Annotated in this window: 53 protein-coding genes and 2 pseudogenes (1 of these 55 only partly in view); 36 read left to right on the top strand and 19 right to left on the bottom strand. The window is 63.6% G+C overall.

The annotated features are described in order from the left end of the window. From A6V37_RS22295 to A6V37_RS22280, 4 genes are all read left to right on the top strand, one after another. A protein-coding gene (locus A6V37_RS22295; RefSeq protein WP_064267431.1) for an extracellular solute-binding protein crosses the window boundary here: on the top strand, positions 1 to 284 show its 3' portion. Its footprint begins 886 nt before the window's first position; 284 of the gene's 1170 nt are visible here — the last part of the coding sequence; its start codon lies off the left edge, out of view; the stop codon is at positions 282 to 284. A 104-nt stretch (positions 285 to 388) separates the two neighbouring features. Next, positions 389 to 1468, top strand: a complete 1080-nt coding sequence (locus A6V37_RS22290) for an ABC transporter ATP-binding protein (protein ID WP_064267430.1) — start codon at positions 389 to 391, stop codon at positions 1466 to 1468. Beyond that, complete coding sequence (locus tag A6V37_RS22285) at positions 1465 to 2343, top strand: ABC transporter permease (protein ID WP_064267429.1); 879 nt, start codon at positions 1465 to 1467, stop codon at positions 2341 to 2343. Before A6V37_RS22290 ends, A6V37_RS22285 begins: the two co-directional genes overlap by 4 nt. Continuing rightward, positions 2343 to 3281: an ABC transporter permease gene (locus tag A6V37_RS22280; RefSeq protein ID WP_064267428.1), complete on the top strand. Its 939-nt coding sequence runs from the start codon at positions 2343 to 2345 to the stop codon at positions 3279 to 3281. The genes A6V37_RS22285 and A6V37_RS22280 overlap by 1 nt, the downstream gene beginning before the upstream one ends. 164 nt (positions 3282 to 3445) lie before the next feature. Here A6V37_RS22280 and A6V37_RS22275 read toward each other — a convergent pair whose 3' ends face one another. Continuing rightward, a complete protein-coding gene (locus A6V37_RS22275) occupies positions 3446 to 3898 on the bottom strand; it encodes a DUF3005 domain-containing protein (protein WP_064267427.1) in 453 nt (150 codons plus the stop codon). A 312-nt stretch (positions 3899 to 4210) separates the two neighbouring features. On the opposite strand from A6V37_RS22275, the gene A6V37_RS22270 reads away from it, so the two are divergent. The 3 genes from A6V37_RS22270 to A6V37_RS22260 all read left to right on the top strand — a co-directional run bounded on the left by A6V37_RS22270 (position 4211) and on the right by A6V37_RS22260 (position 6482). Beyond that, complete coding sequence (locus A6V37_RS22270) at positions 4211 to 4444, top strand: hypothetical protein (RefSeq protein ID WP_013590843.1); 234 nt, start codon at positions 4211 to 4213, stop codon at positions 4442 to 4444. 166 nt (positions 4445 to 4610) lie between these two features. Next, entirely contained in the window at positions 4611 to 5537 is a 927-nt protein-coding gene (gene epsC, locus A6V37_RS22265; protein ID WP_064267426.1) for a serine O-acetyltransferase EpsC, read from the top strand. 123 nt (positions 5538 to 5660) lie between these two features. After that, positions 5661 to 6482 (top strand): AraC family transcriptional regulator, encoded by an 822-nt coding sequence (locus A6V37_RS22260; RefSeq protein ID WP_064267425.1) that lies wholly within the window; start codon positions 5661 to 5663, stop codon positions 6480 to 6482. 10 nt (positions 6483 to 6492) lie between these two features. On the opposite strand, the gene A6V37_RS22255 is transcribed toward A6V37_RS22260, so the two are convergent. The 3 genes from A6V37_RS22255 to A6V37_RS22245 form a co-directional block, all read right to left on the bottom strand. After that, positions 6493 to 7008, bottom strand: coding sequence for a metal-dependent hydrolase (locus tag A6V37_RS22255; RefSeq protein WP_064267424.1), 516 nt, complete (start codon positions 7006 to 7008; stop codon positions 6493 to 6495). Between the two features lie 139 nt (positions 7009 to 7147). Beyond that, positions 7148 to 7525 (bottom strand): sugar ABC transporter ATPase, encoded by a 378-nt coding sequence (locus tag A6V37_RS22250; protein WP_242665784.1) that lies wholly within the window; start codon positions 7523 to 7525, stop codon positions 7148 to 7150. Between the two features lie 317 nt (positions 7526 to 7842). Further along, entirely contained in the window at positions 7843 to 8994 is a 1152-nt protein-coding gene (locus tag A6V37_RS22245) for a porin (protein WP_064267423.1), read from the bottom strand. A gap of 624 nt (positions 8995 to 9618) precedes the next feature. Between A6V37_RS22245 and A6V37_RS22240 the strand changes: the two genes are divergently transcribed. The 3 genes from A6V37_RS22240 (at position 9619) to A6V37_RS22230 (ending at position 13036) form a co-directional block, all read left to right on the top strand. Beyond that, the gene (locus A6V37_RS22240; RefSeq protein WP_064267422.1) at positions 9619 to 10155 is read left to right on the top strand and encodes a hypothetical protein; all 537 of its coding nucleotides are present in this window, start codon (positions 9619 to 9621) and stop codon (positions 10153 to 10155) included. A 241-nt stretch (positions 10156 to 10396) separates the two neighbouring features. Further along, positions 10397 to 12349, top strand: a complete 1953-nt coding sequence (locus A6V37_RS22235) for a PhoX family protein (protein ID WP_064286353.1) — start codon at positions 10397 to 10399, stop codon at positions 12347 to 12349. Positions 12350 to 12445: 96 nt separating this feature from the next. Beyond that, positions 12446 to 13036, top strand: coding sequence for a hypothetical protein (locus A6V37_RS22230; protein WP_064267420.1), 591 nt, complete (start codon positions 12446 to 12448; stop codon positions 13034 to 13036). Between the two features lie 273 nt (positions 13037 to 13309). On the opposite strand, the gene A6V37_RS22225 is transcribed toward A6V37_RS22230, so the two are convergent. Beyond that, on the bottom strand, positions 13310 to 13741 hold the full coding sequence (locus A6V37_RS22225) for a hypothetical protein (protein ID WP_064267458.1): 432 nt from the start codon (positions 13739 to 13741) through the stop codon (positions 13310 to 13312). Positions 13742 to 14078: 337 nt separating this feature from the next. On the opposite strand from A6V37_RS22225, the pseudogene A6V37_RS22220 reads away from it, so the two are divergent. The 3 genes and pseudogenes from A6V37_RS22220 to ggt form a co-directional block, all read left to right on the top strand. Next, positions 14079 to 14336: pseudogene (locus A6V37_RS22220) on the top strand (phosphocholine cytidylyltransferase family protein); the annotation flags it as partial. Positions 14337 to 14397: 61 nt separating this feature from the next. Beyond that, positions 14398 to 15801: an MFS transporter gene (locus tag A6V37_RS22215; protein ID WP_064267419.1), complete on the top strand. Its 1404-nt coding sequence runs from the start codon at positions 14398 to 14400 to the stop codon at positions 15799 to 15801. Between the two features lie 222 nt (positions 15802 to 16023). Continuing rightward, positions 16024 to 17757 carry a gamma-glutamyltransferase gene (gene ggt, locus A6V37_RS22210; RefSeq protein ID WP_064286352.1) on the top strand — a complete coding sequence of 578 codons (1734 nt, stop codon included), beginning with the start codon at positions 16024 to 16026 and terminating at the stop codon, positions 17755 to 17757. Between the two features lie 114 nt (positions 17758 to 17871). On the opposite strand, the gene A6V37_RS22205 is transcribed toward ggt, so the two are convergent. Next, positions 17872 to 18915: a S1C family serine protease gene (locus A6V37_RS22205; RefSeq protein WP_064267417.1), complete on the bottom strand. Its 1044-nt coding sequence runs from the start codon at positions 18913 to 18915 to the stop codon at positions 17872 to 17874. 191 nt (positions 18916 to 19106) lie between these two features. Between A6V37_RS22205 and A6V37_RS22200 the strand changes: the two genes are divergently transcribed. Together A6V37_RS22200 and ppk2 are read left to right on the top strand one after the other, a co-directional pair. Continuing rightward, positions 19107 to 19508 (top strand): VOC family protein, encoded by a 402-nt coding sequence (locus A6V37_RS22200; protein ID WP_064267416.1) that lies wholly within the window; start codon positions 19107 to 19109, stop codon positions 19506 to 19508. A gap of 169 nt (positions 19509 to 19677) precedes the next feature. Further along, positions 19678 to 20604, top strand: a complete 927-nt coding sequence (ppk2, locus tag A6V37_RS22195; protein WP_064267415.1) for a polyphosphate kinase 2 — start codon at positions 19678 to 19680, stop codon at positions 20602 to 20604. Positions 20605 to 20709: 105 nt separating this feature from the next. On the opposite strand, the gene A6V37_RS22190 is transcribed toward ppk2, so the two are convergent. Then, positions 20710 to 22296, bottom strand: a complete 1587-nt coding sequence (locus A6V37_RS22190; RefSeq protein ID WP_064286351.1) for an inorganic phosphate transporter — start codon at positions 22294 to 22296, stop codon at positions 20710 to 20712. Between the two features lie 415 nt (positions 22297 to 22711). Here A6V37_RS22190 and A6V37_RS22185 point away from each other — a divergent pair, with 415 nt between their 5' ends. Further along, positions 22712 to 23593 carry a CHAD domain-containing protein gene (locus tag A6V37_RS22185; RefSeq protein ID WP_082902671.1) on the top strand — a complete coding sequence of 294 codons (882 nt, stop codon included), beginning with the start codon at positions 22712 to 22714 and terminating at the stop codon, positions 23591 to 23593. Between the two features lie 21 nt (positions 23594 to 23614). Here A6V37_RS22185 and A6V37_RS22180 read toward each other — a convergent pair whose 3' ends face one another. Further along, positions 23615 to 24661, bottom strand: a complete 1047-nt coding sequence (locus tag A6V37_RS22180; RefSeq protein WP_064286350.1) for a VTT domain-containing protein — start codon at positions 24659 to 24661, stop codon at positions 23615 to 23617. A gap of 233 nt (positions 24662 to 24894) precedes the next feature. On the opposite strand from A6V37_RS22180, the gene A6V37_RS22175 reads away from it, so the two are divergent. Continuing rightward, the gene (locus A6V37_RS22175; RefSeq protein WP_064267412.1) at positions 24895 to 25827 is read left to right on the top strand and encodes a DMT family transporter; all 933 of its coding nucleotides are present in this window, start codon (positions 24895 to 24897) and stop codon (positions 25825 to 25827) included. 35 nt (positions 25828 to 25862) lie between these two features. On the opposite strand, the gene folE is transcribed toward A6V37_RS22175, so the two are convergent. Both folE and A6V37_RS22165 read right to left on the bottom strand, forming a co-directional pair. Then, positions 25863 to 26501, bottom strand: a complete 639-nt coding sequence (gene folE / locus A6V37_RS22170; protein ID WP_064267411.1) for a GTP cyclohydrolase I FolE — start codon at positions 26499 to 26501, stop codon at positions 25863 to 25865. 148 nt (positions 26502 to 26649) lie between these two features. Next, positions 26650 to 27579 carry a LysR family transcriptional regulator gene (locus A6V37_RS22165; protein ID WP_064286349.1) on the bottom strand — a complete coding sequence of 310 codons (930 nt, stop codon included), beginning with the start codon at positions 27577 to 27579 and terminating at the stop codon, positions 26650 to 26652. Positions 27580 to 27965: 386 nt separating this feature from the next. Here A6V37_RS22165 and A6V37_RS22160 point away from each other — a divergent pair, with 386 nt between their 5' ends. The 5 genes from A6V37_RS22160 to pcaC all read left to right on the top strand — a co-directional run bounded on the left by A6V37_RS22160 (position 27966) and on the right by pcaC (position 32012). Then, complete coding sequence (locus A6V37_RS22160) at positions 27966 to 28670, top strand: 3-oxoacid CoA-transferase subunit A (protein ID WP_064267409.1); 705 nt, start codon at positions 27966 to 27968, stop codon at positions 28668 to 28670. A gap of 11 nt (positions 28671 to 28681) precedes the next feature. Next, the gene (locus A6V37_RS22155; RefSeq protein WP_064267408.1) at positions 28682 to 29341 is read left to right on the top strand and encodes a 3-oxoacid CoA-transferase subunit B; all 660 of its coding nucleotides are present in this window, start codon (positions 28682 to 28684) and stop codon (positions 29339 to 29341) included. Between the two features lie 105 nt (positions 29342 to 29446). Then, positions 29447 to 30814: a 3-carboxy-cis,cis-muconate cycloisomerase gene (locus A6V37_RS22150; protein ID WP_064286348.1), complete on the top strand. Its 1368-nt coding sequence runs from the start codon at positions 29447 to 29449 to the stop codon at positions 30812 to 30814. Positions 30815 to 30831: 17 nt separating this feature from the next. Then, positions 30832 to 31623 (top strand): 3-oxoadipate enol-lactonase, encoded by a 792-nt coding sequence (gene pcaD / locus A6V37_RS22145; RefSeq protein ID WP_064267406.1) that lies wholly within the window; start codon positions 30832 to 30834, stop codon positions 31621 to 31623. Then, a complete protein-coding gene (gene pcaC / locus A6V37_RS22140) occupies positions 31620 to 32012 on the top strand; it encodes a 4-carboxymuconolactone decarboxylase (RefSeq protein ID WP_064267405.1) in 393 nt (130 codons plus the stop codon). The genes pcaD and pcaC overlap by 4 nt, the downstream gene beginning before the upstream one ends. A 27-nt stretch (positions 32013 to 32039) precedes the next feature. On the opposite strand, the gene A6V37_RS22135 is transcribed toward pcaC, so the two are convergent. Next, entirely contained in the window at positions 32040 to 32702 is a 663-nt protein-coding gene (locus A6V37_RS22135; RefSeq protein ID WP_064267404.1) for a TetR family transcriptional regulator, read from the bottom strand. A gap of 322 nt (positions 32703 to 33024) precedes the next feature. On the opposite strand from A6V37_RS22135, the gene A6V37_RS22130 reads away from it, so the two are divergent. The 11 genes from A6V37_RS22130 to A6V37_RS22080 all read left to right on the top strand — a co-directional run bounded on the left by A6V37_RS22130 (position 33025) and on the right by A6V37_RS22080 (position 47006). Next, positions 33025 to 34635, top strand: coding sequence for a hypothetical protein (locus A6V37_RS22130; protein ID WP_064267403.1), 1611 nt, complete (start codon positions 33025 to 33027; stop codon positions 34633 to 34635). Positions 34636 to 34649: 14 nt separating this feature from the next. After that, on the top strand, positions 34650 to 35588 hold the full coding sequence (locus tag A6V37_RS22125; protein ID WP_064286347.1) for a UPF0280 family protein: 939 nt from the start codon (positions 34650 to 34652) through the stop codon (positions 35586 to 35588). After that, positions 35564 to 36154 carry an amino acid synthesis family protein gene (locus A6V37_RS22120; protein WP_064267401.1) on the top strand — a complete coding sequence of 197 codons (591 nt, stop codon included), beginning with the start codon at positions 35564 to 35566 and terminating at the stop codon, positions 36152 to 36154. Before A6V37_RS22125 ends, A6V37_RS22120 begins: the two co-directional genes overlap by 25 nt. A gap of 67 nt (positions 36155 to 36221) precedes the next feature. Next, entirely contained in the window at positions 36222 to 36806 is a 585-nt protein-coding gene (locus tag A6V37_RS22115) for an amino acid synthesis family protein (protein WP_064267400.1), read from the top strand. 42 nt (positions 36807 to 36848) lie between these two features. Next, positions 36849 to 38789: an ABC transporter permease gene (locus A6V37_RS22110; RefSeq protein ID WP_064286346.1), complete on the top strand. Its 1941-nt coding sequence runs from the start codon at positions 36849 to 36851 to the stop codon at positions 38787 to 38789. Beyond that, a complete protein-coding gene (locus A6V37_RS22105; protein ID WP_064267398.1) occupies positions 38786 to 39595 on the top strand; it encodes an ABC transporter ATP-binding protein in 810 nt (269 codons plus the stop codon). Before A6V37_RS22110 ends, A6V37_RS22105 begins: the two co-directional genes overlap by 4 nt. Further along, positions 39592 to 40305: an ABC transporter ATP-binding protein gene (locus A6V37_RS22100; RefSeq protein ID WP_064267397.1), complete on the top strand. Its 714-nt coding sequence runs from the start codon at positions 39592 to 39594 to the stop codon at positions 40303 to 40305. Before A6V37_RS22105 ends, A6V37_RS22100 begins: the two co-directional genes overlap by 4 nt. 71 nt (positions 40306 to 40376) lie before the next feature. Beyond that, complete coding sequence (locus tag A6V37_RS22095) at positions 40377 to 41576, top strand: amidohydrolase family protein (protein ID WP_064267456.1); 1200 nt, start codon at positions 40377 to 40379, stop codon at positions 41574 to 41576. Between the two features lie 31 nt (positions 41577 to 41607). Next, positions 41608 to 42114 (top strand): (2Fe-2S)-binding protein, encoded by a 507-nt coding sequence (locus A6V37_RS22090; RefSeq protein ID WP_064267396.1) that lies wholly within the window; start codon positions 41608 to 41610, stop codon positions 42112 to 42114. Beyond that, a complete protein-coding gene (locus A6V37_RS22085; RefSeq protein WP_064286345.1) occupies positions 42111 to 45716 on the top strand; it encodes a molybdopterin cofactor-binding domain-containing protein in 3606 nt (1201 codons plus the stop codon). The genes A6V37_RS22090 and A6V37_RS22085 overlap by 4 nt, the downstream gene beginning before the upstream one ends. 81 nt (positions 45717 to 45797) lie before the next feature. Beyond that, a complete protein-coding gene (locus A6V37_RS22080; RefSeq protein WP_064267394.1) occupies positions 45798 to 47006 on the top strand; it encodes an ABC transporter substrate-binding protein in 1209 nt (402 codons plus the stop codon). A 79-nt stretch (positions 47007 to 47085) separates the two neighbouring features. On the opposite strand, the gene A6V37_RS22075 is transcribed toward A6V37_RS22080, so the two are convergent. Both A6V37_RS22075 and aptA read right to left on the bottom strand, forming a co-directional pair. Continuing rightward, on the bottom strand, positions 47086 to 47337 hold the full coding sequence (locus A6V37_RS22075; protein WP_064267393.1) for a hypothetical protein: 252 nt from the start codon (positions 47335 to 47337) through the stop codon (positions 47086 to 47088). A 196-nt stretch (positions 47338 to 47533) separates the two neighbouring features. Next, positions 47534 to 48862, bottom strand: coding sequence for an omega-aminotransferase AptA (aptA, locus tag A6V37_RS22070; protein WP_064267392.1), 1329 nt, complete (start codon positions 48860 to 48862; stop codon positions 47534 to 47536). A 165-nt stretch (positions 48863 to 49027) separates the two neighbouring features. On the opposite strand from aptA, the gene A6V37_RS22065 reads away from it, so the two are divergent. After that, positions 49028 to 50443 carry an aminotransferase-like domain-containing protein gene (locus tag A6V37_RS22065; RefSeq protein ID WP_064286344.1) on the top strand — a complete coding sequence of 472 codons (1416 nt, stop codon included), beginning with the start codon at positions 49028 to 49030 and terminating at the stop codon, positions 50441 to 50443. Positions 50444 to 50459: 16 nt separating this feature from the next. Here A6V37_RS22065 and A6V37_RS22060 read toward each other — a convergent pair whose 3' ends face one another. Then, complete coding sequence (locus tag A6V37_RS22060) at positions 50460 to 51083, bottom strand: LysE family translocator (protein ID WP_064267390.1); 624 nt, start codon at positions 51081 to 51083, stop codon at positions 50460 to 50462. A gap of 246 nt (positions 51084 to 51329) precedes the next feature. Between A6V37_RS22060 and A6V37_RS22050 the strand changes: the two genes are divergently transcribed. Then, positions 51330 to 51794, top strand: coding sequence for a cupin domain-containing protein (locus A6V37_RS22050; RefSeq protein WP_064267388.1), 465 nt, complete (start codon positions 51330 to 51332; stop codon positions 51792 to 51794). Positions 51795 to 51914: 120 nt separating this feature from the next. Here the strand turns inward: A6V37_RS22050 and A6V37_RS22045 are convergent, their stop codons facing one another. From A6V37_RS22045 to A6V37_RS22035, 3 genes are all read right to left on the bottom strand, one after another. Continuing rightward, the gene (locus A6V37_RS22045; protein WP_064267387.1) at positions 51915 to 52112 is read right to left on the bottom strand and encodes a hypothetical protein; all 198 of its coding nucleotides are present in this window, start codon (positions 52110 to 52112) and stop codon (positions 51915 to 51917) included. Next, complete coding sequence (locus tag A6V37_RS22040) at positions 52109 to 52555, bottom strand: D-alanyl-D-alanine carboxypeptidase (RefSeq protein ID WP_131799852.1); 447 nt, start codon at positions 52553 to 52555, stop codon at positions 52109 to 52111. Before A6V37_RS22040 ends, A6V37_RS22045 begins: the two co-directional genes overlap by 4 nt. A gap of 188 nt (positions 52556 to 52743) precedes the next feature. Next, on the bottom strand, positions 52744 to 54369 hold the full coding sequence (locus tag A6V37_RS22035) for a D-alanyl-D-alanine carboxypeptidase/D-alanyl-D-alanine-endopeptidase (RefSeq protein ID WP_064267385.1): 1626 nt from the start codon (positions 54367 to 54369) through the stop codon (positions 52744 to 52746). Between the two features lie 353 nt (positions 54370 to 54722). Between A6V37_RS22035 and A6V37_RS22030 the strand changes: the two genes are divergently transcribed. Further along, positions 54723 to 55031, top strand: coding sequence for a DUF4148 domain-containing protein (locus A6V37_RS22030; RefSeq protein WP_064267384.1), 309 nt, complete (start codon positions 54723 to 54725; stop codon positions 55029 to 55031). Positions 55032 to 55153: 122 nt separating this feature from the next. Here the strand turns inward: A6V37_RS22030 and A6V37_RS22025 are convergent, their stop codons facing one another. Together A6V37_RS22025 and A6V37_RS22020 are read right to left on the bottom strand one after the other, a co-directional pair. Continuing rightward, positions 55154 to 56101 (bottom strand): electron transfer flavoprotein subunit alpha/FixB family protein, encoded by a 948-nt coding sequence (locus tag A6V37_RS22025; RefSeq protein WP_064267455.1) that lies wholly within the window; start codon positions 56099 to 56101, stop codon positions 55154 to 55156. A 31-nt stretch (positions 56102 to 56132) separates the two neighbouring features. Beyond that, positions 56133 to 56331, bottom strand: a pseudogene (locus tag A6V37_RS22020) (electron transfer flavoprotein subunit beta/FixA family protein); the annotation flags it as partial.

Raw genomic sequence — 56331 nt, 5'->3', positions numbered from 1 at the left:
AGGAAAAGCTGGACGTGCTCTACAAGCTGATGAACTTCATGCTCGATCCCGCGCAGCAGGCCATGACTTATGACGACGGCTATTTCTACCCCGGTCCGGCGATCAAGGGCGTGAGCGTCGAGCAGGCGCCCGCGCACAGCCAGGATGTGCTGAAGAAATACGGCCGGCCGGAGTACGCGAAGCTGCTGGCCGAGCGCCCGCATGTATTGCCGCTGAATGCGGCCGCAATGGTCGCGGCCTTCAAGAAGTGGGACACCGAGGTCGGCGCGCAGAAGACCAAGTAGGCGTCCGCCCGTCCGGGCACGCCGTCGCATTCGACGCGTAGTGCGTGACATCAACGCAGCGGCGCACGAACGCACGGCTGCGTCACGCGTATCAGGAAACCGCCATGAAGCCTCATTTCGAACAGTTGCGGCTCGATTCGGTGAGCCGTAGTTTCACGAATGCGGAAGGTCAGGCAATCGCGGCGCTGCAAGGACTCGATCTGACCATTCGACGCGGCGAGTTCATCGCATTGCTGGGGCCGTCGGGGTGCGGTAAATCGACAGCGCTCAATTGCATCGCCGGATTGCAGCCGCTCACGGGCGGCGGCATCTGGCTCGACGAGCGACGCATCGACGTGTTGCCGCCGGAAAAGCGCGGCTTCGGCATGGTGTTTCAGAACTACGCGCTGTTTCCGCACATGAGCGTGCTTGACAACGTTGGCTTCGGCCTGAAGATGCGCGGCGTCGACAGGAAGGAGGCGACGCGCCGGGTGCGCGAGGCGTTGCAGCTCGTGCAATTGGTCGGGCAGGAGCGCAAGCTGCCCGGACAACTCTCCGGCGGTCAGCAACAGCGCGTGGCGATTGCGCGGGCCATCGTGATCGAGCCGCCGCTGATCCTGATGGACGAGCCGTTGTCGAATCTCGACACGAAACTGCGTATTGAAATGCGCGCGGAGATTCGCCGCATCCACAGCCAGCTCGAACGCGCGACGCTGTACGTGACGCACGATCAGGACGAAGCGCTGTCGATGGCCGATCGCATTGTCGTGATGAAAGAGGGCGTGGTGCAGCAGATCGCCACGCCGAAAGAGGTCTATGCGCGGCCGCGCAACCTGCATGTCGCGCGCTTCATGGGTTATCGCAATGTGGCCGAGTTCACGCTCGAAGGCACGCAAGGCGATGGCGTGGCAGTCACGGCTAACGGCGTGCGCCTGATCGGCACACCGATGGCCGGCTTCGACAGCAAACGCGTGAGCGTCGCGCTGCGGCCGGAAGACATGGAGCGTGCGGCACCTGGCGCGGACAACGCGTTCGAGGCGCTCGTAACCGCCGTCGAATACGGCGGACGTGATTCGCTGCTGCGTGTGAAGACCGCGTTCGGCGAAGTGTGGGCACGCCTTGGCGGCGAGTTCGAAGAGGGCCAGCGAATCAGTCTGCGCGTGCCGCCGTCGCGCACGCTGGTTTATCAGAGCGAGGCAACATGAACACGCCCGCTTTGACGCCGCCGCGTGCGCCGCGTGACGCCAAAGCGTGGCTCGTCGCGCCGGCGCTGATTTTCATTGCCGCGCTGTTCATCTATCCGTTCGCGTATGGACTGGCGCTGTCGTTCCGTCCGATGAACGGTGGCGGTCCGTGGGCGAACTATCTGACGTTTTTCACCGATACGTCGATGTGGCCGACGATACTCGTCACGCTCAAGCTCGCGGTGCCCGCCACGCTCATCAACGTAGGCGTGTCGTTGCCGGTGGCATTCGCGCTGCGCCGCTATTCGCGCTATCAGAAGTTCGCCACGACCCTGCTGGTGATTCCGGTCACGCTTGGCACCGTGTTGATCGCTGACGGCATGCTCACGTACTTCGGTCCGAACGGCTGGTTCCCGCAAGCGTTGCACGGCCTGCATCTCTACACGCAGGAAGTGCGCCTGACGCATAACTTCTGGGGCGTGCTGATTTCGCTGATCGTGTCAGGTTTTCCGTTCGCATTTCTGTTGACGCTGTCGTACGTGACCGGCATCGATCCGACGCTCGCAAGCGCGGCGGCGACGCTCGGCGCGAGCCCCTGGCAGCAGTTTCGCCGCATCTATCTGCCGCTGCTGGCGCCGGGGTTGACGATGGCCGCGTGTCTGTCGTTCGTGCAGGCGTTTTCGGTGTTTCCCTCCGCGGTGCTGCTGGGAGCGCCAGCGGGTCCGACTCGCGTGATGTCGATCGCCGCGGCCGAAGCCGCTTTCGAAAGCTATGACTATTCGCTTGCATCCGCGATCGCCATGGTGATGGGCTTCGTGCAGCTGGTGCTCGTTGCCGCGATGCTCGGCGTGCGCCGCTTCTTCTATAGCGGCCCGGTCACGGGGGGCAAAGGCTGATGACGACCGATCATCGCCCGGCTCGGCCTTCATGGCAGGCGCAGGCGCCGCAGCAGCAAGGCGACGGCACGCGCGAACCCGACCGGCGCACCAGCCGCAGCCGGCCGCGCGTCAGCATGCCGGACCGCGTCTGGGGCGTGCTGGTGTGGGGCGCGATGGTGTTTTTCCTCATCAACGTGGTGTTGCTGATCGCGACCGTTGCGGTCAATTCGGTGGCGACGCGCTGGTTCGCCACCTGGTTGCCGCAAGGCTTCACGTTGCATTGGTATGCGCAGGCGTGGAGCGATTTCCAGTTGGCGAGCGTGCTGTGGGTGACTGTCGAAGTGGTCGGCGCGGTGGTGCTGCTGTCGATACTGCTTGGCGTGCCGGCGGCGTATGCGCTCGCGCGCGTGCAGTTTCGGGGCAAGCGTGTTGCCATGCTGATTTTCCTGTTGCCGCTGATGGTGCCCCCTGTCACCTACGGCATTCCCATGGCCACTGTCATGTACAAGGTCGGCCTCGCGGGCACGCTCGGCGGCGTGATTCTGGCAAACCTCGTGCCGGCACTGCCGTTCGTGATTCTGGTGATGACGCCCTTCATCGAACAGATCGATCCCAATCTCGAAGCGGCCGCGCGCATTTTCGGCGCCAACACGTTTCGCTACTTCCGCTACGTGCTGCTGCCGCTGCTCGTGCCCGGCATGCTGGCGGCCGGCCTGCTGGTGCTGGTGCGTACCATCGGCCTGTTCGAGCTGACGTTTTTTACCGCGGGCCCCGCGACGCAGACGCTGGTGGTGGCCTTGTACTACGCGGTATTTTCAACCGGCGTGCGCGCTCCGCAATCAATCGACGCCATGGCGATGATCTACATGGCGATCACGCTGATTTGGGTGCTGATTGCACTGCAATTCGTGAGCCCGACGCAGATCGTGTCGCGCGTCAAGGAACAGCGGCGCTAATGCGCGCGTCGGCGCGCGGGTCCCGCAACCCTGAGTTTCTACCCGCCGCAAAAGCAAAAGCGCGCACCGTGCGTTAAACGATGCGCGCTTCGGCATTCCCGAATTAATCGGGGTCTGCGCCGACATTCAAACGCAGATACAAACGCAGATGCAGAGTGAATCTTTTATTTCTCCCGATGTAATTCGATTATCCGCGTGGGCCGCAGGTGATTGACGGCGTAATGAATGCGGCCACGGTCATGGCGGTTGCCGAAGTAGCGCGGTTCGTCGAATTGACGATCTGCCGAAAGCTCCTCTATTGGCTCGACCATGCCTTTGTCAATCATCGTATATCCCGGCTCGAGCGCGAGCAGCAGATGATTGCCGCCGACCCGGCTGTCGAAGCCGGCCATGCCGTCGAGCGCCTCGGGCACGCTGTTCGTGAGGGTCGCGTTGCTGGTGGTGATTTCGTCCGGCGAGATCGGGCTGTGGCCCGCTATGCGCGCGGCTTCGAGATTCTTGCCGTCGGTATCGACCGTGCTGTCGTGCGTGCGGTCGTTGTGCATTTCCGTCGTGCGCGGGCCACGAGTGGCCGGTTGCCGGCCGGCGTCTGCCGGCTTGTTGATATCGCTGTTCATCGTGCATTCTCCTTGCAAGAGGACACGGTTTGACGTGCAGCAAAACCCGTTCCGCCTCGCATAACACCCTGATTCTCTTGCCTTGCACCGCGTTTTTTCCGCAGCGGTCTGGAAGGGTATTCCGCAGGCGATGGCGTTCGCGTTTCTTTTCGTTTTTTTTAATGGACGCGTATTTTCTACAGAGTATGATCTTACTCCGGCGAGCGAAACGCGGTTAAATTGACGGCATGCAGTCCGGCTATTTTTTCGGGGTCGGCAGCACCGGCCGCGCGCTACTCAAAACATTTACGGGGCCGTCAGGGCGGGTGACACATGCACTTTGATGCTGCATTCACACATCGCGGCTATCTATTGAATTGTGCGCCGGCGCGCGCGGGCGACGGCAGCTGGCAACCTTATGTGGTCATCTCGCGCTCGAGCGACGGCGAACTGGTCGCCAACCGCTTTTTCCCCACAGACTTGCGTTTTCCTGACGAAGCCACCGCCATCGCCCATGCGCGCGACTGGGCAGTGCGCTGGATCGACGCAAGCAGCGTGACCATCTGAGCGCCTGCGGCCGGTCGTGCCGCGTATGCAATGCCGCCGTACGCAGTGCCGCGTCTGCCGCGCCGCTCCTATGCCGACAGCCGGCGCTGCGCGAGCCTCGGTAAAAAGCGGTAATCTCTCGGCATAGCCACTTTGAACCGTGCGCACCGCGCGGCGCCGTCCTTTTATGCCTAACGTGCCTTCCCAGAACTGGGGCCTCGAACAGATCGTCGCGGAGTTGCGCGCCTCGCGTGAAGAATTGCATCGCACGCGGCATCCGCGCGGCATTCGCGAACTGCCCTCGCGCGAGGCGGTGACCAACATCGTCACCGGTCTGCGCGCGGCGCTGTTTCCCACACACTACGGCGCGCCCGATCTGACCGACGAAACTGTCGACTATTACGTCGGCCATACGCTCGAAAGCACGTTGCGACTGCTCGCGGAACAGATTCGCCGCGCCTTGCGATTTTTGCCCGAATTCGCCGACACGCCCGATGCCGATCTGAAGGAGCGCGCGTTCAACGTGGCACGCGAATTCGGCACGCAGTTGCCCGGCATTCGTGCGCTGCTGGTCAGCGACATTCAGGCAGCTTTTACCGGCGATCCGGCCGCGCAGCACATCACCGAAATTCTGCTCTGCTATCCGGGCGTGTGGGCGATGACGCACCACCGGCTCGCGCATGCCTTGCATCGGCTTGGCGTGCCCTTGCTGGCGCGCTTCATCAACGAGATCGCGCACTCGGCAACCGGCATCGACATTCACCCGGGCGCGACCATCGGCCCGAGCTTCTTCATCGACCACGGCACGGGTGTCGTGATCGGCGAAACGGCGATCATTGGCGAACGCGTGCGTCTGTATCAGGCCGTGACGCTCGGCGCGAAGAGCTTCGCCGCGGATCTCGACGGCACGCTGGTCAAGGGCAATGCGCGGCATCCGATCGTCGAGGATGACGTCGTGATCTACGCCGGCGCCACGATTCTCGGACGCGTGACGATCGGGCGCGGCTCGGTGATCGGCGGCAATGTGTGGCTGACGCATAGCGTGCCGCCCGGCAGCAGCGTGTCGCAAGGCAAGATCCGCGAAGGCGAGCGTACCGACGAGGGGCGTCAGTAATGCGTGGCCTCGCGCGTGCATCGTCTGGCGGACAGGTGCGCCGTTTTGTACGCGGTTTGCCGCGTGATGCCGCTTGCCGCGGAACGCCGCGCATGTCGCTTCTCGTTCGCTGAGAGACCCACCATGTCGCGCGGCCGCGTTCACATGCCTCGCTGCGCGATAGCCGGCGTCGAAGCGACGGTGGCCGACACGGCGCATTCGTTCCCGCGTCATTCGCACGATCGTTTCGGCGTTGGCGTGATCGTCAGCGGCGGGCACCGCTCGGCGAGCGGACGCGGTCTCGTCGAGGCGCGCGCCAACGACGCGATCATGGTCAATCCCGGCGAAGTCCACGACGGCAGTCCGCTCGACGAGCGCGGGCGCGCCTGGCGCATGTTGTATTTCGAACCGTCGATGCTGCTTGCCGCCACGAATGAGCTGGCGGGCGCCGCGTCGCGCGAAGTCGAACTCACACTGCCGGTCGCGCACGATCCGTTGCTGACGCGGCTGTTTGAGCGCCTGTTCGCGGTGTCCGTGCAGGCGCCTGGCGTGCCGGACGATCTGGTGCGCGAGGAAGCGTTGCTCGATCTGTTTGCGCATCTGGTCCGCACGCATGCCACGCTGCCGGCACGTTCATTGTCTTCGCCTGCATTGGGGCCGATCGCGCGCGCGAAAGCCCGCATCGACGACGACCCCGCGTCGCCGCTGACGCTCGCCGAACTCGCCGCCGATGCAGGCATGAGCCGTTTCCAGTTGCTGCGAGGTTTTGCACACGAGATGGGACTGCCGCCGCATGCGTACAGAATGCAGCGTCGCGTGGGACTCGCGAGGCAGTTGATCGCGCGAGGCGCGGCGCTGGCCGATGCGGCGGCCGCGGCGGGCTTCGCCGACCAGAGCCATATGACACGCGCGTTCGTGCGCCTGCTCGGGGTGACGCCCGCGAACTACGCGGCTGCGATGCGCTGACGTTTATCCCTTATCCGATCCGCAGATGCTGCAGCAGCGTCGCGCCATGCACGCCATGCAACCAGACGTGCTGCCCGACAAACCACGCCGCTGCCCACGACGCGGCCACCACGAGCAGATCGCAGTGCCCGCTGTTCCAGAGATTCAACGAATGCCGGCCCGCAATCCAGGGCACGCCTAGCGGATTCGGCCAATCGGCAAACAGATGCATCAGGCCGCCGCAGGCAAAGCCGAACGCCGGCGCGGCATAGACCGAATGCCCGAGCCAGTGATACGACAGGGCGAGCAACGCGAGCCATGCCACGCCCCAGTGGGTCAGCGTGCGATGCGTAATCCACAGGCGCCGCGCGCGCGACCACCACGCCACTTCGAGCCAATCGGGCGCTGTACTCCCGGCCACGCCGGCCATGAAACTCAGCAACACGCCGAGATGAAACGAACCGCCACCGCCGATGCGTGCGACGATCGCCGCCGCGATGACGCCGGCCGCAAAACCGGTAGCGTGGTGTGCTTTGCTGGATGCCATCGAACTCGCGGTGCAGTGCACCGAATGAAAGACAAAGGGCGGCTATGTTCGCAGATGAGCCGACAAAAAAATAGCCGACCGGCGACTTAAAAATCGCCAATCGGCGTGGCCGTCAAAACGCAAGCGTGTGTGCGAAATCTCAGGTCGCGCAGCGTGCGATATCGACGCGCATTTCCGATTCCGGTGGATCATCCGGTGCGTTCGCCGGATGCATCACCTTGATGACGGAGCCGCCATTCATCGGCGTCAGCGTCACGAAATACGAGTTGTTCGAATCCGAGCCGACTGCGAGCTCGGTCGCACCGCCGACGTTCGATGCGCGCACGCGCGACAAGCGACTCTCGATGCAATCGGCGACATAGGCCGGGGTGCGTTGCGACGAGAAGTACATCATCGGTTGGGACGCGTCGCGGGCGGGACCGGAAGAACCGCACGCGCCGAGCGCTGCAAGCGCGGCAACCGCGGGGGCAAGCAGGAGAAGTTGTTTCATGATCAGATCGTCGGCGTCCCCGGTCATACGCGGGAACTTGGGGCGCGGGCGAAGCGCAACGCGATGCTACGCGGCGTCATGCTTCGCGACCAGGCCGCCGTTCAGTTGCAACGGTATGGCGACATTGCGGAGAAGAAGGCAGCTATGTTCAGTATAGTCACCGCGTGCTCGCGTCGTCACTATCCGCGCACGTGGTTATTGTGTCGAAACGTAAAGCGCGGAGTTGGAGAAAAAACGGTCGCGAAAAAACGGTCATGAAAAAACCCGCGACGTGATCGTGTCACGCGCGGGTTTGGCAGCGAAGCGAATCGATAGATCCGCTCCGCACTGACTGCGTGGAAAACTTAGAAGCGGTGCCGCAAGCCAACCGCCGCCGCCACCTGATTGCCGGTCGACGACGGCGCGAGCGTGTTAATCGACGCGACGTTCGCGCCGAAGTTGCCAAGCTGGCCGGACGCGTGCTGGTACACACCTTCCACGTACACGTCCGTGCGCTTGCTCAGCGCGTAGTCGCTTTGCAGCGACACCGTATGCCACTTCGGATCGCCAGAACCGTTCGAGCCGGACATCTTGCCGTCGGTGAACGTGTACGACGCCGCGAGGCTCAGGGCCGGCGTCAATGCGTAGTGGCCGTTGATTTCGTAATTGTCCAGATGCAGGTTCGTGCCTGCGATGCCGGGCAGCGTCGCGCCGCCGACGTCGATGCCGGTGATGCCGTCCAGTTGCGTGTGGGTGTACACAAAACCGACCGTTGCCGGGCCGTACGTGTAGTTGATGCCGGCACCGTAGGTGCGTTGCAGATCGGCCGCGATCGCTGCGGTGCCGTCGCCTTGCGAGACGGCGCCGCCCAGATTGGAACTGCCTGACTTGTTCAGTTGCAGGTAAGCGGCGGCGACGCTCAGCGGACCGTTGTCGTACGAAGCACCTACGCTCCATGCGCGGTTGTTCGAGAACTGGCCGGCCGAGTTGCTGAAGCCGTACAGACCGCCGAACTTGAGACCCGCGTAGTTCGCGCTCGTGTACTTCACGGCGTTCTTGATCGAGAACGAGTTGTCCAGGTTGTCGTTGTCGAACGGGTGGGTCGCGAGGTTGTTGCCGTAGCCCGCGCCTGCTTCGGACAGCGGCGCGAGGTAATCGACCACCGAGTCGTATTGACGGCCTAGCGTCAGCGCACCGTACTGATCGCTCTTCAGACCCACGAAAGCCTGGCGATTGAACATCGTGTTGTTTTCGGTGAACTTCCCGTTGTTCAGGTTGAAGCCGTTTTCCAACGTGAAGATCGCGTGCAGGCCGCCACCGAGGTCTTCACTGCCGCGCAGACCGAAGTAGGTGTTCGATACCGAACCGCTGCCTTGTTGCCAGTTGCTGTGGCCGCCCTGGTTGTTCGAATAGACAAGGCCGGCGTCCAGCGTGCCGTACAACGTCACGCTGCTTTGTGCATGCGCGCTGATGGCCACCGCGCCGAGGAGGCCTGCTGCGATGAGGGTTTTTTTCATGGATGGATAACTCCGAAACAGTGCATGGGGAATCGCATTCCGGTGCTCGCCGGCGATTTCGCAAGCGGTCTGGCGATTCGCTGCGAAGTGTATTCGTCTAATTCGGATCTTTAATCGTGGATGGCGCAACAATAAATTCTCGAATTCGTAATAACGAATTGGAAATGGGTAAGTTCGGGTAAATAAAGAAAAAATCCGATCGGCTATGAATTCGCTGAGGTTGTGTCAATCGCGGGTGTGTTGCTCGATCGCGACGTTGGGCGCGGTGCCGTGCGCAGTAAGCACATGCGCATCCTGCGAGAGGCGTCGCGATTTATTCTGATTTCTGCAATGCACTCTTACCATTCATGTGACCCATTCCTATGAATTACGGTTCTACAATTCGTCTTGCCCCCTGACCAAGGGTGTCTTTTTCATCTTTTATACGCGGCCTTCGGGTCGCGTTTTTCTTGTTTATATAATCGGTTTATAAGTTCCGGCGAATGGCGAAATAGATTATTTCAACTGGCAATTTTTTCGCATCGGCTTGTCCGTTCGTCAGAGGGCAGCATTCGCCGCGCGCGGGGCGGGTAAAATGGTGCGCTTGAAATGTGTTTCCGCCCCGCCAAAGTGAGTGAGCCTGCAATGACCGAACCATCCCTTCCATCGTCCGATACCGCTGAAGACTTCACGACGGAAGGCTCGTCCGAACTGGGCGAAACTGTGCACGAAGACCGTCTGTGGCGTGACGACGGCTGGACTGCGCGCGTCATCAAGAATGAAGACGACGACGGCTGGGCCGTCGCAATGATCAAGGACGGCGAGGCGGAACCCGCGCTCGTCGGACCGTGGACAATGGGCCGCAACAAGAAAGATCCCAAGCCGCTCGACACCTCGGCGTTCAATACGCTCGTGAAGACCGCGTCTGAAGTGCTGCGCCGTCATGAGCAGCAACTGCGCGCGCAACTGCATAAGTCCGTGCGGGTGATGAGCGCGGACGGCAACGACGAGCTCGACATTACGCTCGACATCGTTCCCGATGAAGACGAGCCGTATGCGCTCCTGACCGCGCTCGACGCGTTCGGCGAACAGCTCGCGCAGGTGCAGGTGGCGCCTCACTTCAAGCTCAGCAAAGCGAGCGCCGCGGCATGGGTCGAAAACGAGTTTCGCCGGCCGGTCTGATCGCCGTGGTGCCGTGCGGCTTGTGACTTGTTGCGGGACCTCGCCAATCAGCGGCCAGCTAACCGGCGAAGTGGGGCAAGCGGCTCAAGCTAAATATTACTAAAGCCTGTCAATATACTTTCACATTTACTTCATAAAATCCTCGCGTCATAGCGGCGCGAGCGTGAACCATGTGGTTTTGGGGTAAGTGCGTGCCGGCTGTGCCCACTCCCACGCTACTCCCACACTGGATCACGACAACATGGCCGAGCCGTTCGACCCTTCCCGCCGCAAGGCCCTGAAACTACTCGCTGGCGCGCCGATGCTGCCGCTCGGCGGACTTGCCACCGCTTCGATGCTGACCGCCTGCGGCGGCAGCGACGATCTGGCGACGCCGGCCAAGCCGGTCGCCAACTTCGTCTCCGCGGCGTTCGCCGGCATGGCCGCGCCGACGCTGGCCGATCCCGCGGCCATGGCGAAAACCACCGTCGGATCGAGCTTGACGGTGCAACTGAGCGACGGCAGCAGCCGTGCGTTCAAGCTGGCGTATCAGCCTTTCTTCACGACCGGCGACAATGTGCCCAACATCAAAGGCGGGACGATCCTGGCGGGCGGCTATTTCGACATCAACAATCAGCCGATCGTCGACAAGTCGGTCGCGGGCAAGGAGCGCCAGTTCTACTCCGATTGCCCGGACGGCAGTTCGCTGATCCGTCTGGACAAGCCCACGGTGAAAGGTCTCAAGGGCAATGCGGTGTTCGCGGTCGTGCAGTTCGAATACACCACTCGCGATCAGAGCCTGAAGTCGATGTACGGCCAACTGCCGTCGCCGATCGCCGTGCTGACGCTCGATCAGGATCCGGCCACCGGCAAGCTCACACTGGTGGGTTATTCGAACGTCGATACGTCAAAGGCGCATGGTTTGTGGATTACTTGCGGCGCGAGCCTGTCGCCGTGGAATACGCACCTGTCGAGCGAAGAGTACGAACCGGACGCGACCACGATCGCCGCCAATAGCCAGTTCAAGGGCTTCAGCCGCAGCCTGTATGGCGACGAGACCACCGCGAATCCGTATCACTACGGTCATTTGCCGGAGGTCACCGTCAACCCGGACGGCACCGGCACGATTAGGAAACATTACTGCCTCGGCCGCATCTCGCACGAACTGATTCAGGTGATGCCGGACAAGCGCACCGTGCTGATGGGTGATGACGCAACCAATGGCGGTCTGTTCATGTTCATCGCGGATCGCGAAGCCGATCTGTCGGCGGGCACGCTATATGTCGCGAAGTGGACACAGGTGTCCTCGAGCGGCGCGGGCGCGGCAACGCTTTCGTGGATCAACCTGGGGCACGCGACCAGCGACGAAATCGAGGCGCTCGCCAACCGGCTGCACGCGAGCGACATTCTGGACGTCGCGACCAAAGACCCGGCCGACCCGACCTACACGAAGATCAATTTCAACGGCACCTTCAACTGGGTGCGCATCAAGCCCGGCATGACCCAGGCGGCGACGTTCCTCGAGACGCATCGCTATGCCGCGTTGGACGGCGGCAGCATGGGTTTCACGAAACTCGAAGGCACGACGGTCAATATCAAGGACAAGGTGCTGTATTCGGCCATGTCGCGGATCGAGAAGTCGATGGTACGTGGCAACGCCGCGTCGACCGACGTGGCTGTCGACAAGGCGATCAACGCCGGCGCCGTCTACGCGCTGAATATGCGAGGCGGCCAGCGCGACCGCAGCGGCGCAGCGATCGACAGTGAATGGGTGCCGGTGGACGTGGCCGCGCCCGCGGCGCTGGTGGGCGAGGATCTGCCGGCGGCGGACGCGCTCGGCAATACGGCGAATCCGGAGCGCATTGCCAATCCGGACAACCTCAAGTTCTCCGAGAAGCTGCGCACGCTCTTTATCGGCGAAGACAGCGGCATGCACGTCAACAATTTCCTGTGGGCGTACAACGTCGATACGAAGACGCTCGCGCGCGTGCTGTCATGCCCGGCGGGTGCCGAGTCGACGGGCCTTCATGCGGTCGATGAAATCAACGGCTGGACTTACGTGATGAGCAACTTCCAGCACGTCGGCGATTGGGAGAGTCCGTTGCACGACAAGGTCCAGGCGACGCTCGATCCGCTGGTGCGGGCCAACTACAAGGACCGGTTCGGGGCGACGGTAGGGTATCTGACGGCGGATCCGGCGGGGATCAAGCTGTAGAGGGGAGCGGCGCCGCCGACGTGTCTTAGATCGTCCGGCTGAGGAGGCAGCAAGAGGGATTCTCGCGATAATTTGCGGTTTCCCCTTGGCTGGCCTATGCAGTGGATTTCGATTTTGCGGCAAGGTTATATCGACGTGGCAAGCGTCCGATATGGCCGTTCGCATCTTGTTGCCAGCGCCTTTACGCTTGCGATTCCCGCTTCTGCGAAGTTTGCCTCCATAGCTGCGACCGTCCATGTCGAATACACGTCGCATTGCGTATCGGTCGGGCCAGGCGCCAACGGTCCACTGGATTTCGAGGCGCTTGGCGCTGATTGCCGGATTCTCGACCACCGGCAGGCCGCTCGCGCATTCTGCGCCGCGCGGCATCGTTGGTCTCTTCGACTGCCCACGATCGTTGCCCAGCTTGGTGAGCGGCGTTGCTATTTCACGGGTCAATCGAACTGGCTGGTGATCGAAGACATCACGGAGCGTGGCGACCCGGTCGAATATGAGGTGTTCTTTCGCCTGCGCCGCGCGGGGGCGAGTGCATTGCGGCTCGTGATCGAGAGCGCTTATGTGCGCGATCCGGGCAGAGGACGGGCGGGGATTCCGCGTAACCGGCGCAGCATTGTGCGATTTCGCGTCCTCGCGGCAAAGATATTGAGAGGCGAGTCGATTCGCGATCCGAATCTCAATCGCCATTAGCAGGGGCTCGCCGCCAAACCGCCGGTACGCCGCTGCATTGATTTCGATCCGCTCAAATAGGTGAGGCCCCACAAGGGGGCCTCATAACTTCGCGGGTGCGCTTGATCGGTATGAACCGATGTAACCAGCACGGCTGGACCCTGTCGATCAGGGGGCAGATAGACGCCCTTGCGGGCCCCGGAAAATCCATCTGCATCAATTATAACTCGCACCGCGAGATTTTCGTATCGCTCAATCGGTCATCTGCGCTTCGAGCGGCGCCGCCGCGCCGCCTCAGCTCCGCTTGCAGAAAATCGCGGTGATGAGCGGCGCCACGTGGTGCACGATCGCCGTGCTGCCCGATCCGGCAATCGCGTTCCGCACTTTGGCTTCGCTACCGAACACCACCACGCCGTAGGCCGAGTTGGCGACCGGTTCGCCATTCCCTACGCGGAACATCGGGTCGTCTTTTTCATAGCCCACTACCGCGAACACGCGAAAGCCGTAGGCGGTCAGATCGGCACCGGATACCGGCGAGAAAGCGTTGATCGAGTTGCTCTCCACGCGCGTGGGCTTCGGATCGATCATGTCTTGACGGACGAGATCGGCAATGAACTGATGGCCGCTTTCATTGCACGTGAGCGGTTCGTCGAGCGCGGCGGCGCGGCCGGCGAGCGGTAGCGCGGCAGTCAGAGCAAGGAGTGCAGACGAAATCAAGCGTTTCATAAGTATGAGCGGCGGCCCGGATTCGATATGTAGTGTCTTTGCGACGGGCGGCGGCGCGATGTCGGGACTCGGGAAGCGTTGCGCATCGATGAGATCCCACATGCCAGGCGCAACTGCACTGACACTTTATCGCGATTCAGCCAATCCTGCTTCGGGGCCGCCGGAACGTACGCGAAATGAGAACCAGGTGCTACGAATCTTGCAGACAGAAAGCAAGTTTTTGCGATCCCGTATATATTTCCGGGCTATGACATCGCAGCCCAAAACTCCAATAAATGCTCCGCCTCCCAGGACATGGGACGCCCGGCTTGCCCGCCGGCTCGTGGCCCCGTTCGTCACTGTCGGCTTGTTCCGCTTCCGCCAGCAAACCGCGCTGCACTTTACGCAGATCGTGGCCGGCTATGTGGAGAGCGGCCGGGCCAACATGCCGCACGAAGAAGCGGTGCGCGACCTGCTGCTCGAACGCAGCCAGGTGTTCGATACCGCCGACGTGACCGGCGCGCCCTGGATCGAAATCGACTTTCCGAACGACGTGGCGCGTGCCGGCACCGAGATCCTGCCGCAACTGCAACCGCTCGTTACGGCGTCGCGTTAAATCTGCACTGAGCGTCTTCGCTGACTTACACTAGGCGGCCTAGCAACCCGCCGCTATACCAATGCCTCTTGCCTTAGGCGCTTTCATTGTTCCGCTGATCGTCGCGTGTGCGATGTTCATGGAGAATGTGGACGGCACGGTCATCGTGACGTCGCTGCCGGTCCTGGCACGCGATCTCGGCCAGGACCCCATCACACTCAAGCTCGCCGTGACCGCGTATGTCATCGGCCTCGGCGTCTTCATTCCGATTTGCGGCTGGGTCGCCGATCGCTTCGGTTCACGCACGGTGTTTCGCACGGCCATCGGCATTTTCATGGCCGGTTCGCTGATGTGCGCGGCGTCCACTTCGCTCGGCACCTTCGTGGTTGCGCGCTTCGTGCAGGGCATTGGCGGTGCGATGATGGTGCCGGTCGGGCGCATCATCATCTTCCGCTCAGTGCCGAAGTCCGACTTCATTCGCGCGGTCAATTATCTGACGGTGCCGGCCCTGCTTGGACCGGTGATCGGACCGCCGCTCGGCGGCTTCATCACCACGTATCTGCATTGGCGCCTGATCTTCGTCGTCAACATTCCAATTGGCCTGCTCGGCATCTGGCTCACGAACAAGCACATTGCCAACGTGCGCGAGGCGCATCCCGGCAGGCTGGACTGGACCGGCTTCATATTGTCCGCGGGCGGGGCGTCGCTGTTTATGCTGGGGCTCTCGCTGGTGGGCGGCGAGCTGGTCTCGAACCCGGTGTCGATCGTCATGTGCGTGGCCGGCGTGGTGCTACTGGCGCTGTACGTGCTGTACGCGAGCCGGGTCGAATTGCCTGTGCTCGATCTGCGCCTGTTGCGCATTCCGAGTTTTCACGCGAGCGTGGTGGGCGGCTCGCTGTTTCGCATTGGTCTCGGGGCGGTGCCGTTTCTGCTGCCGCTGGCGTTGCAGGAAGGTCTCGGCATGACGGCGTTCAAGTCGGGGGCGATCACGTGTGCTTCGGCGTTTGGATCGATCTTCATGAAGGCGGCCGCGTCGCGCATCCTGGAGCGTTTCGGATTTCGCACCGTGCTGATGTTCAACGCGGGTTGCGCGGGCCTCGTCATTGCCACGTATGGGCTGTTCTTCCCAGGCACGCCGCATTGGCTGATCTGGTGTGTCGTGCTGTTTGGCGGCTTCTTCCCCTCGTTGCAGTTCACCTCGTTGAATACGCTGGCGTATGCCGATATTCCGAGCCACGACGTGGGCCGCGCGACGAGCGTCGCGAGTGTGATCCAGCAGATTTCGCTGGGCCTTGGCGTGACGATCGCGGGCATCGTGCTGCAAATTTCACATCACGTTCAGGGCCATTCGACCATCGTGTTCGCCGATTTCTGGCCGGCATTTCTGATAGTCGGTTTGTTCTCGTTCCTGTCGATTCCCATCACCGCGCGCCTGCCGCAAGGCGCGGGCGACGAAATTGCGCGTGGCCGGCGCGGCCGCGCGTAAGCCCGAGGCACGCCGCGGTTCGCGCCGCGGCATGCGCGTTGCTGACAACCCTTGTCTCGGGTTTTTCGCGTGCGGCTTTTGCGCCGCATCGAACGGGTGTTTTTGTGTGCCGCAACATGGACCCTACGATAACTAGCGGCTTCGCAAGCAAGTAGATCGCATGCTATAAACCCAAGGCAACTGCAATAGTCAGACGAATGAATCGTCTTGGGGGAATTCGCAATGAGGTTGTTCCGCAACGTCAAATCGTCCGCCAGCGGGTTTGCGCTGGTGGCGCTCGTGTCCGTATCAACCGGTTTCCTCGAAGCGACGCCGGCCTTCGCGAAGCCGCCCGCGAAAGTTCAACCGGCCGTACTGACCGCCTCCGCCATTGCGGTCGCGGACAAATTCAGCGCCGATGCCGCCGAGCAGATCTTCAAGGAAGGCGGCAATGCCGTCGATGCGGCGGTCGCGATCGCCTTTACGCTCGCCGTTACGTATCCGGAAGCGGGCAACATTGGCGGCGGCGGCTTCATGACGCTCTACGTCGACGGCAAGCCCTATTTCCTCGACTATCGCGAGCGCGCCCCACTTGCCGCGACCCGCAACATGTATCTGGACGACAAGGGCGAGGTCATCAAGAACATGAGCCTGTTCGGCTATCGCGCGGTGGGCGTGCCGGGCACCGTCGACGGCATGTGGCAGGCGCAGCGCCGCTTCGGCAAGCTCCAGTGGAAGCAGGTGCTCGCGCCGGCCATTCACTACGCGCGCGACGGCTTCGAGGTCAGCAAGCAGTTGCAGGACCGCCGCGACGACGCCGCGAAAGACTTCGCGGGCAAGACTAACTTCGACACCTACTTCGGCAATCTGAAAGAAGGCGTCAATTTCAAACAGCCTGATCTCGCTGCCGTGCTGCAGCGCATTTCGGATCAAGGCGCGAAAGATTTCTACTCGGGCAAGACGGCGGATCTGATCGCGGCGTCCATGCGTGGCCACGGTCTGATCACCAAGGCCGATCTCCAGCAGTACAAAGCGGTGTGGCGCGAGCCGATCCAGGCTGACTGGAATGGCTATCGCATTGTCACCGCGCCGCCCCCGAGCTCGGGTGGCATCGGTCTCGTGCAACTGCTGAAGATGAAGGCCGATATCGCGCCCGACTTCAAGGACGTCAAGCTCAATTCCGCGCAATACGTGCATCTGATCGCGGAAATCGAGAAGCGTGTCTTCGCCGACCGCGCGCAGTATCTCGGCGACCCGGACTTCTACAAGGTGCCGGTCGCGCAATTGACCGACGACGCGTACATCGCGAAGCGCGCCGGCGAAGTCAATCCGAACGCGCCTTCAGACACGCGCAGCGTTCAGGCCGGCCTTGGCACGTCGATGCCGGAGAAAGCGGAAACCACGCACTTCTCGGTGATCGACAAGTGGGGTAACGCCGTGTCGAACACCTACACCATCAACGGCTATTTCGGCTCGGGCGTGGTGGCGGACCGCACCGGCATAGTGCTGAACGACGAGATGGATGACTTCTCCGCGAAGCCGGGCGTCGCGAATGTGTTCGGCGTGGTGGGCAAAGACGCGAACGCAATCGAGGCGAAGAAGCGCCCGCTCTCCTCGATGACGCCGACCATCCTGACCAAGGACGGCAAGGTGTCGCTCGTGATCGGCACGCCGGGCGGCTCGCGCATCTTCACGTCGATCTTCCAGGTGATCAACAACGTCTACGACTACAACATGCCGCTGCAGGCAGCGGTCGCCGAGATGCGCTTCCATCACCAGCTGTTGCCGCCGAACACGATTTTCTGGGAGCCGTACATGCCGATCAAGGGCGAACTAGCCCAGCAGATCGAAGCCAAGGGCTACAAGCTGGAGGGGCAGGATTTCAGCGGCGACATCCAGGCGATCAAGATCAATGGCACGACGCCGGAAGCCGCCGCCGATCCGCGCGGCCGCGGCGTGACGAGGGTGATCCAGTAAGCGTCTTTGCATGAACCCGCGCGGTGCATCGTACGAGATGGGCCGTTGCCGAACAAAGCCTCGCGTTCTGTCCGAACGCGAGGCTTTTTCGTATTCCGGTGCGAGGCGTGCGAATCAGCCAGCCTGTTCGACCGGCGTCAGCGTCAGTTCCAGCCGCTGCGCGCCGCGCAGCACCGTCACGTTCACGGGCTTGTCGATTCGCGACGCGTCCAGCGTGCGTTGCAGGCTGTCCACGTCCTGCACGGCCAGCGCGTCGATCGCAATGATCGTATCGTCGGCGCGCAGGCCGCCGAGCGCGGCCGGACTCTCCTTGACGATCTCCATGACGTGCACGCCGCTTGCCGAACTCAAGCCGAAATAGCGCTGCACCCGGCGCGACAGCGGCCTCGTCGTGCCCGCCACGCCGATATAGGCTCGACGTACGCGGCCATACGTGAAAATCTGCATGATGACCCACTTCGCGGTGTCGATCGCGGTGGCAAAGCAGATCGCCTGCGCGCCGGGAATGATCGCGGTATTCACGCCGATCACCTGGCCGGCCGAATTGATCAGCGGGCCGCCCGAATTACCGGGATTGAGCGCGGCATCGGTTTGGATCACGTCGTAGATCATGCGGCCTGAGTTCGAACGCAGCGAGCGGCCGAGCGCCGACACGACGCCGGTTGTCACGGTCTGCGCAAGGCCGAGCGGATTGCCGACGGCAATCGCGATCTGTCCCACGCGCAGCTTCGACGACTCGCCAAGCTCGACGTGGGGCAACGGCTCGGGCGACCCGATGCGCAGGACAGCCAGATCGCTGCCGGGATCGTCGCCGACCAGATCGGCGTCGAAGGTCGCGCCGTCGGCGAGCGTCACCTTGATATGGGTGGCGCCATGCACGACGTGGCTGTTGGTGAGCAGATAGCCGTCGGGTGTGAACAGAAAGCCCGAACCGGTGCCGCCGCGCACGCCGTGCCCGCGGCCGGACGCCTCGCCAGGCAGCCGGCGCTCGACGGAAATGAAGGCAACCGCCTGCTGAACGCGTTCCAGCGCACCGATCACGGTGCGGGAATAGGCGTCGAGCAGAGCGTCGTCGGATAAAGGATTGCGTGTCTCGGGCCCGGGGGCGTCGGATGCGGCGCGCGACAGGTCATCGACGAAGCGTGGACGGCTTCCCATGGCGATGCTCCGGATAATCGGAAGACGCAGATGCGGGGCGGCGCAAGGGTTTTCAAGTGCGCATACGGACAGAGCGGGCAGCACAGGCTGTGAGACACTTTCCAAGCTCACGCCAATGAGCTCACGCCAATAATCCGGCATGCGCCGTGCTCGATACGGAAGGCGCTGACCACGCCAAGGAGACAGCCGCCATGAATCAACCTGCCACGTCAGCCGCTTCGGGTGCGCCGACCGAAGAACCGCGCATCGAATCGCTCAGCGCCATCACGCTCGCCACCCGCGACATGCCGCGCGCCGTGCTGTTTTACGAAGCGCTAGGCTTCCCGATGAAATTCGGCGGTCCGCAGGAGGCGTTTACATCGTTTGCGTTCGGCGGCGCGTATCTGAACCTGATCGTCGATACGCGAGCGCCGGTGGCCTGGTGGGGCCGCGTGATCATTCACGTGTCCGATGTCGACGCGCTTTACCGCAAGGCGCTGGCGGCAGGGCTCACGCCGCTGTTCGAACCCGCCGATGCGCCGTGGGGCGAGCGCTACTTTCACATTACCGATCCGGACGGCCACGAACTCAGTTTCGCAAAACCGTTGCGTTAGCGCCGGGCCCAAGGGTAAAACTCGCTATGATGGGCGTCGATAACGCGTGGCTGCGATCGGCGCAGCGGCATTGGTAACACGGCTGACACCTGCCGCTTCGATAATCGAACGCCTCCGCGTCGCGCTTGCCGACGCGCGCCTAACCATGTCCGTTGCCGGGAGAGCCGCAATGAAAGAGCTGGATCCGAGACCTGACGCCGAAATCATGGCAGAGCGGCAGCGCCGCTTCGAAGAGGACCTTATCGACGCGTACGACGAGGAACTCGAAATGGAGGTCGACGACCGCATCATCGATGGCGCGGAGGGTTTCACGCCCGAGCATCGCGAGGCGCGCAAAGTGTACTTTCGCGAGTTGTTCCGGCTGCAGGGCGAACTCGTCAAGTTGCAGGACTGGATCGTGCAGACCGGTCATCGGCTGGTGGTGATTTTCGAGGGGCGTGACGCGGCCGGCAAGGGCGGGGCGATCAAACGCATCACGCAGCGGCTCAATCCGCGTGTCTGCCGCGTGGCGGCGCTGCCCGCACCGAATAACCGCGAACGCACGCAATGGTATTTCCAACGTTACGTCTCGCATCTGCCGGCGGGCGGCGAAATGGTGCTGTTCGACCGGAGCTGGTACAACCGCGCGGGCGTCGAACGCGTGATGAATTTTTGCACCGACCAGGAATACGAAGAGTTCTTCCGCTCGGTGCCGGAGTTCGAAAAGATGCTGGCACGCAGCGGCGTGCAGATTCTCAAATACTGGTTTTCGATTACCGACGAAGAGCAGGAAATCCGCTTCCAGAACCGCATTCACGATCCGCTGAAGCAATGGAAACTGAGTCCCATGGACCTTGAAAGCCGGCGCCGTTGGGAAGCCTATACGCAAGCCAAGGAAGTGATGCTGCAGCGCTCGCATATTCCCGAGGCGCCGTGGTGGGTCGTGCAGGCCGTCGACAAGAAGCGCGCGCGCCTGAATTGCATTCATCACCTGCTGAGCCAGGTGCCGTATCACGAGATCGAGCATCCGCAGATCGAACTGCCGCAGCGCGTATATCACGACGAGTACAGCCGGCAGCCGGTGCCGCCCGCGATTATCGTGCCTGAGGTGTATTGATCGCTTTATTGATTGCCCGACGGCGGTTGGGCAAATAAAAAGCGCGTTCATCGAACGCGCTTTTTTTCTGTCACGGCCGGTCCGAAGACCGGCCGCCGCGTGGGCTTAGAACACCGCGCGGAACAACCAGTACAAACCTGCCGCCAGTGCGATCGACACCGGCAGCGTCAGCACCCAGGCGAGGATCAGGCTGCGCACCGTGCTCCATTGCAGGCCGGAGCCGTTGGCCGCCATCGTGCCGGCCACACCCGAGGACAGCACGTGCGTGGTCGAGACCGGCAAGCCGTACAGGTCGGCGGCGCCGATGGTCAGCATCGCCACCGCTTCAGCCGATGCACCCTGGCCGTACGTGAGATGCTGCTTGCCGATCTTCTCGCCGACCGTCACGACAATGCGCTTCCAGCCCACCATCGTGCCGGGGCCGAGGGCAATCGCCACCGCGACCTTCACCCAGGTCGGAATGAATTTGGTGGCGTGATCGGTTTGTGACTTGAAGTTGCTGATCGCATTGGCGTCCTCGGGCGAGAAAGCCGGCTGGCCGGATTTCATCATCAGACGAATCGCCTCGGATGCCACGTACATGTTGTTGCGCACGTTATCGACAATGCCTTGCGGCACGGCGGCCATCGAACCCGACGCGGTGACCTGGCTGCCAATCATGTCGGTCAGTTGCTGCAAGGCCGGCACGGTGGCGGGCGTGAGCTGGCGGGTGCGCACGTAAGCTTCGACATCGGCACGGGGATTGGCCGAAGGCGCGGCGCCTTGCGTGTATTTGGCGAGCGTGGCCGAAGTCTGATGCGCGACGGCGATGAAGGTCTGCGTTTCCGCCGGCGTCACGGCCTTGTTCAGGGCATAGGCGGTCGGCACCGTGCCGATCAGGATCAGCATGATGAGGCCCATGCCTTTCTGGCCGTCGTTCGAACCGTGCGCAAACGAAACGCCCGTGCAGGTCAGAATCAGCAGGCAGCGGATCCAGAACGGCGGTGGTTCCTTGCCTTTGGGTTCGGCATACAACGCGGGAACGCGCACCACGGCTTTCAGGATCAGCAGGAGCAAGCCCGACGCAAGAAAGCCTATTATTGGCGAAAACAGCAGCGACTTGCCGACGCCGAGCGCCTGATTCCAGTCCACGCCGCTCGTGCCGTTGGCGCCGTGCATCAGCTGATTCATCAGACCGACGCCGATGATCGAACCGATCAGCGTATGCGAGCTCGACGACGGCAGGCCGAAATACCAGGTGCCCAGATTCCAGATGATCGCGGCGATCAGCAAGGCGAACACCATCGCAAAGCCGGCGCTGCTGCCTACCTGAAGAATCAGTTCGACGGGAAGCAACTGCAGAACGCCGAACGCGACTGCGCCGGTCGAGGTGAGCACGCCGAGAAAATTCCAGCTGCCCGACCATACCACCGCAAGATTCGGCGCGAGCGAATGCGTATAGATCACGGTCGCGACCGCGTTCGCCGTGTCATGAAAGCCATTGACGAATTCGAAGCCCAGCGCGATCACGAGCGCAATACCGAGCAGGAAATAAGGCAGAACGGAGCTTTCGCGAACGGGTTGCAGATCATCCGTCAGGTGTATGGCGCAGTAAACGGCGCCGACCAGAATCACCGCGAGGAAGATCATGAGGCTGATACTGCGCCCCTTTCCGCCGGCAGCGCCTGGTTGTGGATACGAAAGTTCCGGCATGACGTGAGCCTCAAGGTTGATAGCGGAGTTTTCGATCCTGCGGGGGCTGTGTGTCGTAACGATGACAATCGCGTGACGCCCCGGCAGGACACGGCTCCGCAAGGGCGCGCCGATTCGAAGTACTGTCTGCGGATTGTCGGATTCCGATGATCAGTTATCCGAAAAGAACGGTGCGGCTCGGAACGCGATGAGGCGGCCACCACTTCGTGCGCAGCGCCGTCACGTCAGTTAAAGATAGTCGCTCGCAAGGCGCTGCGCCATCGAACCGGGAAAAACGATCACGCTTGCTGCAAGGTACGCCGCGCGCGCGTCGGATCATGCGTTCAGGCTATGAATTGACGTGCATCAGGCTCGCGAATTCCCGCCAGGACAGATTTTTGCTAGGCTGTCGGTAAGGTGATTTCGAGAACCTTCAATGAAGCGCGAGAGCCTGAAAGTCGACAAACGATCCGCCGAAACCGATCCGGCTGACAAAACGCTTTCGGCGCAGGCGGCCTTCGTGTCGTATGCGGCGCCTCTTGTCGATCATGCAATCGAATCCGCCGGTCTGCTGCGCGAGGACGCGTCGCCGGAAGCGCTGCACAAGCTGCGCGTGGCGCTAAGGCGTTTGCGTTCCCTGTGGTGGGCCTTCGAGCCGCTGCTCGAAAAGGGCGAGAATACGCGCCAACGGGCGCTCTATCAGGATCTGGCCACGGCTGCCGGCAAGACGCGCGACTGGGACATTCTGATCGAATTGCTTGCGCAAAACGAGAACACCACGCGCGAGGGCGCCCATGACATCGCGCCCAAACTCCAGGAAGCGCGCTGCAGCGCGTTGGCGAGCAGCCGCGAAACGCTCTCGAACGCGGACGTCAAACACCTGTTGCACGAGGCCTTGGCAAGCACCGCCAAAGAGCTCAATACAGCGCACGAGCGCATGCCGCTGCGCCAGTTTGCCGACCAACGCGTCGCTGCTTCGGAGCGTACGCTGCGCAAGCGGATGAAACGCGCACGGCGCGCGAAGCGCGCCAACTACACGGCGTTCCACAACGTCAGGAAGGCGGGCAAGAAGCTGCGTTATCTGCTCGAGTTTTTCGAGCCAATTCTCAGCGGTGACCACAAACGCATGCTCAGGCGTTTGAATCAGATTCAGAAACGTTTCGGCACGCTGAACGATGTTGTCGCCAGCGAGGTATTGCTGCACGACAATGCCGCCTTGTTCGCCGGATCCGGCGACACCGATGCGGCGCTCCAGTGGCTCAGGAAGGAGCGCAAGCGCAGAATGCGGGCGGCGGCCGGGTTGCTGCGCAAGCTATAACAGACCCGCGAACAGCCGTCGTCACGTACCTTGATCGCCGCGTGGCGCGACGCCGCGCAGCGTGATTGCGCCGCGAGCCTCGTCGCGCGATTCCCGCGCAGCGTGGCCGGAAGCAGGTTCGCCGGCCGGTGTGGGCGGTTCGACCGGAAAGCCGCGCCGCTGCCACGCATCGAGCCCGCCGCGCAGCGCGCGAATCCGCGTGTAGCCGTGCTCGCGCATGTGCTGCGTCATCTCGACCGCGGTCGCGCTATCCGGGCACACGCAATAGATCACCGTGTCGTGCGCCCGCAGTGCGCCGTCGATCTGCTCCGGCGAATCGGGATTGAGCGTGAGCGCGCCGGGGATGCGGTGCGGTGCTTCGAACACCGGCGCTTGCGGGCGCGCGTCGAGCACCTTGGGCGGCGCGAGGCGCGGCCATCCCAAGGCGGTTGTCCGCGCCGCTTCGGCGCGGGTCGCGTCCGCGAGACGCCGGCGGTCGCGGCGGCGCTGCTGGAGGCGAAACACCAGATAGACCAGCGTCGCGGCCGCCAGAATATCGATGACCGTGCCGCCACGCGCCCGGACGAAATCGAGCAGCATATGCAACTCCCGTTCCGCGGCGGCGCCGCCCAGCAGCCAGAACGTGGCCCACGCCAGAACGCCGGCCAGATCCCAGACAGCGTAGATGCGGACGTCGACGGCGGTTGCGCCCATCAGCGGCGGGGTGATCAGTCCGAGTCCGGGGACGAACTTCGAGATCGAAACGAGAGGCACGCCGAAGCGCTCGAATAGCGCGCGCGCTTTATCCACTTTGGAATCGATGGCAGGAGAAAGCCGCCCGAAGGCGGCGATCAGCTTGCGGCCATAGAGGCGTCCGGCCGTGAACCATGTGCCGTCGCCGATCAGCGCGCCGGCCGTCGCGGCGCCGAGCGTCGGCCAGAAAGGCAGGGTGCCCGAAGCAATGGCGGAGCCCGCGAAGAGCAGCACCGGCACGGCGGGAATCGGCACGCCGAGGCGCGTCAACAGGACGTTGACGAAGACGAACGCGCTGCCCCAGGCCGATACCGCCGATGACGGAAATACTATCAATTGAGGCGCTCCCGTTGTCGCGGTTGGACCGGCGCGGCGCTTGGCTTGCCATTCGACGGTCGTTCCGTCTGCTCAGGATACTCGATGGCTTTGCCGCGAGGCCAGCCTTGATCATGCAATCCTGAGCTAGCCGACACAACGCATGGGCGAGCGCCTGCTCTGCAATTTCGTTCAAGACCGCCGGCCGCCTGGCTCCTAACCTGCGTGCTTGTTCTCAACATTAGGACAGCACCATGAATTCTCGGTATGCCGGATACCTGTTTTGCGCGCTGGCGATGGTCGGCGTCGGCAGCACGGTGGTGGTCAGCAAGTCGATCGCGGCAGGATTGCCGCCCTTCAGCGCGACCGCGCTGCGGTTTGCGATAGCGTTTCCCCTGTTCGTGCTGGTCATGCGCTGGCGCGGCGTGCGCTGGCCGCGTCTGGACCGGCGCGACACGTTGCTGGTGATCGCTCAGGCGGGGGCGGGCAGCGTCGGTTATACGGTGCTGCTCATCAGCGGAATGAAGCTGGCCTCGGCTACCGATGCCGGCGTAATTGCCGGCACCTTGCCCGCCGTCTCGGCGGCGGTCGCCATGCTCGCGCTCGGCGAGCGCCCGGCGCCCGCGCTGATAGGCGCGATCGTGCTCGCGACCGCGGGCGTGCTGGTGTGCACCGTGCATCCCGGCGAGTTCACCGCGCCGCGCGCGGCGGGCTCGCTGCTGGGCAACGCGCTCGTGCTCGCGGCGATCGTCTGCGAGGCGCTGTTTATTCTCCTCAATCGCAAGCTGCGCACGGCGGTGGCGCCGCTGCCGCTGTCGGCGCTGATGTGCGGCATCGGCTTCGCGGTAGCGATCGTGCCTGCCTGCTTCGAAAGGCCGTGGGCCTTGGCGGTCGATGCGAGTGCGCTCGCCGGCGTGCTGTATTACGCGCTGGTGCCGACCGTGGCGGGTTTCGTGCTTTGGTATGCGGGCGCCGAGCGCATCAGCGGTGCCGAAGCGGGATTGATGACCGCGCTCGTGCCGGTGAGCGCGGTGGCGCTCGCCGCGCTGGTGTTGGGCGAACCGGTCAGCCCGGCGCAACTGGCGGGGGTGGCGTGCGTGCTGGGCGCGGTGCTGCTGGCTACCTTCGGGCAGATGCGGAGGGCGCGCCGTGCGGCGGTCGGCATTGATGCCAATCGCGCCGCTTAACGAACCGCAACCCGAACCGCCGCCCGCGCCACCACTCAGGTATTGGCGACCGACACCACGCCCGGATTGCCGACGATCGACAGAAACTCGCGGCGCGTCGACGGATCCGTGCGGAACGTGCCGAGCATGCGCGAGGTCACCATCGTCACGCCGGCCTTGTGCACACCGCGCGTGGACATGCATTGATGCGCGGCCTCGAGAATCACGCCGACGCCGGCCGGCTGCAGCACCTCGTTCAAGGTGTCCGCGATCTGCACGGTCATCTTTTCCTGGATCTGCAGGCGTTTGGCGAACGCATCCACGAGACGCGCCAGCTTCGAGATGCCGACCACCCGATGCTCCGGCAGATACGCGACATGCGCGCGCCCGATAATCGGCACCATGTGATGCTCGCAATAGCTTTCGAAGCGGATGTCTTTCAGCACGATCATTTCGTCGTAGCCGTCCACCTCGGAGAAGGTGCGGGCCAGAATTTCGCGCGGGTCGACCTGATAGCCCGCGTAAAACTCCTCGTACGAGCGCACCACGCGCGCCGGCGTATCGAGCAGGCCTTCACGCGCCGGATCGTCGCCGGCCCAGCGCAGCAGCACACGCACGGCCGCTTCGGCTTCTTCGCGGCTCGGACGCTCCGCGGCGGCGACGGGTTTGGTTTTCTTTGCCTTGCTGCTGGTCATCCGTGACTCCTCCGGGATCGCGCGTCGGCGCTATGCGCAGCGCGCGGGGTCAATGAGTGCGGCCATTGTTCCATGTTTCGTGCCGCATCGTGCCGATGCCCCCTTTCACTGTCGGGGCGTGGCGGGGTTCAACGCTGATGAGCGCCTCTCATTTCGGCCACTCGTCCATCGCGTCGTTGAAGAGTTCGGCGACCACGCCACGCAGCCAGCTTGCGCGCGGATCGTTATGAAACTTGCGATGCCAATGCTGCCGCAGATCGAAGCGCGGCAGCGGCAGCGGCGGTTCGACCAGCATGATCGACGCATGCTCCGATACGTACGCGAAGCCGATCGCATGCGGCACCGTCGCGAGCAGATCGGTGCGCGCGAGGATGAACGGCAGGCTCATGAAGTGGGGCGTCTCCAGCACGGCGCGACGCTTGATGCGCTTCTTCTCGAGGAATTGCTCGAGGACTTCCTGGCTGCGTCCTTCCGAGCGCACGACGGCGTGGCCCGACGCCACGAACTGCGCCAGCGTCAACGGCGCTTTCGAAAGCGGATGGCCGGTGCGCATCAGACAGATGAACCGATGCGTGAAGAGCCGTTGCTGGAAGAAGTTGTTGCCGGCCAGGTCGGGGAAGTAGCCGACCGCGAGATCGACGTCGCCCGATTCGAGCCCGCGCTCCACCTGCGACGGTGAGAGCGTCACCGAGCGCAGATTCGCGAACGGCGCGCGTTCGGCGAAGAGTTGCAGAAGCCGTGGCAGAAATACGATCTCGCCGACGTCGGAGAGGGCGAGAGAAAAAGTGTGAGTGCTGGTGGCCGGGTCGAACTCCTGCACGTCGAGCATGCCTTTCTCGATGCGCAGCACGGCGTCGCGGGCGGCAGGCAGGATGGCGAGCGCGCGTGGCGTGGGTTCCATGCCTTTGGACGTGCGCACGAAGAGCGGATCGTCGAAGTACTCCCGCAGCTTTCCCAGCGCGGTGCTCACGCGAGGCTGGCTCACGCCGAGCTGTTCGGCCGCGCGGCTGACATTGCGCGTCTCCTCCATGGCAACCAGGAAGGGGATCAGGTTGAGATCCAGGTTCGTCTCGGACATGTTTCTATGATCTGCGGCACAGGGTGGCGTATTTGATATGCCTATAGAGGGTAGCTCAATTATCTCGACGGCGGATAGCGCGATCTTCGTCGCTGCTGCCGCTGGGCTGTGCATCGCTCCTTCCTTGTGCGCGGTTAAAACCTATCATTAGGGAGAATTCCCATCCTTGACAAGCCACCCGAACGGCAACCATAATCGCTCCAGCGTTCGCTAAACGAATCAGTGTTCGTGTAACGAACAAGTTTGAAGCAAGCAAACCGAAGGCGCCGGCCCGTCTCTCCCCTTTTCGAGCCGCTGCCAGCATTGGCCTGGAGACCGTGCCATACCGGCTCTGCCCGCAAGGCAGCCCGCGTGGCGGCACGCAGCGCCTCAAAAGGAAATTCGACATGATCAACAAGATTTTCGAGTCACTTCAGTCGGCGGTTGCCGATGTCCACGATGGCGCGACCGTCATGATCGGCGGCTTCGGCACGGCCGGCATGCCGTCGGAGCTGATCGACGCGCTCATCGAACAGGGCGCGCGCGAGCTCACCATCGTCAACAACAATGCCGGCAACGGCGACATCGGCCTCGCGGCCTTGCTCAAGGCCAAGCGCGTGCGCAAGATCATCTGCTCGTTCCCGCGCCAGAGCGATTCGTATGTGTTCGACGCGCTGTACCGCGCCGGTGAGATCGAACTGGAACTCGTGCCGCAAGGTAATCTGGCCGAGCGCATTCGCGCCGCGGGCGCGGGGATCGGCGGATTCTTCACGCCCACCGGTTACGGCACCAAGCTGGCGGAAGGCAAGGAAACGCGCCTGATCGACGGCAAGCATTACGTGCTGGAATCGCCGCTGCACGCCGATTTCGCGTTGATCAAGGCATTCAAGGGCGACCGCTGGGGCAATCTGGTGTACCGCAAGACCGCGCGCAACTTTGGCCCGATCATGGCAAGCGCGGCGAAAACCGCGATCGTGCAGGTGTCGAAAGTCGTGCCGCTCGGCGAGCTCGACCCGGAAAACATCGTCACGCCCGGCATCTTCGTGCAGCGGGTGATCGAAGTGCCGCAAGCCACGCACCAAGCCGAACTTGCATCCGCGAACGCCGCCTGAGGAGACCTGACATGAAAAAACTGACCCGCGATGAAATGGCCAAGCGCGTTGCCCAGGATATCCCTGAAGGGGCTTACGTGAACCTCGGCATTGGCGTGCCGACGCTGGTGGCCAACCACCTCGGCGCCGACAAGGAAATCTTCCTGCACAGCGAAAACGGCCTGCTCGGCATGGGCCCCGCGCCGGCCGCAGGCGAGGAAGACGACGAACTGATCAACGCCGGCAAGCAGCACGTCACGCTGCTCACGGGCGGCGCTTACTTTCACCACTCGGACTCGTTCGCGATGATGCGCGGCGGCCATCTGGATTTCTGCGTGCTCGGCGCCTTCCAGGTGTCGGCCACCGGCGACCTGGCGAACTGGCATACCGGCGCGCCCGACGCGATTCCCGCCGTCGGCGGCGCGATGGACCTGGCAATCGGCGCAAAGCAGGTCTATGTCATGATGGAGCATCTGACCAAGCAGGGCGAAAGCAAGATCGCCGCGGAGTGCACGTACCCGGTCACGGGCGTCGGTTGCGTCGACCGTATTTATACGGACCTGGCCATGATCGATGTGACCGCGCAAGGCCTGGTGGTGCGTGAGATTTTCTCGGACATCGACTTCGACGCGCTGCACAAGCTGACCGGCGTGCCGCTGATCGACGGCACGCAAGCGGCTCGCGCGGCTTAACGAGCCCGCCCGGAGCCCGCCCGGCGCGGCGCGGGAGTCGGCCTCGCGGCCGGTTCCCGCGCCGCGTACTATTTACTATCGACACATTCGTTCATCGACGTCACCATGCTCGACTCCAGCGCCCGCCTGACCGGCCTTCTTTGCGGCACGCAGCCGATGAACGACGTTTGGGCGCCGCGCGCGACGCTGCAGCGGATGCTCGACGTGGAAGCGGCACTCGCGCGTGCCTCCGCCGCGCATAACGTGATTCCGCAAACGGCCGTACCCGCGATCGAAGCCGCTTGCCAGGCCGATCAACTCGACGCCGACGCGCTCGCGCGCCACGCCGCGCTCGGCGGCAACCTCGCGATTCCGCTCGTCAAGCAACTCACGGCGCGCGTCAAGGCCGCCGACGCCGAGGCGTCGAAATACGTGCATTGGGGCGCCACCAGCCAGGACATCATCGACACGGCGACGGTCCTGCAGTTGCGCGATACCTTCGATCTGCTCGACAGCGCGTTGCAATCCACTTGCGACGCCATTGCGAAGCTCGCGGCCACGCATCGCGCCACGCCGATGATCGGCCGCACCTGGTTGCAGCAGGCGCTGCCCATTACGCTCGGCCTGAAATTCGCGCAATGGCTGGACGCGCTGCTGCGTCATCGCGAGCGGCTCGATGCGCTGCGCGCTCGCCTATTGGTGCTGCAGTTCGGCGGCGCGGCCGGCACGCTTGCCAGTCTGCGCGATGCCGCGCCGCAGGTCACCCAGTCGCTCGCCAAAGAACTCGGCCTTGCCGTGCCTACGTTGCCGTGGCACACGCAGCGCGACCGCATGGCCGAATCGGCGTCGCTGTTCGGCATGCTGATCGGCACGCTGGGCAAGATCGCGCGCGACGTCTCGCTGCAGATGCAAACCGAAATCGACGAACTGGCCGAGCCGGCCGCGGCGGGCAAGGGCGGCTCGTCGACCATGCCGCACAAGCGCAACCCGGTGGGCTGCGCGGCCGTGCTGACCGCCGCGACACGTGCGCCGGGTCTGGTCGCCACGGTGTTCGCCGGCATGGTGCAGGAGCACGAGCGCGCGCTCGGCGGCTGGCAAGCCGAGTGGGATGCACTGCCGGACCTCGCGCGTCTCGCGGGTGGCGCGCTCGCCAACATCGAGCAGATCGCCGCCGGGCTGAACGTGAACGTGCCGCGCCTTGCCGCGAATCTCGACATCACGAAGGGGCTGATTCTCGGCGAGGCGGTGATGCTCGCGCTGGGCGACAGCATCGGCCGGCTCGACGCGCACCATCTCGTGGAGCGCGCGTCGAAAGCCGCGATCCGCGACGGGCAAACGCTCTTCGACGTGCTGGCCGCGGACCCCGCGGTCACCGAACATCTTCCGCTTGAGCGCCTGAAGCAACTGCTCGATCCCGCTCAATACGTCGGCCAGGCCCACGCCTACGTGGACGCCGCGCTGGCACTTCACACCGCGCGCAATCAGCGCGCCTAATTCAGGGAGTAACCGGCATGCCTTACGCCGCAGTCAATGGCACCGAGCTTCATTATCGAATCGACGGCGACCGCCACGGCAACGCGCCGTGGATCGTGTTGTCGAATTCGCTCGGTACCGACATGTCCATGTGGACGCCGCAAGTCGCGGCGCTGTCGAAGCATTTCCGCGTGCTGCGCTACGACACGCGCGGCCATGGTCATTCGGAAGCGCCGAAAGGACCGTACACGATCGAACAGCTGACTGGCGACGTGCTGGGCCTGATGGATACGCTGAAAATCGCCCGCGCGCATTTTTGCGGGATCTCGATGGGCGGCCTGACCGGCGTCGCATTGGCCGCGCGTCATGCGAACCGCTTCGAGCGCGTCGTGCTGTGCAACACGGCGGCGCGTATCGGTGCGCCGGAAGTGTGGGTGCCGCGCGCCGCGCGAGCACGCACGGAGGGCATGCTCGCGCTTGCCGACGCCGTGCTGCCGCGCTGGTTCACGGCCGAGTATTTCGAGCGTGAGCCGGTGGTGCTGGCAATGATCCGCGACGTGTTCGTGCACACCGACAAGGAAGGCTATGCGTCGAACTGCGATGCCATCGACGCCACCGATCTGCGCCCCGAAGCGCCCGGCATCAAGTTGCCGGCGCTGGTGATCAGCGGCACGCACGATGTGGCCGCGACGCCGGCGCAAGGCCGCGAACTGGCGCAGGCGATTCCGGGCGCGCGCTACGTCGAACTGGACGCCTCGCACATTTCCAACATCGAGCAAGCGGATGCCTTCACGAAGACCGTGATCGACTTCCTGACGGAGCAGAAATGAACGACGAAGACCGCTACGAAGCCGGGATGGGTGTGCGCCGCGCGGTGCTGGGCAACGCGCACGTCGACCGGTCGCTTGCGAACCGCACCGAGCTGACCGAGGAATTCCAGAATTTCATCACGCGCTATGCATGGGGCGAAATCTGGACGCGCGATGGTTTGCCGCGCCACACGCGCAGCCTCTTGACCATCGCAATGATGGTCGCGCTCAACCGGAGCGAAGAGCTCGCGCTGCATCTGCGTGCGGCGAAGAACAACGGGGTGACCCGCGAGCAGATTAAGGAAGTGCTGCTGCAAACCGCGATCTATTGCGGCGTGCCGGCGGCGAATTCGGCGTTCCATCTCGCCGATAAGCTGTTCCGCGAGGACGATGCGGCTGCGCAGCCGTAACAAGTCATTAGGTCACGCAGCGCGCGGTCACGCCGATCGTACCGCGCGCAACACCGTATCTTTGATGACCTCGCGCCAATGCGCGAGGGCCTCCTTCTCCATGAGCGGCTCGCCGAGAAACGCGCCTAACGTGTACTGATTGGCGTTATAAAAATAGCCGAGCGACGCGATCATCAGATAGACGTCACGCGCTTTGACGTCTTCGCGAAACACGCGTTGGGCCTTGCCCGCGTCCAGCAACTTCTCCACCACCGAAATCGCATAGCCCGAAATCTCCTTGAGCTTGGACGATTTCTTTGCGTGCTTGCCTTGATGCAGGTTTTCACTCGAGAGCAGTGTGACGAACTCGGGGTGATCGAGATAGTACTGCCAGACGAATTCGACCATCTGTTCGAGCCCGTGCGCAGGGTCGTCCAGATCGAGATCGAGCTTGCTCTCCGCTTCGTTGAATTGCGTGTAGATCGTTTCAAGCACTTCGACGAACAACTGCTCCTTGCTGCCGAAGTAGTAATAGATCATGCGGTCGTGCGAACGCGCGGCCTTCGAAATACTTTCCACGCGGCCACTTGCATAGCCTTGCTTCGCGAAGACCTTTATGGCCGCTTTCAGAATCTTGGCGCGCGTATCTTGCGCCTGTTTCGCACGAATGCCGGTGGCGCCCGGTTTGCGGGCGGCGGTGAGACTACTCATGACGGCCTCGGATCTCTTTGTTGGCGTCGGGTTGAACGGCATGCGCTGCGCGCCGATTGACTTCGGCGTAGATTGAAGCGTCGCTGAAGTGGCAATGCGACGGCAATGTCGCAACGCACCATTCACGCGCACACTTGTAAACACATTGCGCAGACTAAATTGATCGAGTAGATTTCTAACCAGTTTGGTGTAGCAAATACTACACGAATGGTGAGTGACCGCAACATGGAAATCGGTTGATCACACGAAAGTGCCTTTAAACAAGGGCTATTCGTCAGCCGGAGCAGGACCGCTAGTAATGTCGTCGTATGGGAACCCCGTCATGACAGAACATACGAAGGTCGATTTCGGTGCGGACAGCGTCGACGGCGAAACCGCCTCGACGCCGGGTCCGACCGTGCTTGAGCGGGCGGCGCCGCGCAGCGAGCGCATGGCGTCGAACAAGATCGAATGCAACGCGTGCCCGGTGCTGTGCCAGATCTCGGAAGGGCGCACCGGCGCGTGCGATCGTTATGCGAATGCGGATGGACGGCTGATTCGCGTCGATCCTGTCGTGTTTCTGTCGCGTGCCGTTGCGGCGCCTGAAACAACCGGCGTGGCCCTTGAAGATGCTACGGTCGAATTCGGCGCGGCGTCCGAAGCGCAAGCTCCTGCTGCCGAACAAGCCTTGTTCGTGACCGGTGTCGGCGCGTCCTCCACGTATCCCGACTACAAGCCCGCGCCGTTTATCGTTGCGTCGAAGCTCGACGACGTCGATATGATCACCGTCGTCACCGAGGGCATTTTCAGCTACTGCAGCTTCAAGGTGAAGATCGACACCGACCGTTTCCTCGGGCCGGAGCAGGCGAACGTGCGTTGCCACGGTGAGATCGTCGGTCATGTGTCGACGGCCGAGTACGGCTCGCAGATGCTGAGCCTCGGCGGGGTGCATCACCTGACCGGCGGCAGCAAGAAAGAGGGCCGCGTGACGTGCGACATGATGCTCGCGCTCGGCAACAAGGAAGCGGTGGACCTGAGCATCGACGGCGGCGCGAGTCTCGTGATTCGCGCGGGCGCGGCGCCGATCGTCGACGGTGTCGAGGAGCAGCGCATGCGGGTGGGATGCGGCTCGGCCACCATCGGCATCTTCGCGAAGCAATGGTTCGGTCACGTCGACGAAGTGGTGGTCGTCGACGATCACATCACCGGCGTGCTCACCGAACACCAGGCGGGCCGTTGTCTCGGCATGACGCGTTCAGGTCTGAAGATTCGCGGACGCAAGTCCACACCGGGCCGTTATTTTCAGGTGGCGAATCCCGGCACCGGTTGGGGCGGCACGGATATTCAGGACCCTCTTGCGATTGTCGAAGGCTTCGATCCTGCCGTCGCCAGACCGGGCATGCGTTTATTGATGGTCTCGACCACCGGCGAACACGCGCAGTGGTACGAACTCGATCAGGATCTCGTGCCCCGTATCGCAGCAATGCCGGATGCCGTGCGCGGCACGGTCGAACGGATCGGCGAAAACTGCGAACCGTCGCTGGCCACCGTGCTGTTTATTGGCGGCGCGGGCGGCAGTCTTCGAGCGGGCGCCACGGAAAACCCGGTGCTGCTCACGCGCGCGATCAAACAGAAACGGGTGAATGTGACCTGCGGCGGTGCGCCTGCCTACGTGTGGCCGGGTGGCGGCATCACGGTCATGGTGGACGTGTCGCGCATGCCCGACCGTTCGTTCGGCACGGTGCCTACGCCCGCGATCGTTGCGCCGATCGAATTCACCATGACCTACGACGCGTATCGCGATCTCGGTGGTCATCTCGCCGCGGTGCGCTCGTTGGAGAGCGTATTGGCTCACGGACCGGACCATACAGAGGGCGCACCGCTCGCACGCCGCACGCTGGCGCGCCATCCCGACAACCCGTGGCCACCCGCCATGCCGCCGATGCCCGGCTAAGCGCGCGTACGAATATGAACCCCACCCGCACCCAGCTCGATGCAACCCGCTGGCACTGGCAGCATGGGCCGATCGACCTGATCCTCAGCGCGGACGGCGAGCCCGCCGCCGTGCAGGCCGCGTATGAGGCGTGCTGGGCGCGCTTTGCCGAGGTGTTGCCGGAACTGGTTGGCGAACTAAAGCGGCTTCGGCAACCCGTGCCCGCCGGAGCCGCGTTGAATGACGCCGCGTGGCAAGGCGCGGTGGCCCGCCGCATGTGGACCGCCTGCCATCCGCACCGAGCGCGCTTCATCACGCCGATGGCGGCCGTGGCGGGCAGCGTCGCCGATGAATTGATCACGGCATTCGCTCGCGAAGGAATTGCGCGCGCGTTTATCAACAACGGTGGCGACATCGCGTTGTATTTGACAGAAGGACAGCAGTACCGCGTCGGCATATTCGCGGATCTGGCCGCTTACTCGCCGACGCATGGGGCGAACCATCTCGCGCTCGATGGAAACCTGACGCTCGATGCCAGTCTGCCGGTTCGCGGCATCGCGACGAGCGGCTGGCGAGGCCGCAGCTTTAGCCTGGGCATTGCCGACAGCGTGACTGTGCTCGCTGCCGACGCGGCCACCGCCGACGCCGCCGCCACGATGATCGCCAACGCCGTCGACCTCGATCATCCGGGCATCTTGCGGCGTCCGGCTTCGTCGTTGAAAGACGATAGCGATCTCGGCGATACGCCAGTCACGGTCGATGTGCCGCGCCTGCCGCAGCCGCTGGCCGATTTCGCGCTGGCGCGTGGCGTCGACGCCGCCCAGCGTCTGCTTGAACAAGGCTTGATCGAGGGCGCCGCGTTATTCCTGCAAGGGCGGGTGCGCGTTGCCGGAATTCATCACACAGGTGCGTTGCTTGCGCAGCGCGCCCGGATCACAACGGAGGCTCCGTGTTCGAAATACGCCGCGTGCTGACACACGTCGAGGATATCTTCCACGAGTTCGGCCCCGCGCCCGCACAGCCGCTGCGGCGCGGCGCGATTGCCGCCGTGATGACGAACCCGTTCGCCGGCCGCTATGAAGCGAACATCGAGCACGCGATGGAGGCGCTCAAACCAATAGGCTTCGATATGGCGCAACGCCTGCTGGCGGCGATGGCGGTGCCGCATGCATCCATCGAAAGCTATGGCAAGGGCGCGATTGTCGGCGCGCGCGGCGAACTCGAGCACGGTGCGCTGTGGCACGTGCCCGGCGGCTATGCCATGCGTGAGCTGCTGGAGAAGAACGGCGTGCCGACCAATGCGATTGTGCCGTCCACCAAGAAAGTCGGCGGACCTTCAACGACACTTGACGTGCCGCTGACCCACGTCAACGCGAGCTACGTGCGCAGCCACTTCGACGCGATCGAAGTGCGCGTGCCCGGCGCGCCCGCCGCGGACGAACTGGTGTATATCCTCGTGATGAGCACCGGCCAGCGCGTGCATGCCCGCGTCGGCGGCCTCGCGAAAGAGGCTATCGTCGGCAAGGACGGTTTGCGTTAAACGCGTTGAAGCATTGAATCGGCGTATCGGCATAGAGCAGAGCAAGCATCGAAACTCGGAGAGCGAAATGGCAATCAAGCTTCGCAAGCTGGTCGTGCAGGTGGATGAAACGCGCATTGAAATGGGGCAGACCATCGATCCGCCGGCACGTCGCGCAGTCGCGATTGCGGTGATCGAGAATCCCTATGCGGGCCGTTATGAGCCCAAGCTCGATGCGTTGATCGAAGCGGGCGAGGAACTGGGCGCGTTGCTCGGCAACAAGTGCGTCGAAGCGCTGGGCATCGCGCCGGGCGAGGCGCAAAGCTACGGCAAGGCCGCGATTGTGGGCGAAGCTGGCGAACTCGAACATGCCGCGGCGATCCTGCATCCCAAGCTCGGCGCGCCGCTGCGCGTGGCGGTAGAAAAGGGCGCGGCGCTGGTGCCGTCGGCGAAGAAAATGGGCACGCTCGGCACCGCGATCGACGTGCCGCTCGGTCACAAGGACGCCGCCTTCGTGCGCAGCCATTTCGACGCGATCGAGGCGCGCGTGTCCGATGCGCCGCGTGCCAATGAAATCGTGGTGGCTGTCGCGGTGACGGCGTCGGGCCGGCCGCTGCCGCGCATCGGCGGCTTGCAGGTGAGCGAGATCAAGGGCGAAGACGGCTTGCGCTGAGTTAGCATCCGGTTATTTTTCGCTGAGCTGCCGAGGAGCGCGATGCTTTCGAATTTGCTGGTACAGATGGTCAACGGACTCGCCGACGCGTCGACGCTGTTTCTGGTCGCCGCCGGTTTGTCGCTGATCTTCGGCGTGACGCGCATCGTCAATTTCGCGCACGGCTCGTTCTATATGGTCGGCATCTATGTCGCGTATAGCATCGCGAGCCGCTTCGGCCATACGGCGGCCGGCTTCTGGCTGTCGGTGCTGGTGGCGGCACTGGTGGGCGCGGTGCTGGGCGCGCTGGTCGAAATGGTGGTGCTGCGGCGTATCTATCAGGCGCCTGAGCTGTTTCATCTGCTCGCCACGTTTGCGCTCGTACTGATCTTTCGCGACGCCGCGTTGTGGCTATGGGGACCGGAAGACCTGTTCGGACCGCGCGCGCCGCATCTGGCGGGCGCGGTCGATTTTCTCGGCCATCCGTTGCCCACTTACGACATCGCGTTGATCGTGATCGGACCGGTGGTGCTGCTGCTGCTCTGGTACGCGCTGACGCGCACGCGCTGGGGCACGCTGGTGCGCGCCGCGACGCAGGACCGCGAGATGCTGGGCTCGCTCGGCATCAATCAGGCGTGGCTATTTACCGGGGTGTTTTTCGTCGGCGCGTTTCTCGCCGGGTTGGGCGGCGCGCTGCAAGGGCCTCGCATGTCGGCGAACCTGTCGCTGGATCTGGAGACCATCGGCAACGCGTTCGTCGTGGTGGTGGTCGGCGGGATGGGTTCGATTCCGGGCGCGTTCATCGCCGCGCTGATCATCGCGGAGATCAAGGCGCTGTGCATCGGCATTGGTCATGTGACGATCTTCGGCGTCGGGCTCTCGTTGAGCCGTTTTACGCTGGTGGCGGAATTCGTGGTGATGGCGGTGGTGCTGGTGGTGCGGCCCTGGGGGCTGCTAGGCCGCGCGAGTGCCGCGGTGCGAGGCCTGGCGGCGCCGGAAACGCCATTGCGTCCGGCAGGCAAACGCCTGAAGTGGCTGGCTGGGATCGCCTTGCTGGTCCTCGTCCTCGCGCCGCTCGCGGCCAATGCGTTCCCGTATATGCCCGTGCTGCTGGTCGAGATCCTGATCGCCGTGCTGTTCGCGACGAGTCTGCATTTCATCATGGGACCGGGCGGTCTGCATTCATTCGGGCACGCTGCCTACTTTGGACTCGGCGCTTACGGCGCCGCGCTGTTCCTCAAGGTGCTGAATCTGCCGATGGAAGCCGCGTTGCTGCTCGGCCCGCTCCTGGCGGTGGCCGGCGCCCTCGTGTTCGGCTGGTTCTGCGTGCGTCTCTCGGGCGTCTATCTGGCAATGCTGACGCTCGCGTTCGCGCAGATCGTCTGGTCGGTCGTGTTCCAGTGGGACGACGTGACGGGCGGCAGCAACGGCATTCTCGGTCTATGGCCGTCGAACTGGCTGTCTTCGCCGGTGGCCTTTTACTATCTGACGCTGGTCTGCGCGGTGGCCGGCGTATGGCTGCTGCGCAAGATGCTGTTCTCGCCGCTCGGCTATGCCATGCGGGCGTCGCGTGATTCCGTCTTGCGCGCCGAGGCGATCGGCATCGACGTGAAGCGTGTGCAATGGGCGGCGTTCGTGATCGCGTCGTTGTTCTGCGGTCTCGCCGGATCGCTTTACGCCTTCTCCAAGGGGACGATTTCGCCAGAAGTGATCAGCGTGAGCCGTTCCATTGACGGTCTCGTGATGGTATTGCTCGGCGGCTTGCAGACACTCACCGGCCCGATCGTGGGCGCGGCCGTGTTCACGTGGCTGCAAGACACCGTCGCGCGGCAAACGGACTATTGGCAGGCGCTGCTGGGCTTCGCGATCCTGTTGCTGGTGATTGCGTTCCCGCAAGGGATCGTCGGCTTCATTCGCGAGCGTTTCGGCGACGATAGCGCGGACGAAGCGGAGCAGAGCAGCGTGTCGCCTTCACGACGCACGGCGATCAAGGAGGGGCTATGAGCTTGCTGCGCGTCAGGGGCCTCTCCAGATCGTTCGGCGGTCTCAAGGCAGTCGACGATGTTTCCTTCGATCTCGAAGCCGGCCAACTGCTGGCCTTGCTCGGCCCGAACGGCGCGGGCAAGTCGACCTGTTTCAACATGGTCAACGGGCAGCTGCCGCCTTCGTCTGGATCGATCCTTCTCGACGGGCATGAACTGGTCGGCATGCGTCCGCGCGACATCTGGCGCCTCGGCGTGGGCCGCACGTTTCAAATCGCCGCGACCTTCAATTCGATGACCGTGCTTGAGAACGTGCAAATGGCGCTGGTCTCCCGCGAACGCAAAACCTTCGGCCTGTGGAAGCCCGCAGGCGCACGCTACGCCGAAGAAGCCTTCGCGCTGCTCGAACAGGTCGGCATGGCCGCCGACGCGCATCGCGCATGCGGCGTGCTCGCGTATGGCGACGTCAAGCGCGTCGAGCTTGCCATCGCGCTTGCCAACCGCCCGAAACTGCTACTGATGGATGAACCCACCGCCGGCATGGCGCCGAAGGAACGCAACGAATTGATGGCGCTCACCAAACGTCTCGTCACCGAGCACAAGATCGGCGTGCTGTTTACCGAGCACAGCATGGACGTCGTATTCGCCTACGCTGACCGCATGATCGTGCTTGCGCGCGGCAAGCTGATTGCCGAGGGCGACGGCGATACGATTCGCAACGACCCGCGCGTGCAGGAGGTCTATTTCGGCACCGGCAAGACGTTCCGGCCGCATGCGCCGCTAGAGGACGCTACGGACGGCCATAGCGGACAAGGAGCGCTGCAATGAGCGAGCCGATGCTGAAAGTCTCCGGCCTCAATGCGTTCTACGGCCGCGCGCATATTCTCTTCGACGTCGGCCTCGAAGTCGGCCGCGGCGAAGTGGTGGCGCTCATGGGCCGCAATGGCGCAGGCAAATCGACCACGATGAAGGCAGTGATGGGTTTGCTGCCGCGCCGTCAGGGCGAGGTGAAGTTTCGCGGGCAGAACATCACGGCGCTGCCGCCCTACAAGATCGCGCGCATGGGAATGGGTTTCGTGCCCGAAGACCGCCGCGTGTTCGCGGACCTGACCGTGATGGAAAACCTCGACACCGGCCGTCAGCCGCCGCGCGAAGGCGCGCCGCAATGGACGCCGGACAAGCTGTTCCGGCTCTTTCCCAATCTCGGCGAAATGCCGCAACGTCCGGGCGGCCAGATGAGCGGCGGCGAGCAGCAGATGCTGACCGTCTCGCGCACCTTGATGGGCAATCCGTATCTCGTGCTGCTCGACGAACCGTCCGAAGGCGTGGCGCCGGTGATCGTCGAACAGATGGCGAACATGATTCTCGAACTCAAGCGCGAAGGACTGTCCATTCTGTTGTCCGAACAGAATCTGCACTTCGCCGAGCTGGTCAGCGACCGCGCGTATGTGCTCGAGAAAGGGCAGATCCGCTTTAGCGGCACGATCGGCGAACTCGCACAGAACGAAACAGTGAGGCGCGCTTACCTGAGCGTGTGATTCCATCGCGGCGCGAAGCGTGCCTCGTGCACGCCCTCGGCGCCGGGCAGTCGTTGCGAAAGGAGAAGCAGATGGCAGCAGAGACGTTGACAGGCTCGTCGGGCAAGGTCGCGATCAGGAACATTGGCCTGCTGTTATCCGGCGACATCGACCGGCCGATTCTCGACGCGAACACGCTGGTGATCGACGACGGTGTGATCGTTGCCATCGGCCGCGAGCAGGATTGCGATCTCGAAGGCGCGCGCACCACGGTGGACTGCAAAGGCACGGCCGTCGCCCCTGGCCTGATCGATTCGCATGTGCATCCCGTGTTCGGCGACTGGACGCCGCGCCAGAATCAGATGGGCTGGATCGAATCGAATCTGAATGGCGGCGTGACCACGATGATCTCCGCCGGCGAAGTGCATCTGCCTGGTCGTCCGAAAGATGTGCTCGGCGTGAAGGCGCTGGCGATTACCGCGCAACGCTCGTTTGAAGGCATGCGTGGCGCGGGTGTGGGTGGCGGCGTCAAGGTGATGGCGGGCGCGCCCGTGATCGAAAAGGGCATGGTCGAAGAGGACTTCAAGGAGCTGTCGGAAGCGGGCGTGAAACTGCTGGGCGAAGTGGGTCTGGGCAGCGTGAAGGGCGGCGAGGAAGCCGCGCAGATGGTCGCATGGGCACGCAAGTACGGTATTCAAAGCACGATTCACACGGGCGGCCCGTCGATTCCCGGCTCCGGCTTGATCGATCGTGACGTGGTGCTCGCGGCCGACGCGGACGTGATCGGCCACATCAACGGCGGGCATACGTCGCTGTCCTACCGGCATGTGTGCGATCTGTGCGAGCAATCGAGCCGCGCGCTGGAGATCGTCCACAACGGCAACGAACGCATCGCCTTGCTGACTGCACGTCATGCCATCGAGTTGAAGTGTCCGCACCGGATCATTCTCGGCACGGATAGTCCGGCCGGCTCCGGCGTGCAACCGCTCGGCATTTTGCGGATGATCGCGCTGATCTCGAGTCTCGCCGACGTGCCCGCTGAAATCGCCTTCTGCTTCGCGACTGGCAACACGGCGCGCCAACGCAATCTGCGGCAAGGGCTGATCGAAGTGGGCCGGCCCGCCGACTTCGTGTTCATGGACCGCGCGCAACACACGGCGGCCGATACCCTGCTCGAAAGCGTGCAACTCGGCGATATTCCGGGCGTGGGCATGGTGATGATCGACGGTCTGATCCGCTGCCGGCGCAGCCGCAACACGCCACCGGCCACCGAAGTGCCGGTGGTGCTGTGAACGCGCGCCGCAACCTGTGTCCGGCACGGTTATGAATCGCCCGGTCCCGCTGATGCTGAACGTGAACGGCGCGACGCATCTCGTCAGCGCCGCGGCCGACACGCCCTTGCTCTACCTGCTGCGCAACGACCTCGCGCTGAACGGCCCGAAATTCGGCTGCGGCCTCGGCGAATGCGGCGCTTGCACGGTGTTGCTCGACGGCATGCCGACACGAGCGTGCGTCACGACCGCGAAGGTGGCGTTGGGCCGGGAGATCACCACGCTCGAAGGCTTGGGCACGCGGGCCGCGTTGCATCCGGTGCAGCAGGCGTTTATCGAAGAGCAGGCCGCGCAGTGTGGCTATTGCCTGAACGGCATGATCATGACGGCCAAGGCGCTGCTCGATCGCGACCCGCATCCGGCCGTCGAGACGATCCAGCGCGAACTGTCGCGCAACCTGTGCCGCTGCGGCACGCATGTCGAGATCGTGCGCGCGGTGCAGCGCGCTGCTGAGTTGCTCGCGGCGCAAGCGGCCGTGCATGAAGGAGTGCGCGCATGACGGGGCCGGATTTCAGCGTCGACAGGCGTGCCGCGCCGCCGTCGCGTCAGCAGCTCTACGACGCGAGCAGTGTGTTGATCGTGGCGCGACCGCCGCAGGCGCCGATGAAACCTGCGGCCGGTCAGCCCGGCTCGCGTTCGTCGTTCTTGCCGACCGAAGCGGACATGTTTCTGGTGGTGCGCGACGACGGCAGCGTGGTCGCTTTCAACGGCCACGTCGATCTCGGCACGGGTATAGGCACGGCGCTCGCGCAGATCGTGGCGGAGGAGCTGGATGTGCCGCTGACGCGCGTGTCGATCGTGCTCGGCCACACGCGCGAAGCGCCGAATCAGGGGCCGACGATTGCCAGCGCGACGATCCAGATATCGGCGGTGCCGTTGCGCCAGGCGGCGGCGCAGGCGCGGCACTATCTGCTGGGTGAAGCGGCGGCGCGCCTGAAAGTCAGCGCGGAGCACCTCGACGTGCGTGACGGCGTGGTATTCCCACGCGACGGTAGCACCGTGCAAGGCGTGAGCTATTGCGATCTGGTCAGCGGAAAACGTGTCGAACTCCAACTCGCCGCCGACGCGCCTTTGAAATCGCCCGACGCGTACCGGATCGTTGGCAGAAGCACACCGCGCGTCGATATTCCCGCGAAGGCCACCGGCGAACTGACCTTCGTCCATGACGTGCGCGTGCCGGGCATGCTGCATGGCCGCGTGGTGCGCCCGCCGTATGCCGGTATCGCGCAAGGCGGCTTCGTGGGCAACAGCCTGCTGCATGTCGATGAAGCGTCCGTGAACGAACTGCCCGGCATCGTCAAGGTGGTGGTGATTCGGGATTTTGTCGGCCTGGTCGCCGAGCGGGAGGAAGTCGCGCAGCAGGCCGTGAAACGACTCGACGTGCGGTGGAAAGCAGTCGACGGTTTGCCGTCGCTCGATACCAGCGAAGAAGTCGAAGCCGCGTTGCGCGCAAATCCGGCCAAACGGCGCGAGCTGGTCATCGACGGCGACGTCGATGCGGCCTTGGCGCAAGATCCCGCTCGCACGCTCGAACGCACTTACGTGTGGCCGTTTCAGATGCACGCGTCGATTGGACCGTCCTGCGCGGTGGCCGACTATCGTGAGGGTGCGCTGAAGGTCTGGTCGGGCACGCAGAATCCGCATTCGCTGCGTGCCGATCTCGCGTTGCTGATGGGCATGGACGAAGCGCACATCGAGATCGTGCGGATGGAGGCGGCAGGCTGCTACGGCCGCAATTGCGCGGACGATGTCGCCGCCGACGCCGCCTTGCTCTCGCGTGCCGCCGGCGCGCCGGTGCGCGTGCAACTCTCGCGCGAAGACGAGCACGCGTGGGAGCCGAAGGGCGCCGCGCAATTGATGGACGTGCGCGGCGCGTTGAATGCCGACGGCGAACTGGCCGCGTACGACTTTGCCACGCGCTATCCGTCGAACGATGCGCCCACGCTGGCGCTGCTGCTGACCGGCACGATTTCCGCCGAGCCGCAGGTGTACGAGATGGGCGACCGCACGGCCGTGCCGCCGTATGACTATCGCGCGAAGCGGATCGTCTGCGACGATACGCCGCCGATCGTGCGCGCAGCGTGGCTGCGCGGCGTGTCCGCGTTGCCGAACACGTTTGCTCATGAGTCCTTCATCGACGAACTCGCCGAGCAGGCGGGCGTCGATCCTGTCGAATTTCGCCTGCGGCACCTCACCGATCCGCGTGCGATCGATCTGGTCAAAGCCGTGGCCGACAAGGCTGGCTGGGAACCGCGTAACGCCGAGCGCAAGGAAGAAGAGGGCGACATTGCGCGTGGCCGCGGGTTTGCCTATGCCCGCTACGTGCACAGCAAATTTCCTGGCTTCGGCGCGGCATGGTCCGCGTGGGTGGCCGACGTCGAAGTCAATCGAAAGAGCGGCGAACTGGCGGTGACGCGCGTGGTGGTCGGTCAGGACACCGGCACGATGGTGAATCCCGACGGCGTGCGTCATCAGATTCACGGCAACGTGATCCAGACCACCAGCCGCGCGTTGAAAGAGCGCGTGACGTTCGGCGAGAACGCCGTGACGAGCCAGGAGTGGGGCGCGTATCCGATCCTGACGTTCCGTGAAGTGCCGGTGATCGACGTGGTGATGATGCCGCGCCATGGCGAGCCGCCGATGGGCGCGGGCGAATCTGCGTCGCTGCCCGGCGCGGCGGCGATTGCCAACGCGCTCTACGATGCGACCGGCGTGCGTTTTCGCCGTCCGCCATTCACGCCTGAAACGATCCGCGCCGCGCTCGCCGATAGCCATGCCGATGAAGCGGCCGCGCGTAAAAAGAAGCGCTGGCGGCTGGGTTTTCTGAGCGCTTTCGCGGCGGGCGCCGCGGGTTGGCTGGGCGCGCTCTCGTTTGCGCCGCAGGCTATCGCACCGATCACGCCGCCGCTCGCGAGCACATTTGCGCCCGAACTGGTGGCGCGCGGCAAGCTGCTCGCGTCGCTCGGTAATTGCGCGGTCTGCCATACCGCGCACAACGGCGTGCCGAACGCCGGCGGCAAACCGCTCGAGACGCCGTTCGGCACGGTGTACAGCACCAATCTCACGCCCGATGGCCAGACCGGCATCGGCCACTGGTCGTTGGACGCCTTCATTCGCGCGATGCGGCAAGGCATCAGCCGCGACGGCCACCGTCTTTATCCGGTGTTTCCGTACACCTCGTTCCAGAACACCTCCGACGACGACCTCAAGGCGCTTTACGCCTACCTGATGGCGCAAACGCCGGTTCGCTCGCGGCCGCCGGAAACGAAGCTGGCCTTTCCATTCAACGCGCGTCCGTTGATGGCCGCATGGAATGGTCTCTTTCTCGGACGCAGCGCGTTCGCCGCAAGCGCGACGCAAAGCGCGCAATGGAATCGCGGCGCGTATCTGGTGAACGGGCTCGGCCATTGCAGCGCGTGCCACACGCCGCGCAACGCATTCGGCGCCGAGAAAACCGGCATGGCGTTCATGGGCGGCGGCATGGCGGAAGGCTGGGAAGCGCCCGCCTTATCGGCGCTTTCAACTGCGCCCGTGCCGTGGAGCGAGGACGAACTGTATCGCTACCTGCGTGACGGCCACGCGCCGCTGCATGGCGTCGCGGCCGGGCCGATGGCGCCGGTGGTCGGCGATCTGGCGGCGTTGCCCGACAGCGATATTCGCGCGATGGCTACCTATCTGGCGTCGCTCAATCCGTTGGAGGCGAACGCCGATCCCGCCGCGATGGCGCGTCAATATGAGCAGGCCAGCACCGTGACGGGCGCGCCTTCGGGTTTGGGCGCGCGGCTCTTCGACGGCGCGTGCGCCGCCTGTCATCACACCGGCAGCGGGCCGCAACTGTTCGGCGCGCACCCTTCGCTTGCGCTCAACACGAATTTGCATAGCGCAACGCCCGATAACCTGATTCGCGTAATACTCGACGGTATCGGCTCGCCTGCGCGGCCTGAACTCGGTACGATGCCGGCTTACCGCGACAGTTTCAACGACGCCCAGCTCGCCGAACTCGTTTCGTATCTGCGTCAACAGTTCGCCGGTGGCAAGCCGGCCTGGCAGGACGTCGCGGCAAGCGTCGCCCGAATCCGCGCGACGCCGCGGGCAGAATGACTCGCCAGCCGCTTGACTGCTTGATAACAACCAACCGCATTCCCGCAATCCCGCACTATCCATTTGATAACGGAGAAACGCATGACCACGCGCGCAGGATGGATCTCTCGCCTCATGGTGCCGACGCTGCTCTCGCTTGCCGCCTTGAGCGCGAGCGCCCAGCAGACCATCAAGATCGGCGAGATCAACAGCTACAAGGCACAGCCCGCCTTCCTCGGGCCTTATAAAAACGGCTGGAATCTTGCGCTCGACCAGGTAAATGCCGCGGGCGGCGTGCTCGGCAAACAGCTCGACGTTGTGTCTCGCGACGACAACGCCAACCCGGGCGACTCGATTCGCGTCGCGCAGGAGTTGATCGCGCGTGAGCAGGTGCAACTGCTGTTCGGCGGCTTCCTGTCGAACACCGGCCTGGCGCTCACGGACTTCGCGAAGCAGAAGAAGATTTTCTTCCTCGCCGCCGAGCCGCTGACCGACAAGATCGTGTGGGCCGACGGCAACAAATACACGTACCGTCTGCGTCCGTCCACGTATATGCAGGTGGCGATGCTCGTGCCGGAAGCCGCCAAGCTGAAGAAGAAGCGCTGGGCGCTGGTATATCCGAACTACGAGTACGGGCAATCGGCGGTGGCGACGTTCAAGAAGCTGCTGAGCGCCGCGCAGCCTGACGTGGAGTTTGTCGCCGAACAGGCCACACCGCTCGGCAACGTCGATGCGGGCGCGGTGACGCAGGCAATCGCCGATGCCAAGCCAGACGCGATTTTCAATGTGCTGTTCGGCGCGGATCTCGGCAAGTTCGTGCGTGAGGGCAATACGCGCGGACTCTTCAAGGATCGCAGCGTGGTGTCGTTGCTGACCGGCGAGCCGGACTATCTCGATCCGCTGGGCGCGGAAGCGCCGGCCGGCTGGATCGTGACCGGCTACCCGTGGTACTCGATCGATACGGCGGCGAACAAGAAGTTCGTCGATGCGTATCAGGCCAAGTATCACGACTATCCGCGGCTGGGTTCGGTGGTGGGGTATTCCGCTTTGATGTCGATTGCTGCCGGTATCAGGAAAGCGGGATCGGTCGATCCGGATAAGCTTGCGGCGGCGTTCAAGGGGCTTGGCGTGGACACGCCGTTCGGTCCGATCACTTTCCGGGCGCAGGACAATCAGTCGACCATGGGCGCGTATGTCGGCGTGACGGGTCTGAAGGATGGCAAGGGCGTGATGACCTCATACCGCTATATCGACGGCGCGAGCGTTCAGCCGTCGGATGCCGAGGTCAAGAAGCTGCGGCCTGCCGAGTAAGGTGGGCGCGTCTGCGGCGCACCGCGCCGCAGACTGATTGGGACATGGGATATGCCGTGTCCCGGCAGCTTGTGAAGGACTACTCCTCCGCGTCGTGCTCAATGACAAACCGCCTCAAATAGGCGAGCACGGCGGCCTCGACCGCGCGATGATCGGCGGTGCTTTTGGAGCCGGCGTTTTCCTCGTCGCCGAATAGCGTGGAGGGGGCGTTGTGCACGTCCACTTCCTGGCCTTCGCGGAAGATGCGAATCTCGTGAACGTCTTCGGCGTATTCGGCGATCCAGTGCACACCTTCAATATGCGTGCCTGCGCGAACGTTAGCTATCTTCATGGACGTCTCCGGTCAGACCGGACGACGCGCCGGCCCTTACCCGCACCATACGCCGTCCAGAAGGCCGGCGCGAGTCCCGCGAGCGGATTTCCTGAAGTTTTGCCGCGCGTTTTTCCGCGTGCTTCGCCGCGTATCTTGCCGCGCAATTGAAAAAAGGCAGCCTAAGCTGCCTTTTTTCCGGTGCTCCTGCTACGGCTTACTGCACCGTGGCCAGAACGTCGCCGACCGTCTTGAAGATGTGCGCGATCTGCTCTTCGTTGATGATGAGCGGCGGCGAGAACGCGAGGATGTCGCCGGTAAAGCGCACCAGCACGCCCGCTTCGAAGCACTTCACGAACGCCTCATAGGCCCGCGCACCCGGCGCGCCGTCACGCGATTCGAGCTCCACGCCGGCGATCAGGCCGAGGTTGCGCACGTCTTTCACATGCTTCGCGCCGCGCAGCGAATGGGCGGCGGCTTCGAACGTAGGCGCCAGCGTGGCGGCGCGCTCGAACAGCGCCTCGCGGCGATACAGGTCGAGCGTGGCAATGGCGGCTGCGGTGGCGGCCGGGTGGGCCGAATACGTGTAGCCGTGGAACAGCTCGATTGCGCCCTGCGCGCCGCTGTTGACGATGGTGTCGTGGATCGTGCGGCTGGCGGCCACCGCGCCCATCGGGATCGCGGCGTTGTTGATCGCCTTCGCCATCGTGATCAGGTCCGGCGTCACGCCGAAGTATTCGCTCGCCGTTGCCTTGCCGACGCGGCCGAAACCGGTGATCACTTCGTCGAAAATCAGCAGGATGCCGTGCTTCGTGCAGATCTCGCGCAGCTTCTGCAGATAGCCTTGCGGCGGGATCAGCACGCCCGTCGAGCCGGCCACCGGTTCGACGATCACGGCGGCGATGGTCGACGCGTCGTGCAGCGTGACGATGCGCTCGAGTTCCTCGGCCAGATGCGCGCCCCACGCCGGCTGGCCCTTCGAGAACGCGTTATGTTCGAGGTTATGCGTATGCGGCAAGTGATCGACCGCCGGCAGCAGCTGGCCGGAGAAGGTCTTGCGGTTCGGTGAGATGCCGCCGACCGAGATGCCGCCGAAGCCCACGCCGTGATAACCGCGCTCGCGGCCGATCAGGCGCGTGCGCTGGCCTTCGCCGCGCGCGCGGTGGTAGGCGAGCGCGATTTTCAGCGCGGTGTCGACCGACTCCGAACCGGAGTTCGTGAAGAAGATGCGGTCGAGGCCGTCCGGCATCAGCTCGGCGACTTTCGTGGCCGCTTCGAAGGCGAGCGGGTGGCCCATCTGGAACGTCGGGGCGAAGTCGAGCGTCGAGAGCTGCTCGGTGATCGCGGCGATGATTTCCTCGCGGCCGTGGCCGGCGTTGACGCACCACAGACCCGCGCAGCCGTCGAGCACCTCACGCCCGTCCGTGCTGCGGTAGTACATGCCCTTGGCCGATTCCAGCAGGCGCGGCGCGGCCTTGAACTGGCGGTTGGCGGTGAAGGGCATCCAGAACGACGACAGGTCGTCGATGACGGGGCGTGAAGTCATGGGTATCTCCTCGAAGTAGTCGCCCGAGGGAACTTCCTTCGGGGCATAGCCAAAACTGTAGCGTTCGCGGTTTAATGGCGGCATAAACAGTTGACGTAGTGTGGCGCTAACTGTGCTGGTGAATTGACGCTAACTGTGTCGATGTCCTCCTCCTGACCTCTGACCATGATCGAACTACAACTTGAGCGCGACCGGCGCGCCGCTCCCACGCTCGTCGAACAGGTGGTGCAAGGCTTCGCGCACGCCATCGAGGCGCAATCGCTGCGCGCGGGCGCGTTGCTGCCCTCGGTGCGGCAGCTCGCGCAAAGCCACGAGTTGAGCACCTTCACGGTCACGGAGGCGTACAACCGTCTAGTGTCGATGGGGCTCGTGGTGGCGCGGCGCGGGTCCGGCTATCGCGTGGCGGCGCGCACGCCGTCCGCGCGGGCGGCCGCGACCGCCTGGCAGCCGCCGAGCCTTACCGCGACGTGGCTGCTGTCAGACGTATTCGCCGACCATTCCGTGCCGATCAAGGCCGGCGGCGGCTGGCTGCCGAACGAGTGGATCAACGAGACCGGCCTGCAGCACGCGCTGCGCGCGATGAGCCGGGTGCCGGCCGCGCGGCTCGGCGACTACGGGCATCCGTACGGGTTCGCGCCGTTGCGCGAGCGGATCGCCGAGCAGCTCGACCGGCGTGGCCTGCCGGTCGACGTATCCAACGTCCTGCTCACGCAAGGCGCGACGCAGGGGCTGGATCTGATCGTGCGAACGCTGCTGCGCGCGGGCGACACCGTGATCGTCGAAGATCCGGGCTATTGCAATCTGCTGCAGATTCTCAAGCTGGCCGGACTGGTGGTGCACGGCGTGCCGCGCACGCCGGCGGGCATCGACACGGACGTGCTCGAAACGCTGGTCGCGCAGCACAAGCCGAAGGCGATCTTCGTCAACACCACGCTGCAGAACCCGACTGGCGCGACCTTCGGCATGTCGGCGGCGTTCCGCTTGTTGCAGATCGCCGAGCGGCAACGCATGTGGGTGATCGAAGACGACGTGAGCCGCGAACTCGCGCCGTCCGGCGCGCCGCTGTTCGCGGCCATGGAAGGCTTGCAGCGCGTGCTCTACGTGGGCGGCTTTTCCAAGACCGTGACGCCGGGGCTGCGCTGCGGCTACGTGGTCGCCGAGCACGCGGTGCTGCGCGAGCTGGCGCGCACGAAGATGGCGGTGGGGTTGACGTCGTCGGAGGCGATCGAGCGGATCGTCGACAAGGTGCTGCTGGAGGGGCGCTATGCGCGTCACGTCGAGGCCGTCAACGAGCGTCTCAAACTCGCGCACGCGACGGTTGAGGAGCGGCTCGATTCGCTTGGCCTCGAACTGTTTCACCGGCCGCGCGCCGGGCTGCTCCTGTGGGCGCGCTTGCCGGTCGAGGCGGAGCGCGCCGGCGAAGTGGCGACGGCCGCGCTCACGCACGGCATCTGGCTAGCGCCCGGCTCCTACTTCCGTCCCGACGACGCACCGAGCGCCTGGTTCCGCTTCAACGTGCCGTACTCGACCGACGACGCGTTGTGGCGCTTCATCGAACGAGTCGGGCAGGGTCTGCTGTAGCCAGCCTCAGGCAACCTCAGGCCGCCGGCCCGAGCAGTTTCAGCACGATCGGGTAAAGCGAAAACACCAGCAGCAGCGCCATTGCCACGTTAAAAATGCGCAGCCGCTTCGGGTCCGACAGCACTTGGCGCATGGCGGTGCCGAAACCCGCCCACAGGCAGATGCACGGAAAACCGATCACGTAGAAGACCACCGCCATCGCAATGGCGTTCATGCTGTAACTCTCGCTGAGGTGAATCGTCGTGGCGGCGGTCAGCACCATCATCCATGCCTTCGGGTTGACCCACTGAAAAGCGATGGCTTCGTAGAATTTCATGGGCCGGCGCTCGCCTTTCTTCACCTGCAATTCTCCCGACGTGCCGATTTTCCACGCGAGGTACAGGAGATACGCGACGCTCGCAAACTCGAGCACGGTGTACAGCACGGGGAAATGAACGAAGGCTTCGCCCAGCCCGATCCCGACCGACAGCATCAACAGCACGACCCCGGCGCTAATGCCGGACACATGCGGCAGCGTGCGGCGAAAGCCGAAATTGACCCCCGAGGCCAGCAGCATCGTATTGTTCGGACCGGGCGTGATGGTGGTGACGAGCGCGAACAGGATGCCGGCCGGCAGCGCGCTGAGGCTGAGGTAAGACATGGAGGGCTCCGGTGTCGGTGACTGGTACTTGGAGCATTCTAGCGAGAGTGTCCGGTACAGTACCTGTACGGTTTGTGAGATGATGTCCGGTACGGAGGCGGGTGGGTTCCGGGATCGGGCCGCGGCGTGCGGACTCTCAGGTGTTGTCCTGGTTTTGAGGGGCTTTCGCGATGGTGCGACAATCGAAAACGGATAACCCCCGTACGCTGTACACCGCCGGTCCGCTCACTCTGAAAGGACAAGAACATGCGTCGATATTTCTATCTCGCGGCATTGCCTGCTTCGTTCGTTGCCGGCATGTTTGCATCCCATCTGGGCACACTGCCGCGGGCCCATGCCGCCGACGCGCCGCTCACGGCGCAGATCATCGACCTGGCAGCCCTAACCGATGCCGATCTGGGCGCCGTGGTTCCGAATATGGGCACCTTGCGATCGAAAGGTTTGGTGATCACGCCGAGCGGAACCCTCGCCGTGCAGACCGGTAACGTACCGAAGCATACGCATCAGGGCTCTGACGAAATCCAGTACGTGATTTCCGGAAGCGGCACTTTCTGGCTGGGTAACGAACAGCGTCAGATTCACGCCGGCGATCTGATCATTGTCCCGAAGGGAACGGTGCACGCGGGGTCCATGGCGGATAGCGGGGAACTCAAACTCCTTGCGATCAAGCTGCCGCCGCAGGCTCCTGGCGACACGCAGATGGTCCCCTGACTGGAGTAATGACCCAAGCTGATTGTGAACGTCGGCGAGTTGGTTTGCGGCCAACGGAGGCTGCAATTCGAGCAGTGACTTCACTTTCGCCAGTGCGTCGTACCGGTGGCCCATCGCGGCCTAATACTGTTGATACACGATGCCGAGTATCTGTGCCTCGTCGTCGAACACGTCGATCGTATCGGTCAACGCGGTTAGCGGTCCTGCATTGTTGACGAATAGCGCGACCGTCGGGCTTCGGCCGCTCTTCGCATCGACGTAACCTGCCATCGACATCGCGACCATCTCGCCGTCGCTGATCGTCGCGCCGCTCTTCACGGAAATGCTGCCCGCACCTGGGCGGCCAGGCTATTCACCGCGGCCAACGGATCTTCAGGCGTCAGGATCGCGCCGTTGAAACCGCGTGCTTCGTTATGGTCGAAGTCGGTGAAGTCGAGCGTGCCATCGGGCTTCTGGCGGCCGCCGAACACCAGATCGCCGGCGGCCTTGACGATCAGATCGCCGTTCAGCGTGCCTGTGGCGTCGACGGTGCCGTTGCGGTACATCGCGGTATTGAAACGGTAGGCCGGTCCCAGTGCGTTGAGCGCGGTGCCGACCGCAAAGATTTTGCGGACCGAGCCGGTCAGGGAAAGCGTATCGGGCTGAATCGAATACAGCACCGCGCCCGTGTTCGCGTCCATCACCACCATCGACCATTTCGACTGCGCGCTCAGATAGCGCGGCTTGTTCATGATGGCCACGATCGGGTCTGACGCGGACACGGTGCCGCCGCACGCCACGAGGAGGCCCGCATAGGCGGCGATCAGTATGGTGATCAGCCTCGTCCGGATAGAGAGGAGGCCTGTCGATTTGCGCAAGCGTAGTGGCGTGGTCGCTCACTATCGGAATTCAGAGGCGGGGCTGCAACTTCGTATTCCGTTGAACCCTGCATCTGAAAGAAGTGCCGGTTTTACTGGAGTTTCCAGAGCAAAGCGGCGATCGTTCCTTCGTCCTGAAACACGGGAAGCACGTCGTTGATACCGGTGATGGGTACATTGGCCACCGCCATCATGAACACGAGGTGGCGCCCGCTTTTCGAGGTCAGATAGCCGGCCAGAGCCTGACTTTCCAGCGTCAGCGGCGAGGGGCTGACAAAAGTGCCTGTCTTCGCATGCACTTGCCCTTTGGCGCCGGCAAGCGTCGGATCCGCAGTGAAGTCGGTGACGAAGGCTAGCGACCCGTCGACGCCCAGCACCGGCAGCGCATCCAGATAAGCGGAATAGGTGGGCCTTTTGCTCATGCCGGCGAGCAGTGTCGTGACCGCCTGCGGCGTGCCGGTGGTGTCGCCGCCGCCGCTGCCGTCGATGAAATGCAACTGGTCTGCGGCGATCTGAAACTGCGTCGACAACACGTTCTGTTCCGCGGCAAGCGCGCCGGCCATCGTGGTCGATCCGTTCGCGGCGAGACCGAACAGCATCAGGCTCGTATCCGCGCCGAGGTTGTAGCTGACCTTCTGAATCAGCTTCGCGTAATCTGCATACGGTTGCGATACGAGCTGCGCAACCTGTGCGCTCGCTGCATACGAACCCGGCGCGGGCAGCAACTGTGTGGGATTGCTTTCGAGCGGCGCGGCCACCACGGTCACACCCGCTCGCTCGAGCGCCTCGATCAGCACGGTACGTGCATAGTTGGATGGATTGGTAATCCGGAACGTGCGGATCAGCGGATATTGATTCGTTAACGGCGGTACGAAACCGGCCGGCAGATCGCCCGACACGGTGCCGGTGCAACCGGCTGCGCCGATGCAGGTGGGTAGCTCCGGCGTCAGATCCAGTTCGAGCGGCGTGTTCGCGGCGGCCATCTGCAACGTCGATTGCACGCCGAAGGCGGCCGATTTCGGCCGCCAGTCCACTGACGCGGCGCCGCCCGCGGTGCCTGGATTGACGATGACGTCGACGACGTCGTCATTGACGAAGATCGGCTTCGCATCGAACTCCTGGCGAAATTCGAAGGGCTGAAAGAGCCGGTCGTCGATCACGACTTCACCGGTCACTTTCCTGATGCCCGCCGCGGCGATCTGCGCGGCAAGCGAGTTGTAGCCTGCAAGCGGATCGGGGGTGGTCAGCACCGCATTTTGCAGCGCGTTGGCCTCGTTATGGTCGAAGTTGCTGATAGCGAGCGAGCCGTCGGGATTGGTGCGGCCGCCCATGGTCAGGTCGCCGCTTGCGACCAGAATCAGATCGCCGTTGAGCGTGCCGGATGCGTCCACCGCGCCTTGCCGGTAGACCGGGGTGGCGAAGCGATGGTCAGGGCCTAACTGATTCAACGCCATGGCGACCGAGAAGAGCTTGCGGACCGAGGCGATCAGCGTGGGCGTCGCGGCATTCAACGAATAGATCACGTTGCCGCTATCCAGATCGACGACCTGCAGGGCCCACGTAGCGTTGCTGTAGGGCGGCTTGTGCATGACGCTGGCGATTTCCGGCGGTACCGGGAGGGGGGCCGGGCCGGAATCGATGTCTCCGCAGGCGGCGAGCGCGACCATGGCGGATATAAGGCCGATACGTGTCCAGTGATACACAGCGTGCGGGGCCATCTCAGGTCTCGATCGTTATTCAAGCCTATGGCCGGTGCGATTGGTGCGCGGCATCATTCCCCTGCGATGCATCGCGCCGAAACGACCGACGGTGCCCGGAATATAGGCGATGACCGGTGCGAAGGCAATCTGCGAGGCACCTGAAATCTGTCTCCTCCGGACACGGCCGCCTCGTGCGTCCGCGACGTGTTTTCCCGGGCGGACAGCCGCCCCCCGCGGTTTACCCATATTTGAGAACAATCCTCTACACGCGCGGGGCTTATTCTCGAGGGCCTGCCTTTTTAGACTGTCGTTACTGAGTCGCGAACAGGGCTGTTCGCCGCCGAACGAAGCAAAGTCTGGAGGTAGTCACCATGAAGTCCCTTATTCAAGCCGTTGTCGTTGCCGCTGCCCTTGCAGCGCCGGTTGCCGTGTTCGCCCAATCGAGCCATCCCATCACCCGCGCGCAAGTGCGCGCCGAGTTGATCGAACTCGAAAAGGCCGGCTATAACCCGGCTCACGGGGAAGATCCGAATTATCCGGCCGACATTCAGGCTGCGGAAGCCAAGGTGGCGGCTCAGCACGCCGCGACTGACTTCGGCGGAGTGGTGAGCGGCTCGTCTGAAGCGGGGCGTCCGGCCGTGTCCCAAGCGGATTGGAACGCGATGTACAGCCATCCGTGATGTAACGGGGGGAGGCGAGTTGGCGCCGCCTGGGACCGGGATATCGTCCTTGGCGGCTTGCCGGTTTGGGCTGCGTGCGTGACAGCTTTGTTGGCATTGTCGCGCGGCAACGTCTCTTCGTCTCAGTCCAGCTCGCTCACCAGTTCTGGCGTGGCGGTAAACAGATCGCCGACGAGGCCATAATCCGCGACGCTGAAGATCGGTGCTTCGGGGTCCTTGTTGATCGCCACGATCACCTTCGAATCCTTCATGCCCGCCAGATGCTGGATCGCACCCGAGATGCCGACCGCCACGTACAGTTGCGGCGCGACGATCTTGCCCGTCTGGCCGACCTGATAGTCGTTCGGCACGAAGCCCGCATCGACGGCCGCGCGCGATGCGCCCAGCGCCGCATTCAGCTTGTCGGCCAGCGGCTCCAGCACCTTGGTGTAGTTCTCGCCGTTGCCGAGACCCCGGCCACCCGAGACGATGATCTTCGCCGACGTCAGTTCCGGACGATCCAGCTTCGTCACTTCACGGCTCACGAACTGCGACAGGCCGCTGTCTGCTGCGGCTTCGATCTTCTCGACGACAGCGTTGCCGCCTTCTACTGCAACCGCATCGAAACCGGTCGTGCGCACCGTGATGACCTTGATCTGGTCAGCCGATTGAACGGTTGCGATCGCGTTGCCTGCGTAGATCGGACGCTCGAACGTGTCTGGAGAATCCACTGCCGTGATGTCGCTGATCTGCGCAACGTGGAGCTTTGCCGCGATACGCGGCGTGACGTTCTTGCCCGAAGCGGTTGCCGGTGCGAGGATGTGCGTGTAGTTCTTCGCCGGGTCACGCACCAGCGCCAGCACAGTCGCCTCGACGTTCTCCGCGAGACCGGCTTCGAGTTGCGGCGCGTCAGCCAGCAGCACCTTCGACACGCCTGCGATTTTCGCTGCCGCATCCGCAGCCGCTTGCGCGTTGTGGCCCGCCACCAGCACGTGCACGTCGCCACCAATCTTCTGCGCCGCTGCAACCGTGTTCAGCGTCGCGGCCTTGATCGACGCGTTGTCGTGTTCTGCTATTACAAGACTAACCAGATTCGTCATTTGCTCTGTCTCCGCGTTTTACTTAAAGCACCTTGGCTTCGGTCTTCAGCTTCTCGACCAGCGTCTTCACGTCCGACACCATCACACCGGCGGAGCGCTTGGGCGGCTCGGCGACTTTCAGCGTCTTCAGGCGCGGTGCGACGTCAACACCGAGGTCCTCCGGCTTGATCGTCTCCAGCGGCTTCTTCTTGGCCTTCATGATGTTCGGCAGCGTCACGTAG

It is taken from the genome of Paraburkholderia ginsengiterrae, from assembly GCF_001645125.1.
Lineage (GTDB): Bacteria > Pseudomonadota > Gammaproteobacteria > Burkholderiales > Burkholderiaceae > Paraburkholderia > Paraburkholderia ginsengiterrae.
This window is presented reverse-complemented; position numbering and strand designations above follow the sequence as displayed.

Coding starts and splice junctions, on each gene's coding strand:
- A6V37_RS22290 (WP_064267430.1), top strand. CDS start 389: ATGAAGCCTCATTTCGAACAGTTGCGGCTCGATTCGGTGAGCCGTAGT.
- A6V37_RS22285 (WP_064267429.1), top strand. CDS start 1,465: ATGAACACGCCCGCTTTGACGCCGCCGCGTGCGCCGCGTGACGCCAAA.
- A6V37_RS22280 (WP_064267428.1), top strand. CDS start 2,343: ATGACGACCGATCATCGCCCGGCTCGGCCTTCATGGCAGGCGCAGGCG.
- A6V37_RS22275 (WP_064267427.1), bottom strand. CDS start 3,898: ATGAACAGCGATATCAACAAGCCGGCAGACGCCGGCCGGCAACCGGCC.
- A6V37_RS22270 (WP_013590843.1), top strand. CDS start 4,211: ATGCACTTTGATGCTGCATTCACACATCGCGGCTATCTATTGAATTGT.
- epsC (WP_064267426.1), top strand. CDS start 4,611: ATGCCTAACGTGCCTTCCCAGAACTGGGGCCTCGAACAGATCGTCGCG.
- A6V37_RS22260 (WP_064267425.1), top strand. CDS start 5,661: ATGTCGCGCGGCCGCGTTCACATGCCTCGCTGCGCGATAGCCGGCGTC.
- A6V37_RS22255 (WP_064267424.1), bottom strand. CDS start 7,008: ATGGCATCCAGCAAAGCACACCACGCTACCGGTTTTGCGGCCGGCGTC.
- A6V37_RS22250 (WP_242665784.1), bottom strand. CDS start 7,525: ATGACCGGGGACGCCGACGATCTGATCATGAAACAACTTCTCCTGCTT.
- A6V37_RS22245 (WP_064267423.1), bottom strand. CDS start 8,994: ATGAAAAAAACCCTCATCGCAGCAGGCCTCCTCGGCGCGGTGGCCATC.
- A6V37_RS22240 (WP_064267422.1), top strand. CDS start 9,619: ATGACCGAACCATCCCTTCCATCGTCCGATACCGCTGAAGACTTCACG.
- A6V37_RS22235 (WP_064286353.1), top strand. CDS start 10,397: ATGGCCGAGCCGTTCGACCCTTCCCGCCGCAAGGCCCTGAAACTACTC.
- A6V37_RS22230 (WP_064267420.1), top strand. CDS start 12,446: ATGCAGTGGATTTCGATTTTGCGGCAAGGTTATATCGACGTGGCAAGC.
- A6V37_RS22225 (WP_064267458.1), bottom strand. CDS start 13,741: ATGAAACGCTTGATTTCGTCTGCACTCCTTGCTCTGACTGCCGCGCTA.
- A6V37_RS22215 (WP_064267419.1), top strand. CDS start 14,398: ATGCCTCTTGCCTTAGGCGCTTTCATTGTTCCGCTGATCGTCGCGTGT.
- ggt (WP_064286352.1), top strand. CDS start 16,024: ATGAGGTTGTTCCGCAACGTCAAATCGTCCGCCAGCGGGTTTGCGCTG.
- A6V37_RS22205 (WP_064267417.1), bottom strand. CDS start 18,915: ATGGGAAGCCGTCCACGCTTCGTCGATGACCTGTCGCGCGCCGCATCC.
- A6V37_RS22200 (WP_064267416.1), top strand. CDS start 19,107: ATGAATCAACCTGCCACGTCAGCCGCTTCGGGTGCGCCGACCGAAGAA.
- ppk2 (WP_064267415.1), top strand. CDS start 19,678: ATGAAAGAGCTGGATCCGAGACCTGACGCCGAAATCATGGCAGAGCGG.
- A6V37_RS22190 (WP_064286351.1), bottom strand. CDS start 22,296: ATGCCGGAACTTTCGTATCCACAACCAGGCGCTGCCGGCGGAAAGGGG.
- A6V37_RS22185 (WP_082902671.1), top strand. CDS start 22,712: ATGAAGCGCGAGAGCCTGAAAGTCGACAAACGATCCGCCGAAACCGAT.
- A6V37_RS22175 (WP_064267412.1), top strand. CDS start 24,895: ATGAATTCTCGGTATGCCGGATACCTGTTTTGCGCGCTGGCGATGGTC.
- folE (WP_064267411.1), bottom strand. CDS start 26,501: ATGACCAGCAGCAAGGCAAAGAAAACCAAACCCGTCGCCGCCGCGGAG.
- A6V37_RS22165 (WP_064286349.1), bottom strand. CDS start 27,579: ATGTCCGAGACGAACCTGGATCTCAACCTGATCCCCTTCCTGGTTGCC.
- A6V37_RS22160 (WP_064267409.1), top strand. CDS start 27,966: ATGATCAACAAGATTTTCGAGTCACTTCAGTCGGCGGTTGCCGATGTC.
- A6V37_RS22155 (WP_064267408.1), top strand. CDS start 28,682: ATGAAAAAACTGACCCGCGATGAAATGGCCAAGCGCGTTGCCCAGGAT.
- A6V37_RS22150 (WP_064286348.1), top strand. CDS start 29,447: ATGCTCGACTCCAGCGCCCGCCTGACCGGCCTTCTTTGCGGCACGCAG.
- pcaD (WP_064267406.1), top strand. CDS start 30,832: ATGCCTTACGCCGCAGTCAATGGCACCGAGCTTCATTATCGAATCGAC.
- pcaC (WP_064267405.1), top strand. CDS start 31,620: ATGAACGACGAAGACCGCTACGAAGCCGGGATGGGTGTGCGCCGCGCG.
- A6V37_RS22135 (WP_064267404.1), bottom strand. CDS start 32,702: ATGAGTAGTCTCACCGCCGCCCGCAAACCGGGCGCCACCGGCATTCGT.
- A6V37_RS22130 (WP_064267403.1), top strand. CDS start 33,025: ATGACAGAACATACGAAGGTCGATTTCGGTGCGGACAGCGTCGACGGC.
- A6V37_RS22125 (WP_064286347.1), top strand. CDS start 34,650: ATGAACCCCACCCGCACCCAGCTCGATGCAACCCGCTGGCACTGGCAG.
- A6V37_RS22115 (WP_064267400.1), top strand. CDS start 36,222: ATGGCAATCAAGCTTCGCAAGCTGGTCGTGCAGGTGGATGAAACGCGC.
- A6V37_RS22110 (WP_064286346.1), top strand. CDS start 36,849: ATGCTTTCGAATTTGCTGGTACAGATGGTCAACGGACTCGCCGACGCG.
- A6V37_RS22105 (WP_064267398.1), top strand. CDS start 38,786: ATGAGCTTGCTGCGCGTCAGGGGCCTCTCCAGATCGTTCGGCGGTCTC.
- A6V37_RS22100 (WP_064267397.1), top strand. CDS start 39,592: ATGAGCGAGCCGATGCTGAAAGTCTCCGGCCTCAATGCGTTCTACGGC.
- A6V37_RS22095 (WP_064267456.1), top strand. CDS start 40,377: ATGGCAGCAGAGACGTTGACAGGCTCGTCGGGCAAGGTCGCGATCAGG.
- A6V37_RS22090 (WP_064267396.1), top strand. CDS start 41,608: ATGAATCGCCCGGTCCCGCTGATGCTGAACGTGAACGGCGCGACGCAT.
- A6V37_RS22085 (WP_064286345.1), top strand. CDS start 42,111: ATGACGGGGCCGGATTTCAGCGTCGACAGGCGTGCCGCGCCGCCGTCG.
- A6V37_RS22080 (WP_064267394.1), top strand. CDS start 45,798: ATGACCACGCGCGCAGGATGGATCTCTCGCCTCATGGTGCCGACGCTG.
- A6V37_RS22075 (WP_064267393.1), bottom strand. CDS start 47,337: ATGAAGATAGCTAACGTTCGCGCAGGCACGCATATTGAAGGTGTGCAC.
- aptA (WP_064267392.1), bottom strand. CDS start 48,862: ATGACTTCACGCCCCGTCATCGACGACCTGTCGTCGTTCTGGATGCCC.
- A6V37_RS22065 (WP_064286344.1), top strand. CDS start 49,028: ATGATCGAACTACAACTTGAGCGCGACCGGCGCGCCGCTCCCACGCTC.
- A6V37_RS22060 (WP_064267390.1), bottom strand. CDS start 51,083: ATGTCTTACCTCAGCCTCAGCGCGCTGCCGGCCGGCATCCTGTTCGCG.
- A6V37_RS22050 (WP_064267388.1), top strand. CDS start 51,330: ATGCGTCGATATTTCTATCTCGCGGCATTGCCTGCTTCGTTCGTTGCC.
- A6V37_RS22035 (WP_064267385.1), bottom strand. CDS start 54,369: ATGGCCCCGCACGCTGTGTATCACTGGACACGTATCGGCCTTATATCC.
- A6V37_RS22030 (WP_064267384.1), top strand. CDS start 54,723: ATGAAGTCCCTTATTCAAGCCGTTGTCGTTGCCGCTGCCCTTGCAGCG.